This window comes from Kineococcus sp. NBC_00420 (genome assembly GCF_036021035.1).
Lineage (GTDB): Bacteria > Actinomycetota > Actinomycetes > Actinomycetales > Kineococcaceae > Kineococcus.
The window spans coordinates 4935528-4993198 of sequence record NZ_CP107930.1 but is presented as its reverse complement, the minus strand read 5'-3'; the positions used below and the strand labels follow the sequence as shown (position 1 = coordinate 4993198).

General features: G+C 72.1%; 55 protein-coding genes and 1 tRNA gene (2 of these 56 cut by a window edge). 15 read left to right on the top strand and 41 right to left on the bottom strand.

What is annotated here, in order from left to right; translation table 11 throughout:
* The 3 genes in view from OG218_RS24380 to OG218_RS24370 are tightly spaced (at most 50 nt apart) and all read left to right on the top strand, a layout consistent with a single transcriptional unit that may run on beyond the window.
* Nucleotides 1-592, top strand: partial view of a class F sortase gene (locus OG218_RS24380; RefSeq protein ID WP_328295805.1) — the 3' portion only. It extends 95 nt beyond the left edge of the window; 592 of the gene's 687 nt are visible here — the last part of the coding sequence; the start codon falls outside the window, past its left edge; it ends in the stop codon at nucleotides 590-592.
* A gap of 50 nt (nucleotides 593-642) precedes the next feature.
* The gene (locus OG218_RS24375; RefSeq protein WP_328295804.1) at nucleotides 643-1245 is read left to right on the top strand and encodes an RNA polymerase sigma factor; all 603 of its coding nucleotides are present in this window, start codon (nucleotides 643-645) and stop codon (nucleotides 1243-1245) included.
* Entirely contained in the window at nucleotides 1232-2026 is a 795-nt protein-coding gene (locus OG218_RS24370; protein ID WP_328295803.1) for an anti-sigma factor, read from the top strand. Before OG218_RS24375 ends, OG218_RS24370 begins: the two co-directional genes overlap by 14 nt.
* Here the strand turns inward: OG218_RS24370 and OG218_RS24365 are convergent.
* From OG218_RS24365 to OG218_RS24345, 5 genes are read right to left on the bottom strand one after another with little or no spacing between them, the layout of a single operon-like run.
* Nucleotides 2016-2651, bottom strand: coding sequence for a cysteine hydrolase family protein (locus OG218_RS24365; protein WP_328295802.1), 636 nt, complete (start codon nucleotides 2649-2651; stop codon nucleotides 2016-2018). The two genes, OG218_RS24370 and OG218_RS24365, sit on opposite strands and share 11 nt — an antisense overlap.
* Nucleotides 2648-3712: an LLM class flavin-dependent oxidoreductase gene (locus OG218_RS24360; RefSeq protein ID WP_328295801.1), complete on the bottom strand. Its 1065-nt coding sequence runs from the start codon at nucleotides 3710-3712 to the stop codon at nucleotides 2648-2650. The genes OG218_RS24365 and OG218_RS24360 overlap by 4 nt, the downstream gene beginning before the upstream one ends.
* The gene (locus OG218_RS24355) at nucleotides 3709-4806 is read right to left on the bottom strand and encodes an ABC transporter substrate-binding protein (RefSeq protein ID WP_328295800.1); all 1098 of its coding nucleotides are present in this window, start codon (nucleotides 4804-4806) and stop codon (nucleotides 3709-3711) included. Before OG218_RS24355 ends, OG218_RS24360 begins: the two co-directional genes overlap by 4 nt.
* A gap of 20 nt (nucleotides 4807-4826) precedes the next feature.
* A complete protein-coding gene (locus tag OG218_RS24350; RefSeq protein ID WP_328295799.1) occupies nucleotides 4827-5588 on the bottom strand; it encodes an ABC transporter permease in 762 nt (253 codons plus the stop codon).
* Nucleotides 5585-6463 (bottom strand): ABC transporter ATP-binding protein, encoded by an 879-nt coding sequence (locus OG218_RS24345; protein WP_328295798.1) that lies wholly within the window; start codon nucleotides 6461-6463, stop codon nucleotides 5585-5587. The genes OG218_RS24350 and OG218_RS24345 overlap by 4 nt, the downstream gene beginning before the upstream one ends.
* A 127-nt stretch (nucleotides 6464-6590) precedes the next feature.
* Here OG218_RS24345 and OG218_RS24340 point away from each other — a divergent pair, with 127 nt between their 5' ends.
* The 3 genes from OG218_RS24340 to OG218_RS24330 all read left to right on the top strand — a co-directional run bounded on the left by OG218_RS24340 (nucleotide 6591) and on the right by OG218_RS24330 (nucleotide 8778).
* Nucleotides 6591-7742, top strand: coding sequence for a glycerol dehydrogenase (locus OG218_RS24340; protein ID WP_328295797.1), 1152 nt, complete (start codon nucleotides 6591-6593; stop codon nucleotides 7740-7742).
* Between the two features lie 72 nt (nucleotides 7743-7814).
* Nucleotides 7815-8150: a YnfA family protein gene (locus OG218_RS24335; protein WP_328295796.1), complete on the top strand. Its 336-nt coding sequence runs from the start codon at nucleotides 7815-7817 to the stop codon at nucleotides 8148-8150.
* A gap of 52 nt (nucleotides 8151-8202) precedes the next feature.
* Nucleotides 8203-8778: a TetR/AcrR family transcriptional regulator gene (locus OG218_RS24330; protein WP_328295795.1), complete on the top strand. Its 576-nt coding sequence runs from the start codon at nucleotides 8203-8205 to the stop codon at nucleotides 8776-8778.
* Nucleotides 8779-8790: 12 nt separating this feature from the next.
* Here OG218_RS24330 and OG218_RS24325 read toward each other — a convergent pair whose 3' ends face one another.
* Nucleotides 8791-10329, bottom strand: a complete 1539-nt coding sequence (locus OG218_RS24325; RefSeq protein ID WP_328295794.1) for an APC family permease — start codon at nucleotides 10327-10329, stop codon at nucleotides 8791-8793.
* A gap of 342 nt (nucleotides 10330-10671) precedes the next feature.
* On the opposite strand from OG218_RS24325, the gene OG218_RS24320 reads away from it, so the two are divergent.
* Together OG218_RS24320 and OG218_RS24315 are read left to right on the top strand one after the other, a co-directional pair.
* A complete protein-coding gene (locus tag OG218_RS24320; RefSeq protein WP_328295793.1) occupies nucleotides 10672-11709 on the top strand; it encodes a hypothetical protein in 1038 nt (345 codons plus the stop codon).
* A gap of 243 nt (nucleotides 11710-11952) precedes the next feature.
* The gene (locus OG218_RS24315) at nucleotides 11953-13449 is read left to right on the top strand and encodes a HEPN domain-containing protein (protein WP_328295792.1); all 1497 of its coding nucleotides are present in this window, start codon (nucleotides 11953-11955) and stop codon (nucleotides 13447-13449) included.
* A gap of 297 nt (nucleotides 13450-13746) precedes the next feature.
* On the opposite strand, the gene OG218_RS24310 is transcribed toward OG218_RS24315, so the two are convergent.
* Genes OG218_RS24310 through OG218_RS24300 form a run of 3 tightly spaced genes read right to left on the bottom strand, consistent with a single transcriptional unit; the run spans nucleotide 13747 to nucleotide 15191 of the window.
* Nucleotides 13747-14175: an arsenate-mycothiol transferase ArsC gene (locus OG218_RS24310; RefSeq protein WP_328295791.1), complete on the bottom strand. Its 429-nt coding sequence runs from the start codon at nucleotides 14173-14175 to the stop codon at nucleotides 13747-13749.
* Between the two features lie 49 nt (nucleotides 14176-14224).
* Entirely contained in the window at nucleotides 14225-14791 is a 567-nt protein-coding gene (locus OG218_RS24305) for a GNAT family N-acetyltransferase (protein WP_328295790.1), read from the bottom strand.
* A 7-nt stretch (nucleotides 14792-14798) separates the two neighbouring features.
* On the bottom strand, nucleotides 14799-15191 hold the full coding sequence (locus OG218_RS24300; RefSeq protein WP_328295789.1) for an ArsR/SmtB family transcription factor: 393 nt from the start codon (nucleotides 15189-15191) through the stop codon (nucleotides 14799-14801).
* A gap of 104 nt (nucleotides 15192-15295) precedes the next feature.
* On the opposite strand from OG218_RS24300, the gene arsB reads away from it, so the two are divergent.
* Genes arsB through OG218_RS24285 form a run of 3 tightly spaced genes read left to right on the top strand, consistent with a single transcriptional unit; the run spans nucleotide 15296 to nucleotide 19113 of the window.
* Nucleotides 15296-16420, top strand: coding sequence for an ACR3 family arsenite efflux transporter (gene arsB / locus OG218_RS24295; protein ID WP_328295788.1), 1125 nt, complete (start codon nucleotides 15296-15298; stop codon nucleotides 16418-16420).
* Between the two features lie 27 nt (nucleotides 16421-16447).
* Nucleotides 16448-17908: an NAD(P)-binding domain-containing protein gene (locus OG218_RS24290; protein WP_328295787.1), complete on the top strand. Its 1461-nt coding sequence runs from the start codon at nucleotides 16448-16450 to the stop codon at nucleotides 17906-17908.
* Between the two features lie 14 nt (nucleotides 17909-17922).
* Nucleotides 17923-19113 (top strand): MFS transporter, encoded by a 1191-nt coding sequence (locus OG218_RS24285; RefSeq protein WP_328295786.1) that lies wholly within the window; start codon nucleotides 17923-17925, stop codon nucleotides 19111-19113.
* 370 nt (nucleotides 19114-19483) lie between these two features.
* On the opposite strand, the gene OG218_RS24280 is transcribed toward OG218_RS24285, so the two are convergent.
* Nucleotides 19484-21298, bottom strand: a complete 1815-nt coding sequence (locus OG218_RS24280; RefSeq protein WP_328295785.1) for a bifunctional DNA primase/polymerase — start codon at nucleotides 21296-21298, stop codon at nucleotides 19484-19486.
* 186 nt (nucleotides 21299-21484) lie between these two features.
* Nucleotides 21485-21685: a helix-turn-helix domain-containing protein gene (locus OG218_RS24275; protein ID WP_328295784.1), complete on the bottom strand. Its 201-nt coding sequence runs from the start codon at nucleotides 21683-21685 to the stop codon at nucleotides 21485-21487.
* A 204-nt stretch (nucleotides 21686-21889) separates the two neighbouring features.
* On the opposite strand from OG218_RS24275, the gene OG218_RS24270 reads away from it, so the two are divergent.
* Both OG218_RS24270 and OG218_RS24265 read left to right on the top strand, forming a co-directional pair.
* Complete coding sequence (locus OG218_RS24270) at nucleotides 21890-22660, top strand: hypothetical protein (protein ID WP_328295783.1); 771 nt, start codon at nucleotides 21890-21892, stop codon at nucleotides 22658-22660.
* Entirely contained in the window at nucleotides 22657-23790 is a 1134-nt protein-coding gene (locus tag OG218_RS24265) for a tyrosine-type recombinase/integrase (protein WP_328295782.1), read from the top strand. Before OG218_RS24270 ends, OG218_RS24265 begins: the two co-directional genes overlap by 4 nt.
* A 98-nt stretch (nucleotides 23791-23888) precedes the next feature.
* On the opposite strand, the gene OG218_RS24260 is transcribed toward OG218_RS24265, so the two are convergent.
* The 26 genes from OG218_RS24260 to xerD all read right to left on the bottom strand — a co-directional run bounded on the left by OG218_RS24260 (nucleotide 23889) and on the right by xerD (nucleotide 51588).
* Nucleotides 23889-23965 (bottom strand) — tRNA-Pro (locus OG218_RS24260).
* A 58-nt stretch (nucleotides 23966-24023) separates the two neighbouring features.
* Nucleotides 24024-25511 (bottom strand): ribosome biogenesis GTPase Der, encoded by a 1488-nt coding sequence (der, locus tag OG218_RS24255; protein WP_328295781.1) that lies wholly within the window; start codon nucleotides 25509-25511, stop codon nucleotides 24024-24026.
* A complete protein-coding gene (locus OG218_RS24250; RefSeq protein WP_328295780.1) occupies nucleotides 25508-26263 on the bottom strand; it encodes a lysophospholipid acyltransferase family protein in 756 nt (251 codons plus the stop codon). The genes der and OG218_RS24250 overlap by 4 nt, the downstream gene beginning before the upstream one ends.
* Complete coding sequence (gene cmk / locus OG218_RS24245; RefSeq protein WP_328295779.1) at nucleotides 26260-26994, bottom strand: (d)CMP kinase; 735 nt, start codon at nucleotides 26992-26994, stop codon at nucleotides 26260-26262. The genes OG218_RS24250 and cmk overlap by 4 nt, the downstream gene beginning before the upstream one ends.
* Before the next feature lie 136 nt (nucleotides 26995-27130).
* Nucleotides 27131-28243, bottom strand: coding sequence for a prephenate dehydrogenase (locus OG218_RS24240; protein WP_328295778.1), 1113 nt, complete (start codon nucleotides 28241-28243; stop codon nucleotides 27131-27133).
* A 19-nt stretch (nucleotides 28244-28262) separates the two neighbouring features.
* Nucleotides 28263-28625, bottom strand: a complete 363-nt coding sequence (aroH, locus tag OG218_RS24235) for a chorismate mutase (protein ID WP_328295777.1) — start codon at nucleotides 28623-28625, stop codon at nucleotides 28263-28265.
* 35 nt (nucleotides 28626-28660) lie between these two features.
* A complete protein-coding gene (locus OG218_RS24230) occupies nucleotides 28661-29653 on the bottom strand; it encodes a pseudouridine synthase (RefSeq protein ID WP_328295776.1) in 993 nt (330 codons plus the stop codon).
* Nucleotides 29650-30396, bottom strand: coding sequence for an SMC-Scp complex subunit ScpB (scpB, locus tag OG218_RS24225; protein ID WP_328295775.1), 747 nt, complete (start codon nucleotides 30394-30396; stop codon nucleotides 29650-29652). The genes OG218_RS24230 and scpB overlap by 4 nt, the downstream gene beginning before the upstream one ends.
* On the bottom strand, nucleotides 30393-31349 hold the full coding sequence (locus OG218_RS24220) for a segregation and condensation protein A (protein WP_328295774.1): 957 nt from the start codon (nucleotides 31347-31349) through the stop codon (nucleotides 30393-30395). The genes scpB and OG218_RS24220 overlap by 4 nt, the downstream gene beginning before the upstream one ends.
* A 4-nt stretch (nucleotides 31350-31353) precedes the next feature.
* A complete protein-coding gene (locus tag OG218_RS24215; RefSeq protein ID WP_328295773.1) occupies nucleotides 31354-35694 on the bottom strand; it encodes an FtsK/SpoIIIE domain-containing protein in 4341 nt (1446 codons plus the stop codon).
* Between the two features lie 299 nt (nucleotides 35695-35993).
* Nucleotides 35994-36281 carry a WXG100 family type VII secretion target gene (locus OG218_RS24210; protein WP_328295772.1) on the bottom strand — a complete coding sequence of 96 codons (288 nt, stop codon included), beginning with the start codon at nucleotides 36279-36281 and terminating at the stop codon, nucleotides 35994-35996.
* A gap of 123 nt (nucleotides 36282-36404) precedes the next feature.
* Nucleotides 36405-38291 (bottom strand): LysM peptidoglycan-binding domain-containing protein, encoded by a 1887-nt coding sequence (locus OG218_RS24205; RefSeq protein ID WP_328295771.1) that lies wholly within the window; start codon nucleotides 38289-38291, stop codon nucleotides 36405-36407.
* Between the two features lie 51 nt (nucleotides 38292-38342).
* Nucleotides 38343-39479, bottom strand: a complete 1137-nt coding sequence (locus OG218_RS24200; RefSeq protein ID WP_328295770.1) for a hypothetical protein — start codon at nucleotides 39477-39479, stop codon at nucleotides 38343-38345.
* Nucleotides 39479-40087: a hypothetical protein gene (locus OG218_RS24195; protein ID WP_328295769.1), complete on the bottom strand. Its 609-nt coding sequence runs from the start codon at nucleotides 40085-40087 to the stop codon at nucleotides 39479-39481. The genes OG218_RS24200 and OG218_RS24195 overlap by 1 nt, the downstream gene beginning before the upstream one ends.
* Nucleotides 40063-40548 (bottom strand): pilus assembly protein TadG-related protein, encoded by a 486-nt coding sequence (locus tag OG218_RS24190; RefSeq protein ID WP_328295768.1) that lies wholly within the window; start codon nucleotides 40546-40548, stop codon nucleotides 40063-40065. The genes OG218_RS24195 and OG218_RS24190 overlap by 25 nt, the downstream gene beginning before the upstream one ends.
* Complete coding sequence (locus OG218_RS24185; RefSeq protein ID WP_328295767.1) at nucleotides 40545-40955, bottom strand: TadE/TadG family type IV pilus assembly protein; 411 nt, start codon at nucleotides 40953-40955, stop codon at nucleotides 40545-40547. Before OG218_RS24185 ends, OG218_RS24190 begins: the two co-directional genes overlap by 4 nt.
* The gene (locus OG218_RS24180; protein ID WP_328295766.1) at nucleotides 40952-41383 is read right to left on the bottom strand and encodes a TadE family protein; all 432 of its coding nucleotides are present in this window, start codon (nucleotides 41381-41383) and stop codon (nucleotides 40952-40954) included. Before OG218_RS24180 ends, OG218_RS24185 begins: the two co-directional genes overlap by 4 nt.
* Nucleotides 41350-41583 (bottom strand): hypothetical protein, encoded by a 234-nt coding sequence (locus OG218_RS24175; protein ID WP_328295765.1) that lies wholly within the window; start codon nucleotides 41581-41583, stop codon nucleotides 41350-41352. Before OG218_RS24175 ends, OG218_RS24180 begins: the two co-directional genes overlap by 34 nt.
* A 27-nt stretch (nucleotides 41584-41610) precedes the next feature.
* A complete protein-coding gene (locus OG218_RS24170) occupies nucleotides 41611-42573 on the bottom strand; it encodes a type II secretion system protein (RefSeq protein WP_328295764.1) in 963 nt (320 codons plus the stop codon).
* Nucleotides 42573-43436 (bottom strand): type II secretion system F family protein, encoded by an 864-nt coding sequence (locus OG218_RS24165; RefSeq protein ID WP_328295763.1) that lies wholly within the window; start codon nucleotides 43434-43436, stop codon nucleotides 42573-42575. Before OG218_RS24165 ends, OG218_RS24170 begins: the two co-directional genes overlap by 1 nt.
* A gap of 8 nt (nucleotides 43437-43444) precedes the next feature.
* Nucleotides 43445-44740: a CpaF family protein gene (locus tag OG218_RS24160; protein WP_380162113.1), complete on the bottom strand. Its 1296-nt coding sequence runs from the start codon at nucleotides 44738-44740 to the stop codon at nucleotides 43445-43447.
* Between the two features lie 107 nt (nucleotides 44741-44847).
* A complete protein-coding gene (locus OG218_RS24155) occupies nucleotides 44848-45639 on the bottom strand; it encodes a hypothetical protein (RefSeq protein ID WP_328295761.1) in 792 nt (263 codons plus the stop codon).
* 3 nt (nucleotides 45640-45642) lie between these two features.
* Nucleotides 45643-46377, bottom strand: a complete 735-nt coding sequence (locus OG218_RS24150; protein ID WP_328295760.1) for an SAF domain-containing protein — start codon at nucleotides 46375-46377, stop codon at nucleotides 45643-45645.
* Nucleotides 46378-46542: 165 nt separating this feature from the next.
* Nucleotides 46543-49152 (bottom strand): AMP-binding protein, encoded by a 2610-nt coding sequence (locus tag OG218_RS24145; RefSeq protein ID WP_328295759.1) that lies wholly within the window; start codon nucleotides 49150-49152, stop codon nucleotides 46543-46545.
* A 211-nt stretch (nucleotides 49153-49363) separates the two neighbouring features.
* Nucleotides 49364-50179 carry a ParA family protein gene (locus OG218_RS24140; protein ID WP_380162115.1) on the bottom strand — a complete coding sequence of 272 codons (816 nt, stop codon included), beginning with the start codon at nucleotides 50177-50179 and terminating at the stop codon, nucleotides 49364-49366.
* Between the two features lie 377 nt (nucleotides 50180-50556).
* Nucleotides 50557-51588: a site-specific tyrosine recombinase XerD gene (gene xerD, locus OG218_RS24135; protein WP_328295757.1), complete on the bottom strand. Its 1032-nt coding sequence runs from the start codon at nucleotides 51586-51588 to the stop codon at nucleotides 50557-50559.
* Nucleotides 51589-51694: 106 nt separating this feature from the next.
* Here xerD and OG218_RS24130 point away from each other — a divergent pair, with 106 nt between their 5' ends.
* Together OG218_RS24130 and OG218_RS24125 are read left to right on the top strand one after the other, a co-directional pair.
* The gene (locus OG218_RS24130; protein ID WP_442906426.1) at nucleotides 51695-52240 is read left to right on the top strand and encodes a PAS domain-containing protein; all 546 of its coding nucleotides are present in this window, start codon (nucleotides 51695-51697) and stop codon (nucleotides 52238-52240) included.
* The gene (locus tag OG218_RS24125) at nucleotides 52237-53160 is read left to right on the top strand and encodes a methyl-accepting chemotaxis protein (RefSeq protein ID WP_328295755.1); all 924 of its coding nucleotides are present in this window, start codon (nucleotides 52237-52239) and stop codon (nucleotides 53158-53160) included. The genes OG218_RS24130 and OG218_RS24125 overlap by 4 nt, the downstream gene beginning before the upstream one ends.
* Nucleotides 53161-53163: 3 nt before the next feature.
* On the opposite strand, the gene OG218_RS24120 is transcribed toward OG218_RS24125, so the two are convergent.
* The 4 genes in view from OG218_RS24120 to murJ are tightly spaced (at most 50 nt apart) and all read right to left on the bottom strand, a layout consistent with a single transcriptional unit that may run on beyond the window.
* On the bottom strand, nucleotides 53164-53838 hold the full coding sequence (locus OG218_RS24120) for an NUDIX hydrolase (RefSeq protein ID WP_328295754.1): 675 nt from the start codon (nucleotides 53836-53838) through the stop codon (nucleotides 53164-53166).
* The gene (locus OG218_RS24115; RefSeq protein ID WP_328295753.1) at nucleotides 53835-55553 is read right to left on the bottom strand and encodes a CTP synthase; all 1719 of its coding nucleotides are present in this window, start codon (nucleotides 55551-55553) and stop codon (nucleotides 53835-53837) included. Before OG218_RS24115 ends, OG218_RS24120 begins: the two co-directional genes overlap by 4 nt.
* 50 nt (nucleotides 55554-55603) lie before the next feature.
* A complete protein-coding gene (locus OG218_RS24110; protein ID WP_328295752.1) occupies nucleotides 55604-56662 on the bottom strand; it encodes a glycosyltransferase family 4 protein in 1059 nt (352 codons plus the stop codon).
* A 16-nt stretch (nucleotides 56663-56678) separates the two neighbouring features.
* Nucleotides 56679-57671, bottom strand: partial view of a murein biosynthesis integral membrane protein MurJ gene (gene murJ, locus OG218_RS24105; RefSeq protein WP_328295751.1) — the 3' portion only. The gene runs 627 nt beyond the window's last position; 993 of the gene's 1620 nt are visible here — the last part of the coding sequence; the start codon falls outside the window, past its right edge; it ends in the stop codon at nucleotides 56679-56681.

The window sequence follows — 57671 nt, the reverse complement described above, 5'->3', positions numbered from 1 at the left end:
GTGGTCCTCCCGTCCGGCCGCGGGGTTCGGTGCGCCGTTGCCGGCCGTCCCCGCGGCGAGCCCCGTCCCGGTCCCGACGCCGGTCACGAGCCCGGTGCCGACCGGGCCGGCCGCGGTCGGCCGCCGGGACGCCGCCCCCTCGGCTCCGGCCCCGACGCCCGTCCCGGTGCGCCTGGAGATCCCCGACCTCGGGGTGGACGCACCCGTGGTCCCCGTCGGGGTCGACGCCGACGGGGCGCTGGCCGTCCCCGAGGACCCGCAGCAGGTCGGCTGGTACCGCTGGGGATCCGTCCCCGGGGAGGCCGGGGCGACCGTGCTGGCCGGGCACGTCGACACCCACGCGGACGGGCCGGGGGCCCTCATCGACCTGGCGTCGCTGGAGGCCGGGACGACGGTCCGGGTCACCAGCTCCGACGGCGGGGTCGCGGAGTTCCGGGTCGCCTCGCGCCACTCCTACCTCAAGGCCGACCTGCCCGCGGAGGAGGTGTTCGCCCGGACCGGCGACCCCCGCCTGGAGCTGATCACCTGCGGGGGCGACTTCGACCGCTCCACCCGGTCCTACGCCGAGAACGTCGTCGTGACCGCCCTCTGAGCCGGACCGGTGGACTGGCGCAGCCCGTCGGGGCCCCTACGGTGGTGCCCGTGAGCCCCCGGCCGAGCCCGTCGCCGGCGGCGGACTGGACCGACCCTGCGTCGTGGGACGACGCCGCGGTCGGCCGGGCCGTCGCTGCGGGAGACGAACGCGGGCTGCGCGAGGCGTTCGAGCGGTGGGCCCCGCTCGTCAACGGGCTCGCGCGGCGTCGTCTCGACGAGGCCGACGCGCAGGACGTCGTGCAGAACGTGTTCGTGTCGGCGTGGCGGTCGCGGGAACGCTTCGACCCCTCCGCGGCCTCGTTCCCGGCGTGGCTCGTGGGTATCGCCCGGCACCGCATCGCCGACGCGCTGGCGACCCGCTACCGTCCCGAGGTCGTCACCGACCCGGAGCTGCTGCGCGGCGGCGACAGCACCGTCGTGCTGGAGGCCGCACCGCAGGACGTGGCCACCGACCGCCTCGTCCTGCTCGCGGAGGTCGACGGCCTCGGGGAACCGCAGCGCACCGTCGTCCGGCTCGCGTTCTTCGAGGACCTCACCCAGGTCCAGATCGCCGAACGCACGGGCCTGCCGGTGGGTACCGTGAAGAGCCACCTCCGGCGGTCCCTGCGCCGGTTGCGATCGCGCCTGGAGGACGACAGTGCCGATCGATGAGACGCCCCCGACGGCGGCGGAACACCTCACCGAGGACGTCGTCGTGCTGCTCGCCCTGGGGGAGGAGGTCGCACCGGAGGTGCACGCCCACCTCGAGGCCTGCGCCACCTGTCGCACCGAGGTCGCCGAGATCAGCCGCGTGGTCGGCTCGGCCCGGTCGCAGGAGTCGGTGACCCCCGTCCCGGTCCCGGCCGGGACCTGGGAGGACGTCGCCCGCGAGCTCGGCATCGACCCCGCCGGCTCCGGTGCCCCCACGGCGAGCGCACCGGTCGTCGTCCCCCTGCGCCGGGCGGACACCCCGCGTCCGCTCCGCCGGCCGCGGTGGGTGCCGGTGGCCGCGGCCGCCCTCGTCGGCCTGGGCGTCGGTGCGCTGGGGACGAGGGCGCTCTCCGGCCCGGCGGAACCCACGACCGCGGCGCCCGCGCAGGCCGTCGTGTCCACCGCCGCGCTGGAACCGCTGGCCGGGTCCGGCAGCGGCAGCGCCGACGTCACCGAGGCCGGCGGGAGCCGACGTCTGGAACTGCGGATCTCCGGGGTGGCGGCGGTGCCCGACGGTTTCCTCGAGGCGTGGCTGCTCGACGCCGACGGGGGCCTGGTGCCGTTGGGCTTCCTCAGCCCGGACCCGGGCGCCGGGGCGGGCATGGCCATGTCGGTGACGCTGCCCGCCGACCTGGACCTCGGCCGTTTCGACGTCGTCGACGTCTCCCGGGAACCCCTCGACGGGAACCCCGGTCACTCCTCCGACAGCGTCCTGCGGGGGACGTTGACCGTCAGGGCGTGAGCAGCAGGTCCTCGATCTCGGCGAGGTCCACGACCACCGCGCTGTGCTCGGCCAGCACCCGCAGGGCCGCGTCGTGGGTGGCCCGGTCGTGGGAGGCGGTGGCGTCGGCCACCACGAGGGTCCGGAAACCGTGGGTGAAGGCGGACCCGGCCGTCTCCAGGACGCAGCAGTCGCCGGTGAGCCCGGTGACCGCGACCCACCCGGTCCCCCACCCGTGCAACGTCTCCGCCAACCCGGTCCCGGCGAAACCGTCGTAGGTCCGCTTGTCGAGGACGAGTTCTTCGTCGAGGGGTTCCACGGCGTACCACTCGATGCCGGCGGTGCCCTCGACGCAGGGTTCCCACTCGGTCGGCCACGGGTCGTCCGGGGCCCGACCGCGGAACCAGTTCGACGCCGGCCACGGGTTGTCCGGCGGGACCCGCAGCCGCAGCCAGACGACGGCCGTCCCCCCGGCCCGGGCCAGGTCGATCGCGGCCCGGACCCCCAGCACCGCGGCGGCGACGTCGGCGCGGGCGGTCTCGGACAGGTGGGCCAGGACCTCCGGATCGGCGAAGGAGCGCTGTACGTCGACGACCAGCAGCGCCCCTGGGAGGTCGCGCAGGAGTTCCAGCCGCGGGTCGCTCACGCCCCTGCCCGCAACGCGGGCAGCACCTGCTCGCCGAACGCGGCCAGGTCCGGCAGGTAGTCGGGGAAGATGAGCATCATGCCGTCGAGGCCGGTCTCCCCCACCACCTCCTGGATCTGGCGCACGACGGAGTCCGGACCACCCACGACGACGGCGGTCTGGAACGCCTCGTGCGCCTCGTCCCCGGCCGTCATGGACATCGCACGTTCCAGCGGCAGACCCCAGGACAGCTTCATGTTCGTGATGGCCTCGGCGTCGTACCCGCGCCCGTACTCGCGGAACCGCGCCTGCGCGGCCGCGTCGGTCTCGGCCAGCACGACGGTGAGCATGGCGTAGGTCTTGATCGAGCGACCCCGCAGCGCGGCCATCGCCTTGACGTCGCGGCTGGCCGCCCGCAAGCCCGGCAGGTCCTCGGCGGTGAGGAAGGACCCGTCGCAGTGGGCCGCCTGGAACCGCATCCCGGCCGCCGAACGGCCGGCCGCGATGAGCGTCGGCCGCTGGGCGGGGTGGGGGCGGGACTGGCAGTCGTCGAGGGTGAAGAACTCCCCGCGGGCGGTGACGGAGTCCTCCGTCCACAACCGTTCGACGAGGTCGATCCACTCCTCGGTGTAGCGGTAGCGGTCGTCGTGGCTGAAGTCCGCGCGCCACTGCCCCATCTGGGAGAACTCGTGCTCGTAGGCGCCCACGACGACGTTCATGCCGCAGCGCCCGCCGGAGACCTGGTCGAGGGTGGCGAACATCTTCGCCACCAGCGCGGGGTGGAACAGGTTGGTGTGGACGGTCGCCCAGACCTTCACCCGGTGCGTGGCCTCGGCCAGCGCCGACATCATCGTCATCGACTCCAGGGTCTCGCCCCAGTGGTCGGTCCGACCGCCGTAACCTCGCCACTTCGCCATCGACATCACGAAGTCGAGGCCGATGCGTTCCGCCGCCAGCGCGGCCTCGCGGTTGTGCTCGTAGGTCGCCTGCGGGTGCGGCGCCGTGTCGGACATGATCCAGCCCCCGTTGCCGATGGGCAGGAAGATGCCGAACTCCGTCGGCGCCGTCGTGGGGGCGTTCACGGTGCGGGCCAGACGAGCTGACCGTCGGCGTAGAGCGAGGTCACGAGGTCGGGCACGACGAGGGTGCTCAGGTCCGGCACCGCGGGGATCTGACCCATCCGCACGAGGAAGTCCCCCTCGGTCCGGACGGCGGTGTCGTCGATCTGACCAAGCACCTGGCCCTGCGGCAACGAGTCGTCGACGAGCTTGGACTCCGTCTGCCACACCTGGACGTTGTGGTCGGTGTCGTAACCGGCCTGGGAGAGTTCCGCGGCGTCGGCGACGCACTCGCCGGCGTCGTCCTCGCAGTAGGCGTAGGCCTTGAGCTGGGCCCGCAGGAAGTCCTCGACGGCGCTGCGGTGGTCCTTCAGGAACGCCGGGTTGACGATGGTCGTCGCGATGGAGCCGGGAACCCCGTAGTCCTCGGGGTTCCAGAGCTTCACCTTCTCCCCCTTGGCCTGCAGGGTCAGCGGTTCGTTGGACTTGTAACCGGTCAGCGACTGGACCTGTCCGCGGACCAGCACCGTCGGGTCGTAGCCGACCTCGACCTGGGTGATCTTCGAGACGTCGACGCCCGCGGCGCGCAGCATGGCCTCGATGGTGACCGGCAACGCGCCCTTCTGTCCCAGCGTCGTGCCCTCGAGCTGCTTGAGGTCGGTGATGTCGGGTTCGGTCATGAGCGTCGCCACCGGGACGTGGCCGAACATCGCCACGGCCTGCACGTCGACGCCGTTGGCGACGTTCACCAGGACGTCGCCGTTGCCGGCGATGGAGGAGATCTGCGCCGTGCCGGCCGCGACGAGCTGGGCGTTCTGCGCGGTCTCACCGGTGCCCGGCTGGATCTCGACGTCGAGGCAGAGGGCGTCGAAGTAGCCCAGCGCCTTCGCCGCGATGGGATCGAGGATGCCGGCCGAGGCCTGGTACTGGAAACCCGTGATGTAGGTGATCTTCCCCGCGGCCTCGTTCTCCTTGCACCGTTCCGCCGAGACCGCGGAACCCTTGGTCGCCGAGGGGGTGGAGACACCGTCGACGGCGCCGTCGTCGGAACCTCCGCAGCCGGCGAGCAGCAGGGCGGCGATCGCGCCGACGGCGAGCGGGGTGCGGGGACGGCTCACAGGGGGTCTCCTCGGTGTTCTCAGCGGGACTGCGACTCGTGCCAGGCCAGGGCACGACGTTCGACGGTGGTGACGAGCAGCAACAACAGCGAACCCATCGCGGCGAGACAGGCGATGGCGGCGAACACCCGGTCCAGCTGCGAGTTCGAACTCGCGACGCTGATGAGCGTGCCCAACCCGGACTTCGCCCCCGCGGCGGAGAACTCCGCGACGATGGCCCCCACCAGCGAGAGCGGGAACACCACCCGCAGGGCGGAGAACAGGTACGGCAACGCGCTGGGGAAGCGCAACCGGACCAGGACGTCGAGGCGGGACGCGTTCACCGTCCGGAAGACCTGGAGCACGTGCCGGTCGACCGAGCGCAACCCCGTGACGGTGTTCATCAGGACGGGGAAGAACGTGATGAGACCGGTCACGATGTACTTGGGGGTCATGCCGAACCCGAACGCGACGACGAGCGCCGGGGCGATCGCGACGACGGGGGTGACGCTGAGGATCACCGCCAACGGCATCGACGCCCGCCAGAGGATCCGCGACTCGGCCACCAGCACGGCGAGCACGACCGCCCCGACGGTGCCGAACACCAGGCCGACCAGGGCCTCCTGCAACGTCGTTCCCGCGTTGCTCAGGTAGAGGTTCGGGTCCTCGCGGAACTGCTGACCCACGCTCGACAACGTCGGCAGGACGTAGGGGTTGTCCTGCGCGACCCAGCTCCAGAGCAGCGCGACGACGACCAGCGCCAGCACCGTCGGGAGCCAGAACCGGGGGTGCAGGATCCTCACGCGACGTCCTGCGAGGGGTCGAGGGGGTTCCACGCGGTCTCGAGGACCTGGCGGATCCGGTGCTCGTGCTCGTGCATGCCCGCGGAGTCCAGCAACCCGTGGTGGCGGGGCCGGTCCAGCCCGATCTCGACGACGCCCGCGATGCGCCCCGGCCGGGCGGCCATCACGACGACGGTGTCGGAGAGCAGGACGGCTTCGGCGATGGAGTGGGTGACGAAGACGACCGTCGTCCGCAGTTCCTGCCACACGTCGAGCAGTTGCAGCTGGGCGGCCTCGCGGGTGAACTCGTCGAGGGCCGAGAACGGTTCGTCCATGAGCAGGACGTCGGGCTGGAGGGCGAAGGCGCGGGCGATGGCCGTCCGCTGCTGCATGCCCCCCGAGAGCGCGCGGGGTTTGCGGTGCAGGACGTCACCGAGGCCGAGGCGGGTGAGCAGGGCCACCGGGTCGGAGGCCAGTCCGGGCGCACCGGGAGTGCTGGGCGTGCTGCGGCGACGGCGTGCCGTGCCCGCGCGGTTCACCTTGTCCAGGACCTGGACGTTGCCGAGGACGTCGAGCCACGGCAGCAGCGCGGGGACCTGCGGGACGAAACCGATCATCTTGTCCGCCCCCGCCTCGGCGGCGCTGCGCCCGCAGATCCGGACCGACCCGCCGTCGGGCTGCTCGAGGCCGGCGATCATCCGCAGCAGCGTCGACTTCCCGCAGCCGGAGGGGCCGATGACGCTGACGAAGCGTCCCCGCGGCACCTGCAGGGCGACGTGGTCGAGGGCGTGGACGACACCCTCGCGGGTCGGGTACGTCTTGCAGGCGTCCTGGACCTCCACGAAGGGCGGCAGCTCTGCCGTGGCGGAGGCCTCGGACGGCTGCTCGCAGAACATGGGGTGACCCTACTCACGAGCCGGGCCGCGCCCGACGGCGAACCCCCCGGATGGTTGAAGCTTGGAGGAGGTCTAGGCTCCTTCACGAACGAAACATCCACGAAGGACGATCGTCGAAGGAGTCGGCATGCCTGCCGAGACCACCATCCGCACCGTCATGAGCCCCGGTCGCTACGTCCAGGGCCCGGGAGCCCTCACCAAGGTCGGCGAGTACCTCGCCGCCGTCGGCGAGAACCCGGTCCTCGTCGCCGACGACGTCGTCTGGGGCTTCGTCGGACACGACGTCGAGGCGTCGCTGCGCAGCGCCGGGCTGCCCGTGCACCGCGACGTGTTCTCCGGCCTCGCCACGGTCGGGACCATCGACCGCCTCGTCCAGGTCGTGGCGGACACCGGGGCGGACGTCCTCGTCGGCCTCGGCGGCGGTTCCACCATCGACGCCGTGAAGTCCGCCGGCCACCTCGCCGGGATCCGCTGGGCCAGCGTGCCCACCGTCGCCTCGACCGACGCCCCCACCTCGGCGCTGGCCGTCGTCTACACCGACGAGGGCGCCTTCCTGGAGTACCGCTTCTTCCCGCGCAACCCCGACCTCGTCCTCATCGACTCCCAGGTCGTCGCCAACGCCCCCGTGAAGCTGCTCGCCGCCGGCGTGGGCGACGCGCTCGCGACGTGGCTCGAGGCCCGCGCGACCGCGAAGTCCGGGTCGGCGACGATGGCCGGCGGACTGCCCACCCAGGCCGGCACCGCGCTCGCCCGGTTGTCGTGGGACATCCTGTGGGAGAACGCCCTCCCCGCCCTCGACGCCGTGCGCGACCACCTCGTCACCCCGGCCGTGGAGAAGGTCATCGAGGCCAACACGCTGCTCTCGGGCCTCGGCTTCGAGTCCGGCGGTCTCGCCGCGGCGCACGCCATCCACAACGGCCTGACCGCCGCCCCGCAGGCGCACGGCCTCGCGCACGGGCAGAAGGTCAACATCGGGTCGCTGGCCCAGCTCGTCCTCGAGGGTGCGCCCACGTCCGAGATCCGTGACTTCGTCGAGTTCACGACCCGGGTCGGTCTGCCGAACACGCTCACCGAGATCGGGCTCGGCGTCGACGACGTCGACACCCTCACCGCGGTCGCGCAGGCCGCGACGGTCCCGAGCGAGACCATCCACTCGATGCCGTTCGCGGTGCGTCCCGCCGACGTCGTCTCGGCCCTGCGTTCGATCGAGGGTTTCGCGACGCGGGTCCGCGCCGAGGCCGGCCTGCCCGCGCCGGTGAAGTACGTCGCCGGGCACTGAGAATCCCCGGCAGCGCGACGGGACCGCTCACCGGAGCGGTCCCGTCGTGCGTTCGCGGGTAGGTTCCGCCCCGTGGACGCCCTGCGCTCGATCTCCCTGTTCGTGCTCGCCGCCCTGCTGGAGATCGGCGGGGCGTGGCTGGTCTGGCAGGGCGTGCGCGAGCACCGCGGGATCGCCTGGATCGGCGCGGGGGTCATCGCCCTCGGTCTCTACGGGTTCGCCGCGACGTTGCAGCCGAACGCGCAGTTCGGACGCGTCCTCGCCGCCTACGGCGGGGTGTTCGTGGCCGGCTCGCTGCTCTGGGGCGCGCTCGTCGACGGGTACCGCCCGGACCGCTTCGACGTCGCCGGGGCACTGGTCTGCCTCGTCGGCGTGGGCCTGATCGTGTACGCCCCCCGCCCGTCGTAGCGGCGCCCGGACGCCGACACCCGTCGCGCACGTCGAACGGTAGGGTCGGACGGTGGACGCTCGAGCTCGGCGCAGTTTCGAGCGACTCTCGGCCGCGGTGCTCGAACTGGCCGCGGTCAAGAACCCGGAGACCCTGTCCGTCGCGGAGATCGCCCGCGCCGCGGGGGTGCACCGGTCCACGTTCTACGAGCACAGCGACTCCCCTTCCGGCCTGCTCCGCGCGGTGCTGCGCGGGGAGCTGGACGAGGCCCGCGAACGCTTCCTGGGCGGGGCGCACGAGCGCGCGTGGGACGTCGCCGTCCGCGACACCACGCTCGCGGTGCTGCACCACCTCGAGAGCCACCGCGACGTCTACCTGCGCAGCCTCGCGAGCGCCGCGGACGCCTCGTTGCGCTCGCTGTTGAGCGAGCACTTCCGTGCCTCCATCCGTCTCCTCGTCGAGCGCGGGGCGGTCCGCTCCCCCGTCGCCGACCCGGAGCTCGTGGCCCGCTTCGTGGCCGACGGCACGGTCGGTGCGGTCTCGGTGTGGCTCGCGGGCGAGGCCCCCCGCGACCCGGAGGCGTTCCTCGACGACTTCGCCCTGCTCGTGCCGCCGTGGTGGCCGCTGAGCCCCGACCACCCCGACTGAGGCGCCCGGCCCCTAGCGTCGGGACGCTTCCGGTTCCGCAAGGGGCACGGCGAGTTCGTCGCGGGCGCCGCCGACGGCCCGGCCCACGAGCGCCGCGGCGATCACGACGACGAGGGTGCCCACGGTGAACACCTCAAAGCTGCCCCGGCTGACCCCCCACTCGTCGAGGAAGTCGTAGTCGAGCCCCAGCCAGCCCTCCAGGACGCCCGGGACGATCGCCGCGACGGAGCCGAGGAGGACGAAGGCGTACATGATCGTCAGCAGGACGGTGTAGCCCCTGAGGCCGCCGGGGACCTGGTAGGGACGCGGGACGTCGTGCTTGTGCCGCAACCACATCATCGCGGGCAGGATGACGACGTAGCTGATGAGCAGGGTCGAGACCGCCTGGGTGAGGACCACCCCGAACACCGCGGCGGCCGTCCCGTGGACCAGGAGCGTGGCCGCGGCGAGGAAGACCGTCCCGACGCAGCCGGAGAGCAGGTTCATCCGGACCGGGGTGCCGAGGCGTCGGGAGAACTCGCCCAGCCTGGTCGTGAAGAAGGCGCCGTCGCCGGCGGCCACGGCCTGCATCCGGTCGGTGGCGATCATCCAGGCGCTGCCCTGGGTCAGCAGCGCGTAGACGAAGGCCAGCCCCGTGACGGTCAGCAGGACCCCCGAGGCAGGCCCGAAGACCGCGTAGCTCTCCTCTATGGCCTGCATGACCCCGGAGTCGGCCGTGCGATCCGCCGGGGTGACCAGGATGATCGCCAGTACCGGGGCGAGGTAGGCGATGAGCGTGATGCCCGCACCGCGGGCGATGGCGACGGGGGTGTCCTTCTGCGCGTCGTGCATCTCCTCGGAGGCCGCGCTCGGCGCCTCGAAGCCGACGAAGGCGAAGAGGGCGACGGGCACGATGAGGAGGAACCCGGCGGCCGTGGGGCGCGCGCTCGACCAGTCGATCCCGGCCGAACCCACCTGCGCGACGTGGACGAGGGCCGTGACGGTCAGGCTCAGCAGGACGAAGAGCTTCGCGTAGGCGCCGGCGTTGATGAGGAGCTTGCCGCGCTTGAGGCTGACGATGGCCAGCAGGATCGCGACCCAGACGAAGGCGAGCTTCACGACGAAGTCACCGAGGGCCGAGGTCGGGGTGACGTACTCCGCCCACACCGACCCGGCGATGAAGGCCAGCGAACCCCCGAGCCAGATCGGGTTGGTGATCCAGTAGAGCATCACCGCGATCGAGGCCCAGGTCCGGCCGAAGGCCCGGCGCACCCACTGGTACGGGCCGCCCTCCTCGGGATACGTCGAGGAGGTCTCGGCGAAGACGAAGGCCGACGGGACGAGGAAGGCGATGCCGATGAACGCCGACCACACCAGACCCTCGGGTCCGCCGGCGGCCAGGACGGCGATGCTGTCCGCGCTGATGACGGCGGCGACGATGAAGAGGACGATGTCGCCGCGTCGCAACGTCTTCACCAGGCGGCTCTTCTGGACGCCGTGCGCGGAGTCCAGCGGGTCCGGCAGGTCCGGCAGGTCCGGCAGGTCCGGGCCGCCGCGTCGTTCGTGGCTCACTGTGCTCCGATGCTCGAGGGTGGAGCGCAGTGTGGCCCAAGCGTGTTACCGGCAGGTTTCGGATCCACCCGTTCGCCCCCGTGGCCGGCCGCGGCCCGGAGGGAGACCCCGGGAACGACGAAGCGGGTGCCCGCCCGAAGACGAACACCCGCTCTGACCTGCGTTTCCGCTGGTCGGGCTGACAGGATTTGAACCTGCGACCCCTTGACCCCCAGATATGGGCGGGAGGTCCAGGGGTGTCCGGCACCGTCCGAGTTTGCCCAGGTCAGAGCGGGTGACTGTCCGCTAGTGGTCGCAGGAATCCGGCTGTGTCCAGGTCGCGCTGCTGTCATCGTTGCTGTCGTGGAGAGCGATGCGAGCGATGGCCTCCTCCCTGTGGAGGATGACATCGCAACAGATGGGACGACAGACCCCTCGCGGTCCTGGGACGCAGGTGCGGACTTCGTCGGCGACTTACATGAGTGCCTGCTCTCCCTGGTCCCCCATCACCCGTCGGACCGAGATGCAGTCGCCGTCCGGTCCGTTGAAGACCTGCTGTTGGACTACCTCACCTGGTCCGAGCGCAAGATCACTCCGCGGCCCCGGCGGGTGCACCTGTCCGACGCCCTAAGGACTGGGGAGCATCTGCACCGCGGTGAGATCAGCCCCGGACTGCGGCAGGTGCTGTACCTAGCGCGAACGGGCGGTGACCTTTCCCCCTACCTCAGCAAGCAGACCAAGTACGCGTACGCGCGCCGGAAAAGGCCGAACAAGCCGCTGAAGCGGGGCTTGGACCTACTCCTGCACGCTTGGGGGATCCATCACCTGCACCTCTCGATGCAGCACGAGGACGATGGCTTCGCTGTGCGCACCGAGCAGGTCCTGATGGTGATCGTGAGACAGGCCGACTTCTTCGCCATCGACGTGGTCGTCCACGACTCCGGCGACTCGGGAGACCCCCACTGGACCGTCAACGAGGAGTTGCTGCGGACGGTGGCCCGCAGCTGGCCGACGGTAGACCTGCTGAACCGTTCAATGATCGCAACCGGCCTCGCGGGGCCGCCCCACTCCCCGGACGACTTGCTCCAGCTTCGGAAGGCGCACGTGAGCACGTTCCACGCCTTCGACGGGGCGGTCTTCCATCCCAGGCTCCTCAGCATCGCCGGGACGCCCATGGACCTGGGGGAACGTGCGGCGCAGTTGCTCAGTGGAGTGAGGGAACTGCAGGAGCGGCTTTCGCGAGACGGTGGGACCTGGTTCCGACGGCTGATGACCGAGGAAGCGGGCCTTCTCCTGCCCGCGTCGCCTCGGTGGACCTTGGGGATCGATCAGGGAGTGATCGCGCTCACGGAGCACTCGTCCGACCTGTTGGTCCGCTGCCGAGACCTGACTTTGGCGTAGGTACGAGCGCCGGGGTCATCTGCGGGGCCGCTCCTGGCGCAGGTAGATGGCGAGCCATGTCGTATTGCGTACGATGTTGCTGGCGGTCGACACCTGCTCTGCGCCTGTCGTTTGAGTCTTGACGACGACCGTCATCAGTGGGGCTTTGTCAGTAGCGACCGACCGCTACTGACAAAACCCCGTAACTGACCAAAACCTCAGTTTCGCCCCGGCTCCGCCTATGGGCGCCCTAGCATCGCTCTTATGACGGGTGCTGAGCTGGATGGCCTCCTGGAGGATGGCGCCGAGGGTCGATTTTGGAGCGAGGGCGGAAGTCAAGTTCCGGGGAAGCTCACACGAGGATCAGGGGGCGTCCAAGTCGTCACGCAAGGCGCCGCCCGTACGTCGCATGGGCTCCACCGAAAGCAGGGCGATGGTTTCATCGAAATTACTTCGAGCGGTGACCCCAAAGACTTGGTCGCTGACAATGACCCCATACCTCTGCTGGGCGTGCTGGACGACGGTCGAAAAGTTACTATCTCGGATGCACGCCTTGCCTCTGTTCCATGGCCCCCGCCGGGACAAACACTGTATGGCAAGGTTCTGCTTGTTGGCGCCCATGCACCGACGTCCGCGACAACCTTCGTAGGTGCGCGCTTCTCGCTTCCCGAGGCGCGCATCTGGCGTGGCATTTTTCCTGACAGCCCTGAAGTGGATGTAACTCTGACCGAGGGAATTGGTAAGCTTCGGGCTTTCACCGACGGCGCAGACAGCTGGCTCGAACTCACGATGGACGTTGGATTTACCGACTTTGAGTGGCAGCGCCAGTTTGTAGGCCGATGCGTCACGTTGCTGCGCTTGTGGACCAATATCGCTTGGCGTGAGCAGCGCGTACAGCTGCTACCGAGCACAGGAGAACCGTGGGTAGACCGCGTGTTCGTCGGTGAGAGAAAGTCGGAAACTTCCATATCGCAGGATTGCCTACTCGCGCCGGCGCGATTGAAATTGTCAGTAGTTGCTGACGCGCTCGGCCTGTTCCAACGGTTGGCGCCTATACCCGACATGGCGAGCAAACATCTCATGTACGAGGTCACTCTGGAGCTGGCAGTCCTTGCGAACGCAAGTTCGCTCGAAGGTTTGCATCGGCGCTGCCGAGGGGACGTCAAACCTTACGCAACTTTGAACGACAAGAGGACTAGAAAGGTCGCTCTCGCGGCGGCGGAAGCTGCCGCGGACAAGATGGTCGAGTTGGGCGCCATCTCAGCGAACCAACGCAGTCAGTCGCTGAAGCACCTGAAGATGAGCTTCAAGTTTTTCAACTACCCCGACTTCAAGGACCGATTGCGGGACTTCGTTGGGCCCGCAGAAATTGTAGCCCCCGGCCTAATTGGGCAAGATCACGAGTATTGGATCTCTACTGTCGTTTCAGTGAGAAACTTTGAGGCACATCGTTTCGAGAAGGAACCACGAGATTACCAAGAGCAGATCGACGAGTATTACCAGCTGGCTACCTCGACAGAATGGGTTCTGCGACTTGTTCTCTTGCTAGAGCTGGGAGTCCCTCTTGTAGAACTGCGAAGCCGTCTACGCGATCACCAGCGGTTCCAGTATGCGCTGGCCAATATGGACGCTTGCGAGTTCTCCTGGCCAGGATCGCGCCTCGCGGAGTACCGCGCCGGGACCACCCCATCGGTCGGCACGTCTTACTGGATTGCCTCCTCCCCGTTGGCCAGCATGGCTTACGCAGCAGGCGTCCTATGACGAAGCAGGTGACGCCAGCGCAGAGAATTTTGGTCAGTAGCGGCGCGAGCAGCTATCGACGAGGCCTCACTGCGCGCGTTGTTGCATCCGCGACAGCGAAGGTGAGAATTTGATTGCGTTGGCATTGGGTCCGCGAAGGTGGGTACGTCGCTCGACCCGTTTACGAGGTGATCGTGCCTGCGGAGCATGCGCCGAAGTTGGGTCGCTTTCACACGGTGCTCCTGACTGTTCGCCACCGCACCGCACCACCAGCACCGCGGAGGCTGCCGATTCTCCTGTCTGGCCTCGCCGGGGCCGTCAGCCATCAGACCCTGCCGACACTGTCTTCAGGCGCTCCGTGAGCTGCTTGACCCGGCGGGCGATGTCGTCGCGGACGAGCCGCATCCGCTCCATGCCCTCGATCCCGCGCAGGGACGGCTCGTCGGTCTCCCAGACCTCGACGGGGGTGCCGCCGACGGGCTCGACCTTCGCCTCGGCGCCGAGCACGACGACCAGGTCAGCCGAGCGGATCAGGTCGTCGGTCAACTGCTTCGGACGCCCGGCGCTGATGTCCACGCCGGCTTCGGTCAGGCTTTCAACCGACAGGGCGTTGAGCTTGTCGCCGGCCTTGGTGCCAGCGGAGTCGACGGTCACGGCGTCCCCGGCGGCCTGGCGCATGAGGCCGGCGGCCATCTGCGACTTCCCGCCGTTCTTCACGCACACGAAGAGGATGTGGGGCTTGGGCACGACGATCTCCTGGGAAAGTGACGGATTCGGGAGCAAGACGGCGTAGAAGTCAGCGGGCTGACGAGGCTGCGGTACCCGCGACGGGGCTGCGGCGCTCGATGAGGACGGTGTCGCGCCACTGACCGGCGAGCGGGCCGTAGGTCATGAGGGCGATGCGCTCCCGGCGACCGACCTCGCGGAAGCCGGCCGCTCGGTGCAGGGCAACGCTGGCGAGGTTCTCGGGGAACAGGGAGGACTGGATGGTCCAAATGCCGCTGTCCTCGGTGGCGGCGACCAGCTCATCGAGCAGTCGCCGCCCGACGCCACGACCGCGAGCGCCGGGGGCGACGTAGAGGGAGTGCTCGACGACGCCCGCGTAGACCGGGCGGGACGAGACGGGCGAGACCGCGACCCAGCCGAGCAGGGTGCCGCGCTCATCACGGGCGACGAGCCGGTGGTCGGGGTGCCTGCTGGCGTCGAAGGCGGCCCAAGTGGCTGGTGGGTCGGCTTCGAAGGTCGCGTGGCCGGTGGCGATGCCGTCGATGTAGACGGTGCGGACCTCGGGCCAGTCCGGCTCGATGAGCGGGAAGACGACGATGTCGTGCGGGCCGTAGAGCTGCGGCGCGGGAGTGGTCACGGTGCGCTCAGCAGGCGGGGGTGCCGGTGGTATGACCCGACGGTGCAGTCAGGACGGCCGCGATGGCATTCATCGCCTCCGGCACGAGGGTGTAGTACGCCCAGACGCCCCTCTTCTCGCGGGTGAGCAGGCCGGCGTCGACGAGGACCTTCAGGTGGTGGGACACGGTGGGCTGGCTTAGGCCCAGCGGTTCGATGAGGTCGCAGACGCAGGCCTCGCCGCCCTCGTGGGCGGCGACCAGGGAGAGCAGGCGTAGGCGGGCGGGGTCCGCGAGCGCCTTCATGGTGCGCGAGAGGGTGGTGGCGGCCTCGGCGCTGAGCGGCTGCCGAGCCAGGGGCGCGCAGCATGCGACAGCATCGGCGCTTGCTGTTGCGGCGATCGGCAGGGTCGAGGTGGCCATGGACCCAGCATGCCATCAGGCATCCATGGCTGTCGATATTGACAGGCGCCGATGCCTACCGTCAGGGTGGGTCATCGACAGCCATCGATGTAGAGGACTTGCTGATGAGCGACCTGGTCGCTGAGAACCCCCATGGTAGCACCGAGACCCCGGTCCTGGCGCGCCTGTCGGTGCTGGACCGCTTCCTGCCAGTGTGGATCATCGCAGCGATGGCCGTCGGGCTGTTGCTGGGCCGACTCGTCCACGGCCTCGACGACGCCCTCAGCGCGGTGGAGGTGGGCTCGGTGAGCCTGCCCATCGCCATCGGGCTGCTGCTGATGATGTACCCGGTGCTGGCGAAGGTCCGCTACTCCGAGACAGGGCGCATCGCCGCCGACCGCCGGCTCATGGTCAGCTCCCTGGTCCTGAATTGGCTCATCGGCCCCGCCCTGATGTTCGCCCTGGCCTGGCTGCTACTGCCGGACCAGCCGGAGTACCGCACGGGACTGGTCATCGTCGGTCTGGCCCGCTGCATCGCCATGGTGCTGATCTGGAACGACTTGTCCTGCGGGGACCGGGAAGCCGCCGCGGTGCTGGTGGCGATCAACTCCGTGTTCCAGGTCTTCGCCTTCGCCGCACTGGGCTGGTTCTACCTGCAGATCCTGCCGGGCTGGCTGGGTCTGGAGACCACGAGCGTGGAGTTCTCCGTCGGCGCGATCGTCGTCTCGGTGCTGGTGTTCCTCGGCATCCCGCTGGTGGCCGGTTTCCTGACCCGCACGCTGGGGGAACGGACCAGGGGACGCGCCTGGTACGAGGACCGCTTCCTGCCGAAGATCGGCCCGGTCGCTCTCTACGGGTTGCTGTTCACCATCGTGATGCTCTTCGCCCTGCAGGGTGACGCGATCACCTCCCAGCCGGGCGACGTGGCTCGCATCGCGCTGCCGCTGCTGGCCTACTTCGTGATCATGTTCACCGGGTCCTTCGCGCTGGGGAAGGCGATCGGACTGAGCTACGCGAAGACCTCGACGCTGTCTTTCACCGCAACGGGCAACAACTTCGAACTCGCCATCGCGGTGGCCATCGGCACCTTCGGCGTCACCTCCGGTCAGGCCTTGGCCGGGGTCGTCGGGCCGCTGATCGAGGTGCCGGTACTGGTGGCCTTCGTCTACGTCGCCCTATGGGCCGGACGTCGCTTCTTCCCCGGTGATCCCACGGTGCCCGCGAGCGCCGCGGTCTCGTCCCGTCGTTGACCTTCCCCACCTCGAAGGAGAACAGCCATGTCCACTCCTACCGTCACCGTCGACCGCAGTGACCTGCCGGTCATCGTGATCGGTGCCGGGCCGGTCGGCCTGGCCGCTGCGGCGCACCTGCTGGAACGGGGCCTCGACCCGCTGGTGCTGGAAGCCGGTGACGACGTCGGGTCCGCGGTGCGGGCCTGGTCGCACGTCCGGCTCTTCTCCCCATGGCGGTACAACCTCGACGCCGCGGCGGTGCGCCTGCTGGAACCGACCGGTTGGACGAGGCCGAAGCCGACGGGATTGCCGACCGGCGGTGACCTCGTCGTGCAGTATCTCGCCCCCTTGGCGGCCGTCCCCACGCTGGCACCGCGCATCCGGACCGGCGAGCGCGTCATCGCCATCAGCCGTGCCGGGATGGACAAGACGCACAACCACGAGCGCAGCGACCGGCCGTTCCTCGTCCGAACGCAGGCCTCAAACGGCATGGTCGTCGACTACCAGGCGCAGGCGGTCATCGACGCCTCCGGGACGTGGGGACAGTCGAACCCCTTGGGTGCCGCGGGGCTGCCCGCGATCGGGGAAGCGGAGGCCGGTGACCACCTCAGCGGTCCCCTGCCCGATGTCCTCGGCGCGGACCGGGCACGCTTCGCCGGTCGCCGGGTGCTGGTCGTCGGGGCCGGGCACTCCGCGACGAACACGCTGTTGGACCTCGTCGCCCTGGCCGAGCAGGATCCCGGCACCGTCATCACCTGGGCCGTCCGTGGCGCGTCGGTGGCCCGCACGTTCGGTGGCGGGGACCGCGACGGGCTTCCCGCCCGCGGCGCTCTGGGCTCACGGTTGCGGACCGCAGTGGAGGCCGACCGCGTCGAGCTGCTGACCGAGGTGACGATCACCGCCCTGGAGATGTCTGGTGACGCGGTAGCTGTCGCTACTTCGTCACCGACCGGGGATCGTCGGCTGTCCGCGGACGTCGTGGTGGCCGCGACCGGTTTCCGGCCCGACCTGGCGATGCTGCGCGAGCTGCGTCTGGACCTGGACCCCGGCGTCGAAGCCCCCCGCCGCTTGGCCCCGCTCATCGACCCGGAGTTTCACTCCTGCGGGACCGTCCCGGCGCACGGCGCGGACGTGCTGGCCCACCCGGACACGGACTTCTTCATCGTCGGAATGAAGTCCTACGGACGTGCGCCGACCTTCCTGCTGGCCACCGGCTACGAGCAGGTGCGCTCGATCGCCGCTGCCCTGGCTGGGGACGCCGCTGCTGCCGCCGATGTACAGCTCGACCTGCCCGAGACGGGGGTGTGCTCCTCGGCACCGCCGATGATCTCAGCCGACGGCTCCCTGGACATCAACGAGTCCGCGAGCGCCGGGTGCTGTGCCGAACCGGCGGATGCGGAGCCGGTCTCCATCGGGTTCCCCACCGGCTTGGCTCACGGGCGCGCCGGCGAGCGCGAGGCCCGTGTCGGACGATGTCGCGACGTCGCCGGTCATCCCTGCCGATGACACTGACGGCAGACGTGCCGATCGTCGAGGCGCAGGTGCAGCCGCAACTCCGGCTGGCTCTGGCCACGCTGTGCGTGACCGAGGTCGTGTCCTGGGGGGTGACGTACTACGCCTTCCCCGTGCTGTTGTCGGCCATCACCGCGGACACGGGCTGGTCAGCCAGCGGGGCCAGCGCGGCCTTCTCCCTGGGGCTTCTCGTCTCGGCGGTCGCTGGGGTCCCGGTCGGGAGATGGCTCGACCGGTTCGGGCCGCGGAAGGTGATGACGGTCGGATCGGTGTTGGCCGTCATCGCCATGGTCGCCGTGGCCAGCGCGACGTCCCTGCTGACGTTCGCGCTGGCGTGGGCGCTGGTGGGCCTCGCCATGTCCGGCGTCCTGTACCCGCCGGCCTTCGCCGCGGTGACGGGCTGGTTCGGTGCCGAGCGGATGCGGGGCTTGCTGGTGCTGACGCTCGTGGCGGGCTTGTCGTCCACCGTCTTCGCCCCCCTGACTGCGGTGCTGGTCGAGAACTTCTCCTGGCGGACCAGCTACTTGCTGCTGACAGTGCTCCTGGTCGGGACCGTCCTCCTACATGGGTGGGGACTGCGAGCGCCCTGGGATCCAACGGCCCCGTCCCGCCGGTCCAGGGCACAGGTGCGTCACGTCGTGCGCAGTCGAGGTTTCATCGTGCTGGCGGTCGTCTTCACGACCTTGGCCTTAGCCTTCTACATGGCCAGCTTGGGGTTGGTGCCGCTGCTCGTGGAGCGAGGGTTCGACCACCGGCTCGCGGCGATGACCCTGGGGTTGCTGGGCGCCGGGCAGCTCGTCGGACGACTGCTCTACGGCCCGGTGGTCTGGAGCAGGTCCTCGACCACCGGGATCCTCCTCGTGGTCATCATCGCCGGCGGTTCGATCCTGGGTTTGGCGCTTCTCCCGCCGGTGGTCAGTTTGCTCATCACCGGCGCGGTCCTCTTCGGTGCGGCCAGGGGCGCCTTCACCTTGCTGCAGGCGAGCGTGGTCGCGGACCGGTGGGGTCAGCAGCACTACGGCGCGGTGGCGGGGGTGTTCGCAATGCCGATCACGACCGCGACGGCGTTGGCTCCGTGGGCAGCCGCAGCGGTGACCGGCGTCATGGGAAGCAACATCACCATGTACTTAGTGACCGCGGCCGTCTTGGGCCTGGTCGGTGTCCTATACGGGTTCAGCAACCTCGGAGGGCGGCACTAGGACGAGCGTTCAAGTGCCGCTCTTCAGCGGTCTGGCGTCCTTGCGGTGGCGTCACGGGCACGCAACCTTCCTTGGCCGGTGCCGACTCATCGTGAGGGGGAACCTGGCGTTGTTTACGCGATCCTCCGACCACTCGACGGCGAACCCGGGGGGGACCTCGTGACATGTCGAACTAACAGGTGTTACAAGAGCATTTTTTCTGCAGCCCCCCATCGCGAGAGAGAACCAGCCGTGGTGTACCTCCCACACGGGCGTTCCCATCCTGCAAAAAGGGGGGGGGGAGCCGGGGCCTGCCCCCTGGTCCGTCCGTAAGGAACGGACCAGGGGCAGGTCCCGCTTGCGCAGGTGACCCTGCTGACCTTCGTTGACCTCAGGCCGCTGCGCTCGGCCCCTCGCCCGGTCGCGTTTCGCCGTCGCCCCCGGAGATGCGCTTCTTCCGCACCGCGACGGCGCTCGTGATGTCGTCGGTCTTCGCGGAGAAGCCGTCCTCCCGCAGAGCGGTCTGACACTTCGGCCGGCCCGCAGCGTCGGGGATCTGCAGTTCGTCCAGCCGCTGGATGATCTTTTCGATCCGGGAGTCCAGGGCTCCGACGACCGGGACGTGCCGCAGGGGCGCGCTCTCCCGCCTCAACATCATCTCCGCCGCACCGTGGTTGCCGCGACTATGCGTCCGCTGCAGCTTGACGATGTTGTGCCGCAGGACGCTGAGCCTCCAAACCGCGTCGACGTCGTCCGTCTTCGCGCTGCTGCCCCGCTGGCCGCGGGACTCCTCCTTACCGGCGTGGTCGAGTCGGAGGACCGCGATCCCCTGCGCCTTCAACCCGACGATGGTGTGGCGGTAGAAGGCTCGGAAGGTGTCGGCACGGTCTTCCTCCCCGCCGACGACCCGACTGACCGTGTCCAGCACGACGAGGTCGACCTGGTGCCGCTCAACGATGCCCAGGAGGGCAGCGCCTCCGTCGGGGGTGTCGAGCGGCGGCAGGGGCGGGAAGGGCAGGTACTTCAGGTTCTTCAACCCCCCCACGTACCCCAGGTCCCGGAGCCGCTGGTGCAGGTCATCGAGGGTGTTCTCCATGTCCACGTAGAGGACGCGGAGGGCGGGGCGGGCGGGGTTGCCGAGCACCGAGCCTCCGGTCGCGAGCGCCGCCACGATCTCCAGCGTGAGGAGGCTCTTACCCGCCTTCGCGGGGCTGTAGAGGGTGACGACGCGACCGGCCTCGATGAGGGGTTCGCACAGCCAGTCCGCTCCGGCCCTGGTTCCGGCGAAGAGTTCGGCCCAGTCGACCACGGGGTAGCGTTCGTCGATGTCGCGCGCGGAGATGGCCGGTTCGCTGTGGTGGGGGTACCGGTCGTAGACGTCCTTCAGCTTGGACTGCGCTTCCTGCAGCGTGATGGGGGTCTTCGCCTCCGGCGGTTGGGCGCACTGCTTCCATCGCCGCTCCATCAGGATGTCCGCCTCCTCGATGGGCAGCCCGGCGCGCAGGAGGTGACCGGCGTAGGAGACGAGCGCGTTGTGCCGCTCGCCTTCGCGGATCGGGCCGGTGTGCTTCTGGGTGCTGGACGAGGTCGACCTCGACGACGAGGCGGTGATCGGGGAGACGGACGTGACGCGGCTGCGGCGCTGGAGCGCGTCGTGCAGCCAGGTCGGGATCTCAGCGATCGGCGCCTCGTCGTCGAGGGCCTCGTACATCTCTCCGCTCTCGTGTCGGCTGCCCGGAGCCACGACGTACCCGCCGACGCCACGGACGTTGATGCCCTGGCCGGTCAGCAGACCCTCGTGGTTTCCGAGGGTCCCGTCCTGGTGGAAGTAGTAGTGGAACCCCCTACCGGTGCGCACCGTGTAGGTGGGCGGGATGGAGGCGCCCTGAGACGCGGCGAACGCGGCGAAGGCTCCGTCCTGGTCCTCGTCGATCACGAGCAAACCCGCCGGCCCGCACGCGATGCCGATGTTCCGCAGCCCCTGCGCGAAGATGGTCTTCAGCACCTCCTCGTCCGTCGTCGCCGTTTTGCTCCAGCGAGTGGTCGGGTGCTTCCCCCGCTTCCCGTCGCAGGGGGTGGTGGGGCCGTGCAGCCCGATGCACACCGGGAGATCCGGGTGGTCGAGGGGGAAGACGGGGCCGAGGGTTCGCGTGATCTGGACTGCGATGGTCCAGGTGGGCTCGTCCGGGGTGGAGCGGTTGTTCACGATGATCTCCTCCTCGCCCACGTACCTGCTTTACCGAAGCGAGGTCGGGCTGTGCCTCGTCAGGGGTACGTGGGACGATGTCGTTGCTTGTTGGTTCGTCCTCGTGCCGGCTCCCCGCCAGGAGCCGGCACGGTCGTTAGAGCTAGAGGCCGCAATCCAGGTATTGGATCCGACCGGGGTGGGACATCACTCCGGAGCGGCCCCCACCGCCGGGCGGTGCCGCAGCTTTTCGACGAAGGCCTGCAGGCTCTCCATGGGCACGAGGGTCCTCCGGCCCACCTTCACCGTCTCGATGTCGCCCGCGGTGATGAACTCGTACAGCTTCGAGCGGCCCAGGCCCAACTGTCGGTGGGCCTCCTGCACCGACAGCAGCAGCGGTTCCGTCATGCGGATCACTCCTCTGGTTATTGACGTCCGTCGTTGTCCGTGGGACGTTCTGTGTACACAGCGTCCCACGGTGGGTCGCGGGAAGCGAGTGAAAGTGCCCAGCAAGTGACCCCCCAGTTCCGCCCCACGGGTGCACTCCGGGGGGACTTGGTGATCCCCCAGCTGCCGGTTCAGCAGGTACAGCCCCTCGGCGACGGATGGCTCTTGCTGTCCGGTGCACCGGACCTGAAGGAGGTGCCGCCCGACTTCTACCTGCGGGAGATGTCGGCCTTCGCACCCTCGACCGACGACGGCATCGTGGAGTTCGTCCGCACCTGGGGACGTACTGCCGACGTCTTCTGGCGCGACCGGCCTGCAGGCGAGGAGTGGGACAACATCAGCCACCACCGGATGGAGCAGCTCCGCGGCGGCGACGAGCACCTGGGACAACGAGTCCGGCGAGAAGCCGCTGGAGCCCGGTTCGGTGTTGAAGAACGCGACCTCGTCGAGATCCAAGAGGTCCGGGAACGGTTGTCGACCGCCAAGGAGTGGGCGGATCGAATCCGGGCTTGGCAGCGTCCAGACGCCGAGCCCACCAAGACCACGGACAACGACGCGTACATCTTCGCCATGATGCTGACGCCCGCCCTGTCCGCGACGCAGGTCGCCTTGGACAGCGGCGGTGAGGACTACCTCGACTCGGTGATCAGCCGCCCGATGGTGACCGCGTACTCCGTCGCCGCCATGCAGTGCTTCAACGACGTCATGGCTCACACGCCTCTGTTGGTGTGCCACAACGAGACGTGCATCCTCCCGGATCGTCTCTTCGCACGACAGCGAGGCCGTGCCCAGCAGGGGCAGTACCGGACTGCCGGGCTGAAGTACTGCTCCAAGGAGTGCGGCAAGGCCCAGGGCGAACGCGAGCGCCGGAGGCGGGTCAAGGCAATGACCAACAAGGAGAAGGCGATGAAGATGTCGAAGCGGAGCAGCGAGTGAGCAAGCGCGCGAACGGCGAGGGGTCCATCTACAAGCGGAAGGACGGCCGCTGGGCCGCGGCGTTGTCCTACGTGGACGACAACGGGAAGACGGTCCGCAGGACCGTGTACGGCAAGACGCAGGCTGAGGCCCGGGCGAAACTGCGGGAAGCCCGCGACCGCGTCGAGGCTGGCGAGCCCGTCAAGGACAGCGCGATGACCACGGCGGCATGGCTGGCGGAGTGGGCCGCGGGGGCGCTGGCGGCCAGCGACCGCAAGCAGGCCACGAAGGACCTCTACGCGACCATCGCCCGCGTCCACCTGATGCCCACCATCGGGATGCGCAAGCTGTCGGCGCTGCGTCCCTCCGACGTCGAGGCGCTGGTCGTCGAGAGGCGGGCCTCCGGGCTGTCGACCTCCACGGTGCGCCAGATCTACACGGTGCTCCGGTCCGCTCTCGACGTCGCCGTGCGCGACGGGCTGGTCCGACGCAACGTGGCGGCGCTGGTGCCGCGACCGTCCGTGGAGCGGACCGAGGCCAAGTTCCTGACCCGTGAGCAGGCCGGCGCACTGCTGAGCGCCCTGCACGGTGAGCGCATCGAGCCCATCGTCAGGCTCATGCTGGCCACGGGACTCCGCCGAGGTGAGGCTCTGGGCCTGCACTGGCGGGACGTAGACCTCGACGCGGGGTCGCTGCGGGTCCGGTGGACGCTCTCCCGGACCAGCGCTGGACTGCGCCTGGGCGAACCGAAGACCGAGCAGTCACGCCGCACCATCCCGCTGCCGGGTGCCGCGGTCACCGCCCTCCGCGCCCACCGTGCCACCCAGCTGGCGGAACGCCTCGCTGCCGGCCCCAGCTGGACGGACTCCGACCTGGTCTTCGCCACGGAGGTCGGCACGCCGTTGGAGCCGCGCAACGTCCTCCGCCGCTTCACGACCGTCGCCAACACGGCGGGATTGGAGGGCATCGGTCTGCACACGCTGCGGCACTCCGCGGCGAGCTTCCTGCTGGCGATGGGCGCATCGACCAAGGTGGCGCAGGTACACCTCGGTCATGCGAACTACTCGATCACGGCCGATACGTACAGCCACGTCACGCCGGGCTTGGCCCGTGAGGCCGCTGACCTGCTCAACCTCGCCATCGACTGGTGAGGTGGTCTTCCAGCAGCCGTTGCTACATCGGTTGCTGTCACAACGACTGAGCGGGTGCCCGTCCGAAGACGAACACCCGCTCTGACCTGCGTTTCCGCTGGTCGGGCTGACAGGATTTGAACCTGCGACCCCTTGACCCCCAGTCAAGTGCGCTACCAAGCTGCGCCACAGCCCGATCGCTCCGAGGAACGACCACCCGGCCCCGTTCTTTGCGGGCCGGGTAGAACCCTACCTCATCGTTTGCGCTTCTCCCGCACGCGGACGCTGACCTCGATCGGTGTGCCCTCGAAGCCGAACTCCTCGCGCAGACGACGCTCGATGAACCGGCGGTACCCGGCCTCGAGGAAGCCGCTGGCGAAGATGACGAAGCGCGGCGGCTTGGTCGAGGCCTGAGTCCCGAAGAGGATGCGCGGTTGCTTGCCGCCCCGCACCGGGTGCGGGTGGGCGGCGACGATCGAGCCGAGGAACGCGTTGAGGCGCCCGGTGGGGATGCGCATCTCCCACGAGTCCAGCGCGATGTCGATCGCGGGGACGAGACGCTCCATGTGCCGGCCGGTGAAGGCCGACACGTTCACGCGGGGCGCCCACGGGATCTGGACGAGTTCCTTCTCGATCTCGCGCTCGAGGTAGTGCCGGCGCTCCTCGTCGGTCAGGTCCCACTTGTTGTAGGCGACGACGAGGGCCCGCCCGGACTCCACGACGGTGGAGATGACCCGGATGTCCTGCTCGGCCAGCGGCTCGCTGGCGTCGACGAGGACGACGGCGACCTCGGCCTTCTCCAGCGCGGTCTGGGTGCGCAGCGAGGCGTAGAAGTCGGCGCCCTTGGTGAGGTGCACGCGACGACGGATGCCGGCGGTGTCGACGAAGCGCCAGGTGCGTCCACCGAGCTCGATGAGCTCGTCGACGGGGTCGCGGGTGGTGCCGGCCGTGGGGTGCACGACCACCCGGTCGGACCCGGCGAGCTTGTTGAGCATCGAGGACTTGCCGACGTTGGGACGCCCGAGCAGCGCGACGCGCCGCGGGCCGCCCTCCAGCTGGTAGCCGCCACCGACCGCGGAGACCGCAGGCAGCGTCTTCACCGCGGCGTCGAGGGCGTCGCCCGTACCGCGCCCGTGCAGCGCCGAGACGGGGTGCGGCTCACCGAGGCCGAGGCCCCAGAGCTCGGTCGCGTCGGCCTCCTGGCGGGGACCGTCGACCTTGTTGGCGATGAGGGTCACGGGACGACCGGACTTGCGCAGCAGGCGGACGACCTGCTCGTCGCTGGCCGTCGCGCCGACGGTCCCGTCGACGACGAACATCACCGCGTCGGCGAGTTCGATCGCGAGTTCCGCCTGGTCGGCGACGGCGAGGTTGAGGCCCTCGGCCTTGGCCTCCCAGCCGCCGGTGTCGACGAGGGTGAAGTCGCGGCCGGCCCAGTTCGCCGGGTAGGCGACACGGTCACGGGTGACGCCGGGCACGTCCTCGACGACCGCCTCGCGGCGGCCGATGATGCGGTTCACCAGCGTCGACTTCCCGACGTTGGGCCGGCCGACGACGGCCAGCACCGGCAGCGGGCCCGTGGGGGCGTCGTCACCGTCGTCGGAGCCGTCGGACTCCAGCAGGGCGACGTCCTCGGGCGAGAGGTCGTAGTCGTCGAGGCCGACGCGCAGAGCGCGTTCGACGTTCTCGTCGGGAACCTGGGTCTCGTCGGGAGTTTCGGGGTTCTCGGGGGTGGTGCTCACCGGGTGCCTCCTGGCACGTCGTCGGACGCCATCTCGCCGAGCCCCAGCTCGTCGACACCGTCCTGGTCTTCGGGTAGGTGGATGCCGGTGCGCTGCAAGGAGTCCAGCACGTGGCTGGACAGCTTGACCCGGACCTGCTCGACGGCGTCGGCCAGGGCGACACGCCCTGGTACGCCGGGGTCCTTCACCACGGTGAAGGGTTCGCCGAAGCAGAAGCTGAGCTTGCGGCGCAGCGGGGGCACCGAGCGGGGTTTCTCGCCGGCCCGGTGCGCTCCGAGGCAGGCGACGGGCACGACGGGGGCGCCGGACTGCAACGCGATCCACGCAATGCCGCTGCGCACGCTCGCGGCGTCACCGCGACCGCGGGTGCCCTCGGGGAACACCCCGGCCGCGCCGCCCGCGGCGAGGACGGCGAGCACGGACTGCAGCGCGTCGCGGTCGCCGCGGGTCCGGTCGATCGGGATCTGCCCGGCCTGCAGGAGCGACCAGCCGACGAAGCGGTTGAGCGCGGAGCCCTCGAACATCTCCTTCTTCACGAGGAAGTGCGCGGCCCGCGGCGTGACGCCGTACAGCAACGGGCCGTCCATGATCGAGGCGTGGTTGGCGGCGAAGAGCACCGGACCGGTCGTCGGGACGTTCTCCGCACCGATGACCCTGGAGTTCCAGAGGCCCCTAGCGAAGAGCGTGCCGACGGCCCGGGTCCAGGGCCTCGGCGCGTCGGGATGGGAACCGCCCACGGGAGCCTTGTTCACGGCCGCTCCCCGGAGGGCGTGGTGGCCCGCGCGACGACCTCGAGCACGGCGGCGACGGTGCCCTCGAAGTCGAGGTGGGTGGAGTCGAGCGTCACGACCCCGTCGGCGGCGGAGGTGAAGGCCGTCGTGCGGGAGTCCACGCGGTCCCGTTCGACGACGGCGTGGCGGGTCGCCGCGACGGCGGCCTCGTCGGCCGCACCGAGGTCCTGCTGCGCACGGCGGGCCAGGCGCACGCTCTCGTCCGCGGTCAGCAGGATCCGCACGTCCGCGTCGGGGGCGACGACCGTGGTGATGTCGCGGCCCTCGGCCACGACCCCCGCGTTGCGACCGGCGAGCGGTGCGACGCAGGCGGACTCGATGAGCGCGCGCTGACGCAGGACCAGGTCGTGGCGAACGTCGGGTACCGAGGCGACCGCGCTGACGTTGCCGGTGACCTCGGCGGAGCGCACGGCCTCGGTGAGGTCGGTCTCGGCTCCGTCCGCGCCGACGACGGCGACCGTGGGCGCCGCGGGGTCCGTACCCATCGAGAGGGTGACGCTGCGCACGTGCGTGGCGACGGCGACCGCGTCGCCCAGGTCGATCCCGTCCCGCATCGCCGCCCAGGTCACCGCGCGGTACATCGCCCCGGTGTCCAGGAACGCCACGCCGAGCGCACGGGCCGCGGCCCGGCTCACGCTGGACTTGCCGCTGCCGGAGGGGCCGTCGACGGCCACGACGAGGGAACTGCTCACCACGGACACCTCGTCGGGGACGGTTGCGGACGCGACGGGGCCACTGGCAGCGGACGAGGAGGACACCGGTCGAGGTTAGTCGACGCGGGCACCCCGCCGTGAATCGTCACCGGCCGGCCCGGAGCCGTGGCCGGGCTCAGCGGGGAACCGTCCACCCGCGCGCCCGCAGGGCCTCGGTGAGCGGGTCGGCGGACGCGGGGAGGACGTCGATGGAGGCCAGCGCCACGGCCTGCCCCTCGGAGTGCTCCAGCCGCAGGTCCTCGAGGTTCACGCCCGCCTCGCCGACCTCCGTCAGCAACCGTCCCAACGCCCCCGGCCGGTCGGGGACGACCACGACGACGGTGGTGTAGGCCGTCGGCGCACTGCCGTGCTTGCCCGGGATCCGGTCGCGCCCGGACCCCCCGTCGGCGATCACCCGGGCCAGGCGACCGCGGGCGCCGGGAGCCGTCGGGTCGAGGGCGAGCGCCCGCAACGCGCCGACGACGTCGTCGAGGTCGCGGCGCAGGTCCTCGAGCACGTCGGCCACGGGGGCGGCGTTGCCGGCCAGGATCTGCGCCCACAACGTGGGGTCGCTGCCGGCGATCCGGGTGACGTCGCGCAACCCCTGACCGGCGAGCCCGACGGCGGTCTCGGAGGCCTCGCGCAGGCGGGCGGCGACGAGACTCGCGGCGACCTGCGGGGCGTGCGAGACGACGGCCACGGCCGCGTCGTGCTCGGCCGCGGCCATCGTCACGGGCACCCCGCCGCAGTCCATCGCGAGGTCGCGGACGGCTCGCACCGCGACGGGGTCGGTGACCCCGGTCGCGGCGATCACCCAGGGCCGACCGGCGAACAGGTCCGTCCGCGCGGACACCGCACCGGAGCGTTCCCGCCCCGCCATCGGGTGGCTGCCGACGTAGCGACGCAGGTCCGCACCCGCGGCGGTGAGGCTGGCCAGGGGTCCGCCCTTGACGCTGGCGACGTCGGTGACGACGGCTCGCGGGAACGCCGCGAGCTCGGCCGCGACGACCTCCGCGACGACGTCGGGCGGTGCGGCCACGAGCACCAGGGCCGGGTCGTCGCCCGCCGCGGGGAAGCGACCGGCACCCAGGTCACGGGCCAGCGCGACCGCCGTCGGCGAGGGGTCGACGAGGACCACGTCCACCCCGCGCAGGGTCAGCGCGAGGGCGGCCGAGGTGCCCAGCAGGCCGGTGCCGACCACGCGCACCGTCCCCCGGGTGCGGGCCGGTGCGGCCGCGTCGAGCGTCACGTCGGGACCACCGGGCCGGTCACTGCGCGATGTCGCGCCGCAGGGCCTGCGCACCGTTGAGGTAGACGTGCTTCATCTCGCTGCGGGCCCGTGTGGTCTCGACATGGGCCATCAGGCGGATCACCCGGGGCATGGACCCGGCGATCTCGAGCTCGCGCGCGCACATCAGCGGCACGTCACCCATCCCGAGCTCCCGCGCCGCGACGGCGGGGAACTCCGAGACCAGGTCGGCGGTGGAGGTGAAGATCACGCTGATGAAGTCGTCGAGGGTCAGGTCGTTGGCCTGGACGACCTCCTGGACGAGGTCCCTCGTCCGCGACAGCACCTCCCCGCGCTCGTCGACGTCCACCTGCACCGCACCACGAACCGCCCGAACCGACACGCGCGGCAGGGTATCCGTCCCGGACTGCGCAGCGCTCACAGCCCCGCGACCGCCATGAGCTGCTGGACCTCGCCGCGGGTCAGGCGGCGGTTCTTGCCCGGCTTGAGGTCACCCAGGACGATCGGGCCCATCTGCACGCGCACCAGCTTCAGGACGGGGTAGCCCTCGGCCTCCAGCAGACGACGCACGATGTGCTTGCGACCCTCGTGCAGGATCACCTCGACCAGGGCGTAGCCCGGCTTGGAGTCGACCAGCTTGAACGAGTCGACCTGCACCGGGCCGTCGTCGAGCTCGATCCCGGCGCGCAGGTTGCGCCCGAGGTCACGCTTGACGGGACCGCGGACCTCGGCGAGGTAGGTCTTCTGCACCCCGAACGAGGGGTGCTGCAACCGGTGGGTCAGCGCCCCGTCGTTGGTCAGCAGGATCAGGCCCTCGGTCTCGAGGTCGAGGCGGCCGACGTGGAACAGCCGTTCCTCGCGCGGACCGACCATGTCGGCCAGGTTCAGCCGGCCGTCCTCGTCGTACATGGTGGAGACGACGCCCTTGGGCTTGTTCACCATGATGTAGACGAGCTCGTCGTCGATGGAGAAGCGCATGCCGTCCACGTGCACGACCTGGCGCGTCGGGTCGATGCGGACCCCGAGCTCGGTGACGACCTCACCGTCGACGGTGACGCGGCCCGCGGTGATCATCTCCTCGCAGGCGCGACGGGACCCGGCCCCGGCCTGGGCGAGGACCTTCTGCAGACGCACGCCCTCGGGGTCGTGGACGTCCGTGCCGGGGTGGGCCCTGACCGGGCCCGGACCGCGACGCGGCGGCTGCGGCGCCGGCTTGACGTTGTCCGTCATCCGCTTCGCGGAACCGCGGCGGGCGCCGGGTGCGGCCTTCCCGCCGGTCCCCTTCGGCCCGCCCTGCTGGGGCCGGCCGCCGCTCTTGCCGGAGGGACGACCTCCGGTGCTGGGGCGGTCCGACCTCTGGGGGCGGCCCTGCCCTCGGCCACCGCTGCTGCGGGGCGCCTTCGGGCTCATGGTGTGTCCTCCTGCTGCTGGGGTTCGGCCGATTCCGGTTCCGGCCCGGCCGCGGGAGCCTCGGGCTCCGACCCGCCATTGTCGCGCACATCGGGAGTGCTCGGAACCGGCTCGAGGATCGGCTCGGCGATCGACTGCGGGATCGGCTCGGCCAGGAGCTCCCGCGGCTCGAGGTCGTCCATCGACACCTCCTCCGGCAGGAAGGGCGCCAGCGGCGGCAGGTCCTCGAGGCTGTCGAGCCCCATCCGCTGCAGGAACTCCTCCGTCGTGCGGTAGAGCGTCGCCTGCGAGGACACCTCGACCCCCGCCTCGCAGACCAGCCCACGGGTCAGCAACGTCCGCATCACCCCGTCGACGCTCACGCCGCGCACCGCGGAGACCCGCGCGCGGCTGACGGGCTGGCGGTAGGCGACGATCGCCAGCGTCTCCAGCGCCGCCTGGGTCAGCTTCGCGGTCTGCCCGTCCAGCAGGAACGCCTCGACGACGTCGGCGTGCTCGGCCCGGGAGTACATCCGCCACCCACCGCCGACCTCGCGCAGCTCGAACCCACGCCCCTGCTCGGCGTACTCCCCCGCCAGTTCGCGCAGCAGCAGATCGACCTCGTCGGCGTTCTCCCCCGTCGCGCGGGCCAGCGCGCGCGACTGCACCGGTTCGTCGGCCACCATGAGGACGGCCTCGAGCGCACCGCGGATCCGGCGACCCCCGTCGTCCTGCGCCGCCTCGTCGAGCACATCTCCGGTCACGACCCGTTCCCTCCCGGGGCGCCGGGAGCACCCTCGAACTCGTCCAACCCCGCGGGCACCGCGGCCGCCGCCTCACCCTGGTTCGCCTCGGCCTGGGCGTCCCAGCGCACCGTCAGCACACCCAGGGCCTCGGGCTGGTCCAGGCGCACCCGGCGCTCGCGGAACAGTTCCAGGACGGCGAGGAACCGCGCGACGATGACCAGCGTGCCGAGTTCCCCCTCCCCGGCGTCCTCGACGAGTTCCGCGAACGTGACGGTTCCCCTGCGCCGCAAGCGGTCGACCATCAGGGTCGCCTGCTCGCGGACGCTCACGGCGGACTGGTGCAGGTGGTCCAACCCGACCATCGCGATCGGCTTGGGGGTGAGGGCGCGAGCGGCGAGCGCCGCGAACTGCTCCGGGCTGACGGTGAGCACGAGTTCCGGCAGGAGCTTCTCGAAGTGCGGTTCCATCGCGACGGCGCGCGGCACCCGGCGGGAGGCGTCGGCGAAGCGTTCCGCGAGCAGGGCGGCGACCTGCTTGTAGGCGCGGTACTGCAGCAGGCGGGCGAAGAGGAGGTCGCGCGCCTCGAGCAGGGCGAGGTCGTCGGCGTCCTCGACGTCGGCCGCGGGGAGCAGGCGGGCCGCCTTGAGGTCGAGCAGGGTCGCGGCGATGAGCAGGAACTCGCTGGCCTCGTCGAGGTCGAAGCCCTCGTCCTGCTTCGAGGCCTCGCGCAGGTGGGCGATGAAGTCGTCGGTGACGCGGGCGATCGCCACCTCGGTGACGTCGAGCTGGTGCTTGGTGATCAGACCGAGCAGCAGGTCGAAGGGGCCGTCGAAGTTGTCGAGGTGGACGGCGAAGCCCCCCCGGCCGGTCTCGACCGACGGAGCCTGCTCGGTCACGGGGCCGTCGACGACGGGGCCACCGGGGACCTGCTCGGAGGTCCCGGGACTCGTCGGGGAGGGGCTGGCCGGCACGCGGTCAGGCTACCGACTGCGGGACGGCCACGGTGCGCAGCTCGCCGTCGCCCGTGTGCAGCAGAACCCGGCCCGGCTGGGCCGGGGCTCCGAGCGCGCTGCGCGGGACCCGCACCCCCACGACGTCACCGGCCATGATGTCGCTGGGGGCGATGAGAACCCCGCACCGGTTGCGGCGCAACGGGACCTGCCAGTTGGAGAAGCCCGCGCCGACCTCGGCGGTCTCCCCCGCCACGATGACGCCCGTCCCGTCGCGGCCCGCGCGGGCCACCAGGGCGGCGAGCCAGGAGTCGGCGGCGCAGTTCTTCAGCAGCTCGGCGTCGTCGACGAGCAGGACGGCGGGTCCGGCCGCGGGACCGAGGACCGGTTCGAGGTCCTCGACGGTCAGGTCGTCGCCGATGAGCACGGCCCGGACCCCCGGCCGGCCCGCCAGGTCCCGCAACGGGGAGGGCCGGGGCGCGGCGACGACGACCTCCGCGCCCTGGTCCAGCAGCGAGCGCGCCATCGTGAGCAGGACGGTGCTGCGCCCGGACCGGGCGGGGCCGGCCACGATCGCGGTGCCCGCCCCCGCGAGCAGGTCGGGTCCGAGTCCGGCGAGGTCGTCCCCGCCGACGCCGACGAGGGCGACGAGGCGCCCGGGGCCGGTCTCGGTGAGCTCCAGGGCGCGCGGGTAGTCGAGGTGGGCGGGGAGGGTGTCGAGGCGGAACGGTCGCCTCTCCCGCGGGAGGGCACCGTCACGGGCCCGCAGCCGGCCGCCCAGCTCGGACAGCGCGGCGACCTGGCCCGGGCCGGACGGGTCGGCGCCGAGGACGGCGACCTGGGCCTCCTGGCCGGAGGCGGCGCCCGCACCGGCGCGCAGCAGCCGCCCGGGCGCCATGTCCTCGGGGACCTGGCGGGCCGAGAGCCCGGCCATCGTCGCGTCCGCGCGGTCGGTGAGGCGCAGCAGCAGCTTGTCCTCGACGAGGGTCCCGGTGCGCCCGGTCAGCAGCTGCCGGTCGCCCGCGACGACCAGGTGGACCCCGACGCCCGCTCCTTCGCGCAGCAGCATCGTGACGAGCTCGAGCGGCGCCTGGCCGTCGAGTTCGGCGAGCCCGCCGAGGAACCCCTCCCAGCGGTCCAGCAGCAGGACCAGGTGCGGCCAGGGGTCCGGCGAGACGGCCCGTTGTTCGCCGACGTCGGCGACGCCGAGCACCCCGAGCCCCGCCTGGCGACGCAGCACCTCGTTGCGCAACCGGGTCAGCAACCGGACCGCGCGGTCGGTCTCGCTGCGCTGGACGATCGCCCCGGTGTGCGGGAGACCGGCCAGGGCCAGCAGCGCGCCGCCCCCGCAGTCGAGGCCGTACAGGTGCAGGTCCGCGGTGGGCACCTGCTCGGCCAGCCGGGCCGCGAGGGTCCGCAGGACCTGCGAGCGTCCGCTGCGGGGTGCGCCGACCACGTAGAGGTGGCCGTCGGTGGCGAGGTCGAACGCCAACGGATCCCGGCGTTGGCGTTCGGGGACGTCGACCACGCCGAAGCTCGCGGCCAGGGGTCGGTTCGGGGCGGGGAGTTCCCCGGCGGTGAGGAGTTCCGGCAGCGCCGGGAGCCACGGGCTGTGCGGGGTCGGGACCTGCAGTTCGCGCGCCGCGCCGCGGACGGCGTCGACGAGGTGGCGCAGGTCGGTCTCGGCGGCGTCGTCCTTCGCGGCGGGACCCTTCGGCCGGCGCGGGACGGGGCGGCCGAGGTCCTCGAGGCGCAACGGTGCCGACCACGGCGCGGGAACCGCCGTGTCGCGCGAGACCCCCGGCCGCCGTCCGCCGACGCGTCCGGACTGGAACGGGACGAGCGAACCGTGCCCGAGCTTCACGTAGGCCCGGCCCGGTGTTCCCTTGGCGATCCGCGCGGCGTCCGGAGCGTCGAGGACGTCGGAACTCTCCCCCACGTCGGTGACCCGCAGCGCGATGCGCAGGTTGGTGTTGGCGCGGATCTCGGCGCTCACGACACCGGTCGGGCGCTGGGTCGCCAGCAACAGGTGGATCCCCAGCGACCGGCCGCGCTGGGCGATGTTCACCAGGCCGGTGACGAAGTCGGGGAGTTCCCGGGCGAGGGAGGCGAACTCGTCGATGACGATGAGCAGACGCGGGATGCGGGGCAGCTCCCGGTCCGGGTGCGCTTCTCGCAGGTCGTCGTGGTCCTCGAGGTCCTTCGCCCCGACCTCGGCGAGCAGGTGCTCGCGACGGTGGAGTTCCGCCCCCAGCGACGTCAGGGCCCGTCCCACGAGGTGGGTGTCGAGGTCGGTGACCATCCCGACGGTGTGCGGCAGGTCGACGCAGTCCTTGAACGCCGCGCCGCCCTTGTAGTCGACGAGGACGAAGGTCATGGCGTCCGGCCGGTTGGCGACCGCGAGGGAGGCGACGATGGTCTGCAGCAGTTCGGACTTGCCGGAACCCGTGGTGCCGGCGATGAGTCCGTGCGGGCCGTCGGCGCGCAGGTCGATGCCGAACGGCCCGTCGAGGGATTCCCCGACGACGGCCGTGGTGCTCGCCGGTCGCCGGAGCCAGCGTGCCGCGACGCCCTGCGGCGTCGGAGGTTCCAGGTCCAGGACGTCGAGCAACCGGGACCGGTCGGGAAGCCCGGCGCCGGAGTCGTCGTCGCCGGCGTCGCGGACGGGGGCCATCGCCCGGGCGATCCGCCCCGCCCACCCGGGTGCGGGGACGTCGGCGAGGATCCCACCGACCGGGGCGTGACGTTGCCGTTCGACGCGCAGGGTCCCGTCGGCGCGTTCCTCGACGACGGCGGAGCACTCCTCGGGCAGTGACCGGCGGTCGCCCTCGCAGCAGACGACGCGGATCCCCAGCGCAGGCCCCTCGGTGAGCAGGGTGACGACCCCCGGCAACGACCGCAGCCGGCGGGCCCCGTCCAGGACGACGACGAGGTCCGGCGCGTCCAGCCGGGTCCCGGAGGCCAGTCCGGCGAGGGTCCGGCGACGGTCCTCGAGCACCGTCGCCAGTTCCGCGACGCGCCGGGCCCAGGTCTCGGTGCTCGTGCCGACGAAGACCGACGCCGCGCCGCCCGCCTCGGAACGCGCGTGCGGGACCCACCGGAGCCAATCCCACTCGGCGAGGCCCGCGGGGGTCGTCAGGACGTGCAACGACACGTCGCGGGGACTCTGCAGCACGGCCAGCTGCACCAGCCACCGGCTGGCGAGGGCGCGGGCACCCGTTCCGGCGACCCCGGTGACCGGGTTCTCCCGCAACGAGACGGTCACCGGAACCCGGTGCGCGGTGGCGGAGACCTGACGGCGGTGCTCGAGTTCCTCGGGATCCTCGACGACCACGGTGGAGGGCAGGTCGGCGAGGCCCAGCCGGACGTCGAGGTGGTCCGCGTCGCGGCGACGGCGTTCCCACAGCCGGGCCCGCGGGCCGATCGCGGTGAGCAGGAGCTCCGCCGGGTCGGGGGACGTCGCGCGACGGGCGCGTCGTTCGGCCACGAGGGCCTCGGCGGCATCGCGTTCGATCGCCAGCTTCTCCCGGCGGTAGCGGGCGAGCACCTCGCGGTGGGTGGTGCGTCCGGCGCGCCGGTCCACGACCGCGTTCGCCACAACCGCCACCGGGCTCAGGAGACCGATCACGAGGTAGTAGTAGTTGTGGCTCATGGTGACCATGGCCGCGCTCATGAACAACGGCACGAGGGCGGCGACCACCGGGAAGGGACGACGGGTCGGGTCCCCGGGTGGGTTCGGCAACCGGAACCTCGTCGTGAGGTCCGGGGGCAGCAACCGCGGTGGCCGGTTGTAGTCGAGACCCACCACGTCGTCGGCGGAGGTCGCCGTGGGTTCCAGCACGGCGTCCGGGACGGCGGGGACCCCGATCCCGAGCACCGCGCCACCGAGGTCGAGCACGTCGCCGGCGACCCACAACCGCGGGTCGGTGAGTTCCGCGGCCTCCAGCCGGGGGTCGCCCTCGACCGCCGAGACCATGACGGCACCCGTGGGCGCGACCGCGATGCGGACGATCGCCCGACCGGCGACGACGACCGGACCCGTGGGGCCGACGAGGTGTTCCCCCACCCCCAACCGGTGCACCGCCCCCGCCCCCCGGCCTCCGACGACGCGGAGTTCGACGAGCCCGCCGGGTTCCGCCGGGACGCACCCGCCGGCGTCGTGCAGGCTGAGGACGGCGCCCTCACGGACGCCGCTGTCCTCGAGCAGGGTCTCGGGCAGCAGTTCCCGGCCGTCGTGGAAGAGCCGGGCCCCGCGGGTCCCCAGGGCGGAGGTCAGGTCACCCAGCGGCGTGCGTGGATCCGCCTCGACGACGGCGTCACGACGGGTCCCCTCGCGGGGGTCGACGACCGTGACGGCCAGACGCATGGGACTGCTCCTCGAGAACTCGGCGGTCCTCCAGCGTGACCGGGTGCGCCCGGCCGTGCGAGGGCCCTCCCCCGTGCGGCGCAGCGGGTCCGCAGGTCGTCACCCCCCGGCAGCGGGGGGTGCACCCGGGTGGGTGACCTCGTGGTCCGCGGTGTCACACCGTCGAGGCGGTCGGCCCGAGCACCGCGGCCCTCGACGTCGACCCACGGGTCGGGGACGGGAACCCCTCACCGGTTCCGGTCGGCGGTCCCGGTCGCCCGGCCGGGCACCCGCGCGGGGTGCCCGGCGCGCGGGGTGGGTCAGCGGCCGAGGCTGGAGGCCAGCTGGGTGTCGGCGTCGGACAGCGTCTGCGCCGCGCTGTTCAGGTAGGACGACATGCCGGTCAGGCCTTCGAGGACCTGGGTGATGCCGGTGTTGAACTCGTCGTAGGAGTCCTTGAACGCGACCGAGGAGCGGTCGGTGACGTAGCCGCTGGAGACGAGGCCGTCGACCAGCGACTTCAGCCGCATGAGGCGGTCGGCGATCTCCGCCTTGCCGCTCTCGAGGTTGCTCGCCGCGGAACGCATGTCGTCGTAGGTGACGTTCATGTTCGCCATGGTGCTTCCGTCCTTCGGAACTCGGAGAACCTCGACCGGTCGGACGAGGAGTTTCAAGTGGACCACCCCGGCGCGTCGACCGGTCCGGTTTCCACACCCCGTTCGGGGGATCCTTCAGCCCCGCAGAGCAGCCGCCCAGGCGGTGTACTCCGACGGGGGGAGCCTGCGCGCCCGGCCGGCCAGACCCAGGACCCCGAGGTCCAGGGTTCCCTCGGCGGTCACGGCGAAACGCCAGCTCGCGGTGGGGACGTCGCCGACGCACACCACGGCCACCGGGGTCCGACCACCGCCCACCAGAGCCTGCAGCCGGTCCGCCTGGGTCTCCGTCGGCGGCCCGGACAACGCGACGACGCTGGGCCGCGGCCTGTCCCCCACCCGGTCCGACCGCCCCGCCAGGAGGTCCGCACCGGTCTCCCGGAAACCGTGCCGCTCGAGCCGGTCGAGGACCTCGTCCAGCAGCGGGTGCGGGTGGAGGTTCTCCGGCGCCAGGACCGACAGGTCGTCCCCGAAACCCACGAGGTGGACGTCGACCCCGTCCGACCAGGAGTTCACGGCGAGTTCCACGGCCATGGACGCGACGACGTCGCGGGCGGTGTCGTGGTGCCCACCGATCGCCACGATCCCCGGCGCGCTCTCCAGGTCGAGCAGGATCTCGTGCGTCCCCGACACGGCCACGTCGACCAGGGTCGGGAACGGCGCGGGAACGTCCGGAGCCGTGACGCCGAGGGCGGTGGCGCCGGGCAGGTCGGCCAGCAGCACCCGCCAGGCACCGCCCTCGAGGACGGTCCACGGTCGCGGCGGAACCGCTGCCGGACCCTCACCGCGCACCCCGAGGTGCAGCACGAGTTCGTCGGCGGAGAGGTGGGCGGCCACGACGTCGGGCAACGCCAGACCCGCCGCCGCGCGGTCCTGCGCCAGCCGGCGCAGCGCGTGGTCGAGGAACCGGGCCCGACCGGGGTCGGAGGTCGCGGTGAGGGCATCGGCGGCCGTGGCCGCTGCCGGGGTTCCCGGCCGTCGCAACGCGACGACGACGCCCGCGAGCAGCAACCCGCCGGACAGCGCGGCCCGGGAGACCAGGTCGTCCTGGGCGTCCCGGGCGTCCTGGGTCGCGGTCGAGTTCGCGTGCTCGACCGGAGCCCCGACCCCGGCGGCCGGAACCCCGGGTGCGGGTGCGCTCAGCGGAACCGCGGTCGCACCGACCGCGTCGGCCGGCAGCAGCAACGTCCAGCCGGGCCGGATCAGATCCGCGTCGACGAGGCGGGAACCGTCGGCCTGCACCCGTTCCGCGTTGAGGGCGAAGATCTCGTGGTAGCGCATCGGGTCGCCGAGCGTTCGTTCCGCGATGTCCCAGAGGCAGTCGTGGTGACGCCCCTCGGGTGGCTGGACGACGTACAGCACGGGTTCCGCGCGGGAACGGGCGCTCCAGCCGAGGTCGGGGGTAGCGGCAGGCGCGGCCTGCGAGGCCCCGGCCGTCACCACGCTCCGCGCGGCGCCCGTCTCGACACCGACGACCTGGACCGCGGCGGTCGAGCCCACCGGGACGGTCTCGAGGACCGCGACGGTCCCGGGCACCCACACCGCGCCCGAGGCCAACAGGAGGACTGCGGCCACCAGACGGTGCGCGAGCAGCTGGTTGGCCCCGCCCACCGGCACCTTCCCGGAGCGTCCACCCGCGATCCAGGCCCGGGCCTCGGCGAGGACGCAGACGACGAAGTGGACCCAGACCAGCCACAGCACCACGGCCAGGACGTCGAGCACGGCCCCGGCGCTGAGTTCCGCGTCGAGCCACGCGCGGGTCGGTGCGGTCGTGGGCAACGGGTTGCCGACGAGTTCCACCAGGGCGAACGGGACGCCGACCAGGACGGCGAGCAGCACGAGTGCGGCGCCGAGGCCGCGCAGGACCTCGCCGACGCGTGCGGCCCGCGACATCGGCGCACGGGGCAACCGGTGCGGAGCGGGGGTCGGGTTCCGGGCCGTCCGGGTGGGGGTGGCAGTGCTCACGGGTCTCGCCTCGGTTCGGTGGGGCGTTCGGATCGGGTGGTCATGCGGGGGTCACGGCGCGAGCGGGACGACGAGGGTCTGGATCTCGGTGACGCGCAGGTCGAGCTGGAGCGGGATCTGCACGTCCCGTTCGACCGTCCAGCTCAGGCCGTCGTCGTCGCTCACCCAGATCCGCCAGTTCTCGGTGGCGCGGACGTCGAACGTGTCGCCGTCGCCCCGGCCCCCGGAGGTCTGCGAGTAGCTGAACGAGCAGATGCCGGGTCCGGTGCGTTCGGTCGCACCGGGCAGGAGTTCCCGGCCCCCACCGGCGCACTCGACGTCCTTCTGACCCGGTTCACCGGAGGCGACCGTCAGGGAGCGGAACTCGGCCCGCATGCGCAGCAGGCCGTAGTCCAGGGGGACGTCGCGGTCGCCCTCGGCCGAGAACGAGATGGTCTGTCCCAGACGCGGTGTGCGGGAGGGCGAGGTGACGAGCATCCCCGGGTGCAGTCGGCCGGTCCTCTCCTTGGTGATGAGGTACCTGCGCTGTCCCTCCGTCAGTTCCCACCAGAACGGCGGGCGGTCCGGGGAACTGCGCAGGAACGGGAGGACGCCACTGGAGTACCCGACGACCCGTGCGGGCGCGAGCGTCACCGGGTCGACGGGCGTCGTCATGCACACCTTCAGGAAGTCCGCGGGCACCTCCACCGGCGTGGTCTCGGTCACCGTGGGTTCCGGCGGTCCGGTCGTGGTGGGAGGGGTCCCCGGCGTCGGCTCGACGACGGGCGGCGTGACGGGGGCCGTGGTCGGTACCGACGACGGGACGTCGACCGGGGAGGGCGTGTCGGTGGGCCCCGGCGTGAGCACCGGTGTCGCGGTGCTGAGCCCGAACGGTGTGGCCGAGTCCATGGTCGGGCCCGTCTCGTCCGGCGGCAGCAACCAGCAGGTCGGCACCGGGGCACCGCCGAGCAGCGCCCGGTAGTTCCTGGCCGTCCCGCCCGCGGAACAGACGGCGCCGTAGTTGCCGGCCGACGAGGCGTAGGTCCGGCAACTGCCGTGCACGTTGTCGGTGTCGGAGCCGGTGTGGTTGGCCGCCATCGCCCGGGCACCGCCGGCCTCGGCCGCCTGCGCGGGGGTCGCGAGACCGACGACGGCGGTGGCGAGGACGGCAGTGAGAACCGCGGGGAGGACCGCCGCGGTGCGCCGCATCAGAACCGCTCCTCGACGACGTCGCCCGCACCGCAGTCGGCCCCGGTGGTGGCCAGGTCGTCGACCAGCCACGCGTCGCCGACGCGCAGGACGACGGCGTGCGCGCCGCCGTAGTGGGCCGCGTTCACCGGCTCGCCGCTGGTGCGCTCGACCTGCCACCCGCGGTCCTGCAGGCAGAGGTCGAGTTCGACGCGGTCGTCCCCCGCTCGCGTGCTCGCGAGCACGCCGACCGGGTAGGGGCCCGGCATCCGGTCCCCGAGGTTGGCCGCGAGCAACGGCAGCGCCCAGGACCGGCCGTTCGGGGTGAGGGTGGCGGTGAACGCGGGAACGGCTGCCGCGTCGGCGACACCGGCGTTGATCGCGAGGGCCTGTTCGCGCAGGTACCCCCGCAACGCCGTCACCGCGGCATCGCGGTCGAAGCGGCCGTCGAACTCGCCGGCCACCGCGGTCGAGGGGACCGGCGCCGGCGGAGCCGTCGGGGTGGGCGCGGCCGCGTTCGCCGCGACCGCCGCCGCGGGCGGAGTGACGTCGCTCGCTCCGTCCGAGCACGCCGTCAGGCACGAGATCGCGCCCGCGGCGGCGATCAGCAGGATCCGGTTTCCGTGCACGTCACGTCCTCCTCGCTCGTCCCCTCGAAGGGGCGGGCCCGCCCGTCACCGGAGGCCCGAAGTTCCTCGACACCGACGATCCCCAGCAGGGAGGCCGGTTGCACGATCTCGACGTGGGTCCGCACGACGATCCGGCGGTGCAGGGGATCACCGACGTCCGTGGTCCCCCGGAAGCAGTGCCCGGGGTCGACGATCGGCGCCCCCGAGGCGGCGGCCGCCGCGCAGTACGCGTCGACCCGCGCGGCGACCTGGGCCTCGGGGAGGAGTTCCAGGTCCTCCGCGTCCAGGTCGATCGCGGCCGCGCCGGCGCGGGCCGCCTCCTCGGCGTAGGCGACGGCCCGGGCCCGGGCGCTCAGCTGCCGCGACGCGTCGACCACCAGACCGGCCAGCAGCAGCAGGACCAGCGCCAGGACCGGCACCGCCGGGGCGATGGAGCCCTCGTCCCCCCGGAACCGGTTCACGACAGCTCCCGGTTCGGGTCGAGGGGGCTGGCGAAGGAACTCGTGACCGACAACGACCCCGGCAGACCCGGCAGACCGAGGTCGGCCACCGAGTAGCTGCACCGGGCGGTGACGGTCACCGCGCGCCCCGCGGCGAACTCCGGGATGGGCTCCACGACGAGGCTGTCCGCGCAGTTCCCGGGACCCACGGCGTCGTGCAGCACCGCGTAGGCACGGTGTTGCGCCGCACCGGGACTGCGTGCGGTCGTGGCCGCTCGGGCCGCGTCGCGGACCCCGGAGTCCAGCGTGGCCGAGACCTGGGTGACCCGGGCGTAGGCCAGCAGCAGGGCGATGAGCAGGAACAGCGCGGGAGCCACCAGGGTGAACTCCAGCGCGACGCTCCCCTCGTCCCCCGGGGGGCGGTTCACCGGACGTTCCCGAAGCGTTCGACGGTTCCGGAGGCCCGCTGCGTCGTGGTGAGGTCGAGACCGGGGACGAGGCTGATGACGTGGCCGGTGACCACGACGCTCACCTCGCTGCGGTTCGCGTTCCACCGCGTGCTCGCCTGCGGGTCGAGCAGCGACTCCCGACCGATGGTCCCGGCGAACTGCTCGACGTGGGCGCGGACGACCGGGTCGGCCGCGACCGCCTGCTGCTCGTCGGGGACGACGCGCAACTGCGCGACGCCCTCGCGGGCCGAGGCCAGCGCGACCGAACGGCCGTAGGCCCACAACCCCGCCTGGATGCCGAAGAACACCAGCAGCAGGAACACCGGGGCGATGAACGCCATCTCCAGCGCCGCGGAACCCCGGTCGTCGCGAACTAGCAGACGCCGCCGACGGTGGTCTGCGAACACTTCGTCAGTTCCTCGCTCTTGGTCTGCACGATCTTGTACACCGCGCCGCCGATGAGCGTCGCCGCCACGACGACGATCGCCGCGATGACCGCCCACTCCAGCGCGGAGGCTCCCGCGTCGCGCCCCTGGGCCGCGGCCCGACGGGCGCGGGCCGAGAGCACCCGGGCGAGCCGGGACAGCAGGAGGAGGTTGTCGGACATGGTGGTTCCCTTCGACAGGTTTCTCGATCACGACTGGGCCATCAGGTTGTGGACTGCGGGGAAGGCCAGGAACACCATGAACGCGGTGCACAGGACCAGTTGGGCGACGAGCATCGACTGGGACTTCTCCCCCGCCTCGCCCTCGACGTCGGCCATGTCCCGGCGGCGCATCGTGGCCGCACGGGCCGCGAGCGAGGCGCGGATCTTCGCACCGTCGTCGGCCGCCAGCGCCAGGGCACCGGCGAGGTCGGAGAGTTCGGCCACGGCGAGTTCGTCGCCGAGGTCACCGAGGGCCTGCCAGGGCGTGCTGCCCGACAAGCGCGCCCCGGCCAGGGCCTGGCGGATGCGGACGAGGGCCCAGTAGTCGCTGACGGAGGCCGAGCTCAGCAACGCCTCGGGCAGACCCCGACCACCGGCGAGGTTCATCGCGACCAGGTCGGAGAACACCCCGACGACGCGGCGGAAGTCCCGCCGACGGCGCTGGGCGTCGCCCCGCAGGGCGAGGTCGGGCACCACGAAGCCGAGACCACCCATCACCAGCGCGAGCGACAACGGGACGCCTCCGGGGAGCGGGACCCCGAACGCGCGCAACGACAACCAGCAGATCGGGGCGAGGAGCAGCAGCACGAGCCCGGCGACGACCTTGGTGGCGAGGAACTCCCCCGTCCGCCGGCCCAGCACGGCGAGGTCGGCGCGCGTGCGCCGCAGCCGCCAGCCACGTTCGGCCGCGAGCACCTCGAGACGGTCCGCGAGGGTCGCCATCATCCGGCCGAACGCGGCCTGCAGGCCGAACAACCCCCGGTCGGGGGCGACCGAGGCGGCGGCCTCCGCCGCGGACAGGACGGTGCGCCGGGTCGAGCGACGGACCCCGTCGAGGCGGGCGACCTGCACGGACACCGACGGCCGCGCCGGCACCAGGGCGGCGTGCAGGACGACGATGCCCGAGGCCGCCACGGCCCCCGTGAGCAGGGCGAGTTCCAGTCCGTCCATCACGTCGTCCTCCCGGTCTCGGGGTGGGTCAGGAACCGTTCGTGGGACTCGACCTTCGCGAGTCGGCGCAGCCAGGTCAGCCCGGCGAGGAACAGCGCGGCGACGACCATCAGCGCGATCTGCCCGGCGACCGTGGAGTACGGGGCGACGTAGTCGCGGTTGAACACCGCGAGGACCCCCATCACCCCGAGGACGATGAGCAGCACGATCTGGACGCTGCGGCGGATGCTGCGCCGGGAGGCCTCGATGCGGCGACGCACGTCGAGTTCCTCGCGGGTCGAGGTGGCCAGGGCCGTGAGCACGTCACGCAACCCCGGGCCGCGCAACCGCGCGTTGAGCACCAGCGCCGCGACGACGACGTCCGCGCTCGGGTCGTCGACGTCGCCGGCGAAGCGCAGCAGCGCGTCCGGCAGCGGCTCGCGGATGCGCAACCGGTCCACCAGGAGGTTCAACGACGGCCGCAGCACGGGCGCCGAGGTGGCCGTCGTCGCGGGGATCGCCTGCTCCAGACCGATCGCGCCGGCGATGGTGTCGCGCAGCGACTCCGTCCAGTTCGCGAGACCCTCCAGTCGGGCGATGCCGCGGTTCTCCTCGGCGTTGCCGCCGAGCAGCCGCTGCCAGCACGCGACGAGCAGACCGATGCCGATCCCCGCCACGACCCACCGGGTCAGGACGAGGGTCAGGACGCCGGCACCGATCCCGAGCAGCGCCTGCCGGCCCAGTCCCGCGACCGCACCGCGGCGCAGCCCGGGTCGGGAGCTCGGTCCGGGGATCCGACCGTGGACCCCGAGCACGAGGACGAGGATCCCCAGCCCGACGAGCGCCGCGGTGAACGCGACGAGGAACTCCGGTGGCGTCTGCACCGCGCCGTTCACGAACCCCACCGCTCGAGGACGGGGGCGACGTAGCCGGCGGCCTCGAGGTCGTCGGCGCACTGCAACGGCGCGTGCGCGCGGGCGACCCCGTCGCGACCGGCCAGGAACACCTCGGAACTGAGGACGCGGCCGTCGACGCCGGTGACCTCGCGGACGCTGGCGACGGCGCGGCGCAGGCTCCCGCCGGAGTGGTAGGTGTTCTGCTTGTCGAGGAACACCACGAAGTTCACCGCGCCCGCGATGAGCATGTGGCTGGCCTCCACCGGCAGGTGCTCCTCCGCCTGCAGGGCGTAGGTGGAGATGCGGTTGAACACCTCCGCCGAGGAGTTCGCGTGGATGGTGGACAGCGAACCGTCGTTGCCCTGGCTCATGGCGTTGAGCATCGTGACGATCTCGTCGCCGAGGACCTCACCGACGATGACCCGGCTGGGGTTCATGCGCAGCGAACGACGGACGAGTTCGGCCATGGTGACCCCGCCGACCCCTTCGGAGTTCGGCAGCCGTTCCTCGAACGCGACGGCGTTCGGGTGCTCGCGCACCTGCTGGTCCAGACCGAGTTCCAGGGCCCGTTCGACCGTGATGAGCCGCTCGTGCGGCGGGATCTCGGCCGCGAGCGCCCGCAGCAGGGTCGTCTTCCCGGAGTTGGTGGACCCCGCGAGCATGATGTTCTTGCGGGCCCGCACGGCGGCCCGCAGGAACTGCGCGAGGTCCTCGGTCATGGAACCGGACGCGACGAGGTCGGCGAGGGTGGCGCTGGAGAGCCTGGCCCGGCGGATGCTGAGCGCCGGACGCTGGCAGACGCCCATGACCGCCGAGAGCCGCGACCCGTCGGGCAGCCGGAGGTCGAGCTGGGGGTTGGCGGAGTCGAAGGGCCGACTGGTGAGTCCGACGTTGGAGGCGAGCACCTGGACGAGTTCGACGAGGTCCTCGTCGGACTCGGCGACGGCACCGTGGAGTTCCTCCCGGCCGTCCGCGTAGCTGACGAACACCCGGTCGCAGCCGTTGATGTCGATGTTCTCGACGTCGGGGTCCTCGAGCAGCGGCTGGAGTCGTCCGACGCCGAAGAGGGCCGCGCCGATGGCGGAGGCCACGGATTCCTCGCCCTCGGCGGACAACGGCGGCCGGCCGGCCTCCACCTCGGCGCGGGCGTGGTCCTCCAGGACCTGCACGACGAGGGACCGGGCGAACTGCCGTTCGTCGGCAGCCGACATGGGGGTGCGGCCCGCGGTGTCGTCGCGACGTCGCTGGGCGGAGAGGCGGTCGGCGACGACGCCGCGCAGACGCCGGACCAGGTCGTGGTCGACGGCCTCGTGCGATCGGTGCCCGGTCGTGGACCGTCCGGTGGCCCGGCTGGAGCCGCGGTCGGAATCGCGGTCGGAATCGCGGTGGGTGAGGAGGCTCACGCGGCACCTCGCTGGAGTTCGCCGTGGGCGGCGGCGGCCAGGGCGGCCACCACCGGTACCCCCGCCCGCACCAGCGCGGTGCGTTCGGGGCGCGCCGAACGGGCGCCGTCGAAGACGCGGGCTCCGGCGGGATCGAGCGGGAGGCGGCCGAAGTCCTCGACCCAGTCGCCGACGGAGGTCAGGACCGCCGCCGCGTCCGCGGCGTCGCGGCGGTGCGGGTCCCCCACGACGACGACACCGGTCCGCGGGAGCAGACCGTCGGGTCGGCGCAGCGCACCACCGAGGACGCGCAGTCGTTCCCGGCCGTGCAGCACGGCGGCGGTGTCGGCGCGGACGAGGAGGACCACGGTGTCGGCGGCCCGCAGCAGGTCGAGGTGCACGGCGTCGGCGCCGACACGGCCGGCGTCGACGAGCACGTCGGTGGGCACCTCGCCGTCGCGCAGGTCGGCGACGGCGTTCGCGAGCGCCGACCAGCCGCGCCCGGCGGCGAGGGACTGCTCGGGCCCGGTCATCCCGCAGACGACGCGGGTGCCCCCGGCGACGACCTGGGCCTGCTCGAGGACCTGCGCCCCGCTGAGACCTCGGCGGGCACTGGTCAGCAGCGGCAGCAGGCCGCGGTCGGGGTCGAGGACACCGCCGTCGACGGCGGGTACGCGGGCGGCGACGTCACCGCCGGCCGGGTCTGCGTCGAGGAGGACGCAGGGGTGCGGCCAGAGCGCCGCGCTGAGCAGGGCGGTGGTGGTCACCCCGGGAGAGCCCTTGGCGGAGAGGAAGGAGACGAGGGCCACCGGTCACTCCCGCACGAGGTCGACGGGCGGGACGGTGGCGTCGGCGAGGCGCACCAGGGCGACCTGTCCCGCGGCGGCCGCGGCCACGACCTGGGCGGCGTCGGCGGTCGGGACGAGCAGGGACACCGTCCCCGGGTCGCCGGCGACGTCACCGACGCCCGCGGCGGCGGCGGAGCCTCCGGCGACGACCCGGGCCGATGCGAGCAGGACGGTGCCGGCGGGCTGCCCCGTGACGGTGTTGGAGCCGTCGGAGGCCACGAGGAAGGCGCGGACGACGTCGCCGGCGGCGAGCGCGTCGCCGGGACGCTGCTCGGACCCGGGGACGATCCCGACGACCGCCGCGTCGGTGGGGATGGTGTCCCCGGCCAGGAACATCGTCCGGTTCACCAGGGTGTCCGCGGGGATGCGCGAGGTCGCGTGGGTGCCGACGAAGTTCGCCAGGGCGGAAGCGGGGACGACGGCAGCTCCGTCGGCGGCCACCCGGGCGGTACCGAGGTCCTGCGCGGTCACCACCGCGCCGGGAGCGATGTCGTGCCGGGCCACGAGGACGTCGACGCGGTCTCCGCTGCGGTGCACCACGAGGGCGCTGCCGAGCGAGCCGGCGACGACCAGCACGAGACCGGAGGCGATCAGCGCCGGACGGCGTTCCCGGACGGGGCCGGGCAACCGCGCCGCGGAGGTGGCGCTCGGCGCGGGGCGGGCGCTGCGCTGGGTGGGCGGGGCGGCGGTCGAGGGCATGCCCAGAAAGGTGGCACGCGGTCCCGCTGCACCCGTGACGGATCGCGACCGGTTGCGCCGTGTGGGGTTTCAGCGTCACCCGCTCTGCGCAAGCAGTGACGACGCTGTGTGGTCGGATCGGGTGAGTTCGGGGTTCCCGGCCCCGGACCCACCCGATCCGTGGTGTCAGCGGTCGGCGAGTTCCCCGTGGTGCTCCCGCAGGTCGAGGACGGCGGGCGCGTCCGCGGGGCGCAGTTCCGCCGAGACGAGGGCGGCGACCGGAGCCACCCGCGGGTCGCGCAGGATCGACATGTGCTCGCCGGCGACCTCGACGATGCGGGCGTCGCCACTGAGGTGGGGACCCCACTGCCGGCGGGCTGCGGCGTCCACGTCGTCGCCCGCGACGAGGACGAGGGTGCGACCGGGGTAGACCTCGGTGGTGTACCTGCGCTGCAGGAAGTTCCCCTGCCGGAAGAACCGGATGTAGTGCCCGAGGCCGGAGTGCGCCTTGATCCCGGTGAGGGCGAGGGAAACCCCTTCCTTCAGCTTGGCCAGCGTCGAGGGGTGGTGCACGACGGGCATCAGCGCGGGGTCCGGCGGGAAGGAGTCGAGGACGATCAGGGTCTCGACCTCCTGGCCCGCACGGCGCAGCTGGTGCGCCATCTCGAGGGCGATGAGACCGCCGAGGGAGTGCCCCGCGATCCGGTAGGGGCCTTCGGGTTGCTCCCCCCGGACCGTCGCGACGTGGCGGCGGGCGATGCGCCCGACCGACCAGTCGGGCAGGGCCCGGTTCTCCAACCCGTTGGCCTGCAACCCGAGGACGGGGATGCCGGGCACGATCTGGTGGGCCAGGGTCCGCATCGCCAGCGCGGCGCTGCCCGCTCCGGCGACGAGGAACAGCGGTCGTTCCCCGCCCTCGGGACGCAGCGGGACGAGGGTGGGCCGGTCGCTGCGGACCTTCGACCGCGCGGCGGCCGCGAACGACGCGACGGTCGGTGCGGCGGCGAGGGTCGCGGTCCCGATCTGGGCGAGCGACTGGTCCCCCAGTGCTTCGAGGCGACTCACGAGGGCCTCGGCCGCGAGGGAGTCGCCGCCGAGTTCGAAGAAGTCGTCGTGGATGGAGAGGTCCTCCAGTTCCAGGACGGCGCAGAACTGTTCGAAGACGACCTCCTCCCAGCCCGTGCGCGGAACCTCGAAGGGAGCCGAACTCGGTGCGGGGTCCGGGAGTCGGGACCGGTCGAGCTTCCCGCGTTCGGTGCGCGGCAACGCGTCCAGGAACACGACGTGCTCGGGGACCATGTGCGAAGGCAGGTTCTCGCGCACCACGGCCCGGACGGCCGAGGCCTGCGGACGCGGACCCTCGGGGACGACGTAGGCGACCAGGGACATCCGCCCGGTGCGGGCGGAGGGGCGACCGACGACGAGGGCCTCGCGGACGTCGGGCTGGGCGAAGAGCAGGGCGTCGACCTCCCCGGGTTCGACGAGCAGGCCGCGCACCTTCACGCTGTGGTCGCTGCGGCCGAGCAGACGCAGGCAACCGTCGCTGCCGAGGGACCCGACGTCGCTGGTGCGGAACGTGCGGGAGCCGTCCGGGTTGTCCCGGAACACCTCTGCGGTCTTCTCGGGGGCGTTCCAGTAGCGACCACCGAGCCAGCGGCTGGTGAGGACGACGCGCCCGGTGCCCTCGTCGGAGAGGGAGCCGTCCTCGAGTTCCACCTGGAGCCGGGCGCCGGGAACGGCCCAGCCGACGGGCGTCGCACCGTCGGGGGACTCGTCGTCGCCGCTGATGGGGTACTCGGTCATCAGCCACGTCTCGGTCGATCCGTAGCGGTTGCGCACCACGCAGTCCGGGCCGACGGCGCGGCGGATCGCGGCGAGTTCGGCACCGTGGACGGTCTCACCGGCCATCGTCACGCTCTTCAGCCCGGGGAGTCGTCCCCGCGTCCCGAGCGAGGTGATGACCCCCCGCAGGATGGCCGGCGAGGCGAGCAGGACGTCGGCGCCCACGTCGGCGAGGAAACCCGGGAGTTCCGCGATCGAGCGGCGACGCGGGTCGAAGAGTTCCTGGCGGGCGCCGACGAGCAACGCCCCGAGGGTCGGGGTGACCCCGGCGCTGAACGCCATCGGCAGCAGGTGCGCGACGACGCTGCCGGCCGGGTAGGCACCGGTGCCCTCAGAGCTCACCCAGGTGTCGTGCAGGATCGAGCGGTGCTCGCAGGCCACGCCCTTCGGGGCGCCGGTGGAACCGGAGGTGTAGACGATGACCGCGACGTCGTCGGGGTCGGCCGGCGAGCCGAGCAGCGCGGCGGCCGCGTCGACGTGGTCGGGCCAGGCGGACGCGTCGGCCGAGTCCGGGTCGAGGACCCTCGCGGCGACCTCGGCCGCGGTGGCGGTCCGTGCGGTGTCGGAGACGACGAGGCTCGCGCCGGCCGCCTCGACGTAGTGCCGCAACCTCGGTGCCGGGGTCGTCGGGTCGAGCACGACGACGGGGTGACCGGCGGCGATCACCCCGACCATCGCGGCGACGGCGCCGACGTCGTGCCCGCGGAGCACCGCGACCGGGGTGGCCCGGGGGTCGAGACCCGCGTGGTGGGCCAGCACCGCCGAACGCACGAGTGCGGCCCGGCGCAGCAGGTCCGCCCCGGTGAGCCGGTCGACGCCGTCGGCGACCAGGACCTCGTCGGCGCACGCGAGCGCGACGTCGACGATGCGCGGGACCAACTGTCCCTGCGCGTGTTCCTCGGAGAACCTCGTGAACCCTTCGTCCACGGCGTCCGTCCCTGTCGTGACCCCCACGGGTGAGCCCCCTCCCCCGACCGGCCTAGGAAACCGGTCTCGTGTGGCCGAACCCTAGCCCGTCCGGGGTCGCCCCAACGGAGCAGCAGCGTGGTCCCGACCACAAGACCACCGCACGGACGCCGGAGTTCTACGGACGGTCCTCGCCGCTGACCCAGAGCCACCGGAAACCCCGGGATCCCTTACGCCACGGGAGGTTCGGGGCGGTGACTCAGGCCGCGTCACCCCGGGCGACGAGTTCACGGGCCAGCTGGCGGTACGACTCTGCTCCCGGGTGGTTGCTCGCGTAGGACGTGATGGGTTCGGCCGCCACCGTCGCGTCGGGGAACTTCACCGTCCGCCCGATCACGGTGTGGAACACGTCGTCGCCGAAGGCCTCGACGACACGGCTCACGACCTCACGGCTGTGCAGGGTCCGGCCGTCGTACATGGTGGCGAGGATCCCGTCGACCTCCAGGGCCGGGTTCAACCGCTCCTGCACCTTCTCGATCGTCTCGACGAGCAGCGCGACCCCGCGCAGCGCGAAGAACTCGCACTCCAGCGGGATCAGGACCCCGTGGGAGGCGGTCAGCGCGTTGACGGTGAGCAGGCCCAGCGAGGGCTGGCAGTCGATGAGGACGACGTCGTAGTCGTCGAGGGCCGGCCGCAGCGCGCGGGCCAGGACGCTCTCGCGGGCGACCTCCCCGACCAGCTGCACCTCGGCGGCGGAGAGGTCGATGTTCGCGGGCAGCAGGTCGAGACCCTCGACAGCGGTCTCGCGGATGACCTCGCGCACGTCGGTCCCGCGCTCCATGAGGAGCTGGTAGACGGTCTTGTCGAGCTCGTGGGAGTTGATGCCCAGTCCCGCCGACAACGCGCCCTGCGGGTCGAAGTCGACCAGCAGCACGCGGCGGCCGTACTCGGCCAGCGCCGCCCCGAGGTTGATGGTGGTCGTCGTCTTGCCGACCCCACCCTTCTGGTTGCACATCGAGATGACGCGCGCCGGACCGTGCTGCGCCAACGGGGCCGGCACCGGGAAGACCGGCATCGGGCGCCCCGTGGGGCCGTTCTGCGGCCCCAGCTCGATCTCGCCCTGCACCGCGCGGGTCTCCCGGACCTCGCCCGCCGGAACGGGCTGCGGCTCCGTCTCGACGGGCGACTGCGGTTCGGGCCGGGGCTCGGACTGCGCGACCGGCTGCTGGATCGGCTGCGGCAGGGCGGTGGGCCGCTGCGGGAAGGGACGCGGGACCGGCCGCGGGAGGGGCTGCACCACCGGCGGGGCCACCGGCTCCTGCACCGGAGCCGGCACTCGAGCGTCGTCGCTCGTCGGCGTGCCGGTGGCGTGCTGGGGGTACTCGCTGGTCACGGCGGGGCACTTCCTCGGGCAGTCGTGGGCGTGTGACGGGTGTGTCTCTGCGGGTGACCCTAGTCCGCCGGGCGTGGTGGAGCGGTGGACGGGTCGTGAGCACGTGGGTGGCTCTCCGCGTGCACCTCGCGCAACGAATCAGCCGTGACGAGGGTGTAGACCTGCGTCGTCGCCACCGAGGCGTGACCGAGCAGCTCCTGCACCACCCGGACGTCGGCCCCTCCCCGCAGCAGGTGCGTCGCGAAGGAGTGACGCAGCGTGTGCGGCGAGACGGCCCGGGTGATCCCCGCCCGACGCGCCGCCGACTGGAGCACCGCCCACGCACTCTGTCGCGAGAGCCGACCGCCACGGGTGTTGAGGAACAACGCGGGTGTCCCCCGCCCCGCGGCCACCAGCTGCGGACGGGATCGGACGAGGTACTGCTCGAGCGCGGTGCGGGCGTAGGACCCGATGGGGACCACCCGCTCCTTCGACCCCTTGCCGCGCAACCGGACCACGCCCGTCTCACCCAGCACCTCGGGCATCGCGTCGTCGACGTCGAGCCCCACGGCCTCGCTGATGCGCGCCCCGCAGCCGTAGAGGACCTCGAGCAGCGCGGCGTCGCGCAAGGGCACGGCCGACTGCACGCCGTCACCGCCGGACCGCGCGACGTCGAGCAGCCGGGTGACCTCCTCCACCGTCAGCGCCGCGGGGAGGCGACGCGGTGGCGCCGGTGGTCGCACCAGGACCGAGGGGTCGTCGGCGCTGCGGCCCTCGGCGTGCAGGAACCGGTGCCACCCGCGGACGGCGGAGGCCGCCCGGGCGGTGGAACTGGCCGTGAGCACCGCCGCGCCGTCCTCGCCGGTGCGCAGGGTCACGACGAACGCGCTCACGGCCGCCTCGTCGACCTGACGGGGATCGGTGATCCCCCGGCCGGCCAGGAAGCGCACGTAGCGGGCCAGGTCACGGCGGTAGGCCCCCAGCGTGTTGGCGGACAGGCCGCGTTCCACCTGCAGGTGAGCGAGGTAGTCCCGGACCGCCGCCTGCAGAGCGCTCGCCTCGCGGGGTTCCCCGGAGTCACCGGGGGCAGCGGCGAGGACCTGGGCGGACACGCTCCGACCCTACGGGGCGCGCACCGCGCCGTGACCGGGGACACACGCCGGGACCGGACGAAAGGATCCGGTCAAGTCGTTCACCCGTTCGGCCGACCACACCTGCGTGCGAGCATCGAGAACTTCACCCACCGGCGTCGAACGGCGCTTCGGCGACGACGAGCTGATCGTGACGAAGACCGATGCGCGCGGGGTCATCACCTACGCAAACGACGTCTTCCTCCGCGTGTCCGCCCTGACCGAGGGCGAGGTCGTGGGCCAGCCGCACAACATCATCCGGCACCCCGGGATGCCTCGCGGGATCTTCGACCTGCTCTGGGAGACCCTGCGCAGCGGCAGCGAGATCTTCGCCTACGTCGTGAACCTGGCCGCCGACGGTGCGCACTACTGGGTGCTGGCGCACGTGACCCCCAGCGTCGACGCCCACGGGAAGCTGCTCGGCTACCACTCCAACCGCCGGGTCCCGGTCCCCGCGGCCCTCACCGCGGTGCGCCGCCTCTACGACGAACTGCTGGCCGTCGAGGCCCGGTTCAGCCGACCCGCCGAGGCCGTCGCCGCCTCCCGTGCCCTCCTCACCGAACGTCTCGACACCGCGGGGATGACCTACGACGAGTTCGTCTGGTCCCTCAGTCCCGAAGGAGTGGCCGCGTGAACCTGCTGCGACGCAAGCCGTCAGCCACCACCGGCCGCACGCACGACGACGTCCTGCGCACCGTCGCGGCCGTCGCCGGACGGGCCGCCGCGGGCGACCTGGAGGCTCGCGTGCCCTACCTCGGGGACGACGCCGTGCTGGTCGAGCTGCGCACCGCCTTCAACCACCAGCTCGACATGACCGACGCCTTCGTCCGCGACGCGTCCGCGACGCTGACGGCGGCCAGCGAGGGCCGGTTCCACCGCCGCTTCCTCCTCGGCGGCACCCGGGGCGCGTTCCGCAACGGTGCCCAGGTCATCGACGCCGCGCGCCGCGCCAGCGCGACCGCCGGCGCCGAGCTGGACCAGGCGACCGCCAGTCGCCTCGCCCTCGCCGACGAACTGGAGTCCACCGTCCTCGGGGCCTCCGAGCAGGTGAGCGCCGGGGCCACCAGCGCCGGGGCCGGGGCCGCCGAGCTCGCCCGCACGGCCCGCGACGCCGTCGAGCAGGTCCAACGGGCCGTCGCGACGGTCGGATCGCTGCGCGAGGCGTCCTCGCGCATCGAGGAGGCCGTGAAGCTCATCGAGAAGGTCGCCGCGCAGACCCGTCTGCTGTCGCTGAACGCGACCATCGAGGCCGAGCGCGCCGGGCCGGCCGGGGCGGGGTTCGCCGTTGTGGCCGAAGAGGTCAAGCGCCTCGCCGACCAGGCCGCCCAGTCCAACTCGGTCATCGCCGCGCAGGTGGCGGCGAGCCAGCAGGCCACCGAGGAGGCCGTGGCCGTCATCGAGGGTGTCGCCGCCCGGATCGAGAGCATGGACGCCGAGGTCGGCGCCATCACCGACGCCGTCTCCGGTGGGGGCGGAACCACCGGACTGTCGGAGATCGCCGGCCTCCTGCAGCAGCAGGTCGGCGGTTTCGTCGCGACCGTCCGGGGTTCCTGAGGACTACCCCTGCGGTCGCAGCAGCCCGGTCGGCCAGGGAGCGTCGGCCGGGCGCAGCGCGTCCAGGCCGCTCGCCCTGGCCGCCTGCAGGGCGAGCACCCCGATGACGCTGCCCGGGTTCGCGAAACGACCGGAGAGCACCGCGTCCACGGCCTGAGCCAACGGGACGCGGACGGGGACGAGGTCCTTCTCCTCGTCCTCGCGCACGTGCCGGTCCGCCGGCGCCACCGCGGACAACCCGCGGGCGAGGTAGACGCGGTTCGCCTCGCTGGAACCTCCCGGCGAGTTGAACCAGTCCACCAGGACGGCCCAGTCGGAGGCGACGAGGTCGGCCTCCTCGGCGAGTTCGCGCTGCGCCGCCAGCAGGGGCGCCTCGCCGGCGACGTCGAGCAGCCCGGCCGGCAGTTCCCACAACTCCCGGCGGACCGGGTGACGGTACTGCTTGATGAACAGGACGTTCTCGTCGTCGTCGAGAGCCAGGATGGTCACCGCACCCGGGTGGCGCTGGACGTCACGCACGACCGGGGAACCGTCGGTGAGCTCCACCGTCTCGCTCACCACGTCCCAGACGTGCCCGGCGAAGACGACCTCGCTGCCCGCGAGGCGACGCTGCGCCGGTGCGTCCGACAGCTCCGCCCCGTCGACGAGGGGAACCTGCAGTTCCTCCGGGAAGCTCATGCCGTCACGTCCGAGAGCTGCTCGGTCACGGGTTCCGCGGGCTGCGGGTCCACGTCGATGAGCTGCCCCTCGCGCTGACGACGCAGAGCCGCCGCGACGAGACCGGAGAACAGCGGGTGCGCCCGGGTCGGGCGCGACTTGAACTCCGGGTGGGCCTGGGTCCCGACGTAGTACGGGTGGACGTCGGCGGGCAGTTCCACGAACTCGACGAGTTCGCGGTCGGGGGAGGTGCCCGAGAAGACGAGGCCCTTCTTCGACAGCTGGTCGCGGTAGGAGTTGTTCACCTCGTAGCGGTGACGGTGGCGCTCCGAGATCCGCTCGCTGCCGTAGGTGGTCGCCACGACGGAACCCTGCTGGAGGACCGCCTCGTAGGACCCGAGGCGCATGGTGCCGCCCATGTCGCCGTCACCGGAGACGATCTCGCGCTGCTCGGCCATCGTCGCGATGACCGGGTGCTTCGCGTCGGGCTCGAACTCCGTGGAACTCGCGTTCCGCAGGCCGGCGACGTTGCGCGCGTACTCGATCACCATGCACTGCAGACCGAGGCAGAGACCGAGCGTCGGGACACCGTTCTCGCGGGCCCAGCGCAGCGCACCGAGCTTGCCCTCGATGCCGCGCACCCCGAAACCGCCCGGGACGCAGATCGCGTCGACCCCGTGCAGCTGCTTCTGCGCACCCTCCTGGGTGGCGCAGTCGTCGGCCGCCACCCACCGGATGTCGACCTTCGCGTCCTCGGCGAAACCACCGGCGCGCAACGCCTCGGTGACCGAGAGGTAGGCGTCGGGAAGGTCGATGTACTTGCCCACGAGGGCGATCTCGACGTGGCGACGCGGGTTGTGCACGCGACGCAGCAGGTCGTCCCAGGTGGTCCAGTCGACGTCGCGGAAGCTCAGGTTGAGCTTGCGGACGAGGTAGGCGTCGAGACCCTCGCGGTGCAGGACCTTCGGGATGTCGTAGATCGAGGGCGCGTCGATCGCGGCCACCACGGCCTCGTCGTCGACGTCGCACATGGAGGCGATCTTCCGCTTGACGCCTTCGGGGATCTCCCGGTCGGCGCGGCAGACGATGGCGTCGGGCTGGATGCCGATGCTGCGCAGGGCCGCGACGGAGTGCTGGGTGGGTTTCGTCTTGAGCTCTCCGCTGGGACCGATGTAGGGCACCAGGGACACGTGGACGAAGAACACGTTGTCGCGGCCGAGGCGCTGCCGCACCTGGCGGGCGGCCTCGAGGAACGGCAGCGACTCGATGTCGCCGACGGTCCCGCCGACCTCGGTGATGATCACGTCGATGTCGTCGCGGGCCTGGGCCCGCATCCGGTCGACGATCTCGTTGGTGATGTGCGGGATGACCTGGACGGTGTCGCCGAGGTACTCGCCACGACGTTCCTTGGCGATCACCGACGAGTACACCTGGCCGGTGGTCACGTTCGCGGAGGCGTCGAAACGCACGTCGAGGAAGCGTTCGTAGTGGCCGATGTCGAGGTCCGTCTCGGCACCGTCGTCGGTCACGAAGACCTCGCCGTGCTGGAACGGGTTCATCGTGCCGGGGTCGACGTTGAGGTAGGGATCGAGCTTCTGCATCGCCACCCGCAGGCCACGGGCCCGGAGGAGTCGGCCGAGGCTGGAGGCCGTGAGCCCCTTCCCGAGGGAGCTGGCCACACCCCCGGTCACGAAGACGTGCTGGGTGGGGGACTCGGGAGTGCTGCGGTTCGCCACGGAGTTCGAGCGTACCGGACGCACGGCCTCCTCGCCGCCGCGCCGCGCGATCAGGACCGGAGACGGTCGTGGACCCCGCGGACCTGGGCGAGCGCCGCCGCCGCGTCCGGCAGCCGGGCCGCACGGGCCGCGGAGCGGCGTCCACGGTCCTCCCGCGCAGCCGGATCACCCAGCAGGGCGTCCAAGGCGTCCGCGAACGCCCTGGGGTCTCCCACGGGCACCAGGACGGCGGCGTCCCCCGTGACCTCCCGGGTGCCACCGACGTCGGTCGCCACCACCGGCACCCCCGCCCGCAGGGCCTCCTGGACGAAGACCGGCTGGCCCTCCCAGAGGCTCGTGCTCAGGGCGACGTCGGCGGCGGCCAGCAGGTCGGCCACGTCGTCGCGTCGACCGACCAGCGTGACGGGGAGCCGCTCGTCGCGGACCCGGGCCGCGAGCTCGTCGTGCAGCGGCCCGTCCCCCACGACGACGATGCGCCCGAGGGTGAGCCGGGCGGCGACGTCCAGCAGCGTCGGCAGCCCCTTCTGCGGGGCGAGCCTGGCGACCGCCAGGGCGACCGGGCCCTCCCCCAGGACGGCGCGCCCCCGGGTCGCCTCCCCCGCCGGGAGTTCCGGTGCGGGCACGAGGGCGCGTTCGGCGGTCCGCGCCCCCAGCGCCCGGGCGATCTGCACCAGGTCCTCCGAGACCCCGAGGACGACGTCGGCCCGACGGCAGACGACGCGCAGGACGCCCAGGCCGAGCCGTGCGCGCGGCCCCGCACCGAGGACGGCGTTGTGCAGGGTCACCACGAACGGGGTCCGTCGCCCGACCGCGAGCGCCGCGACGAGCCCGGCCCGCACCCCGTGGGCGTGGACCAGCGCCCCGGGAGCCGCGCGCAGCGCCGCACGCAGCGCCGCGACCGCTCGCAGGTCCCGGACCGGGTCGAGGCTCGCGCCGATCTCCACGGCCGTGGTCGCCGCGTCGAAGGCGAAGCGCCGCAACGTCTCCGCGGGCGCCGCGACACGGACGTCGACGCCGTCCGCGCGCAGTCCGGCGCAGAGCTGGACGACGTGGCGGCCGACTCCTCCGGCGCTGCTGGCGAGGACGAACACGACGGGACCGTTCGACACGAGGGTTCTCCTTGGCTCAGCGGCGCACGACGCGCCGCAGGGTGCCCGTGAGCGCACGGACGTCGGTGGGGGCGGTGAACCGGGCCACGAGCGCCCAGACGAGGACGGCGAGCACGCCGACGCCGACGCCGAGGGCGACCTCGCCCGCGATCCCGTGCACGCCGACCCGGGCCCCGACCAGCCCGCCCACGAGCCCGCCCGCGAACGCCGAGAGCAGCGAGGCGACGACGACGCGGACGAGCCCGGTGAGGGATCCGGGTCCGGCTGCGCGGTGGACGGCGCGCAGCAGCAGGACCCCGGCCACGGTGAGCCCGAGGGTGTGCGCGAGGGCGAGCGCGCTCACGACGCGCTCGTCGGGCAGCACCGCCGGCAGGACGACGACGCCGATGAGGACGACGACCCAGCCGGCCACCGTGCCGGTCGCCGCGGAGCGCCCCTCGCCGAGGGCGTAGAGCGCCCGGGTCAGCAGGGCGACGAGTCCGTAGCCCAGCAGTCCCGGCGCGAAGAGGACCAGTGCCGCCGCGAGGTCCCCGGACTGCCCGGACCCGACACGACTCGCGACGAAGACGACGGCGACCGGCGCGGCGACGGCCGCGAGGGCAGCGGCCCCGAGCGAGCTGACCAGCAGGACGACGCGCACCGCGGGCGCGAGGATCGTCGCGAAGTCCTCGCGGGCCCCTTCCGCCGCGCGCGAGAGGCGTGGGAAGACGGCGGTGGCGACGGGAACGGCGAGCACGGCGTAGGGCAGCAGGAACATCGCCCAGGCGTAGCTCCAGCGGTTCACCGCACCGGTCGCGCCGTCGTTCGCGGCCACCGTGATCGCGATGGTCACCACCTGCTGGGCGAGCAGGACGGCGAGTCCGGACAGGGCGAGCGAACGCAACCGGGACCCGTCGCCGGGGGTCGGGCGCAGGGTCGGGCGCCAGCGGACGGCGCTGCGCAGGGCCGGAGCGTGCGCGAGGGCCAGCACGAGGACCCCGAGGGTGGTCCCCCCGGCGAGCACCGCCAC

Bases quoted from the DNA above. Each gene is read 5' to 3' on its own strand.
- OG218_RS24210 (WP_328295772.1), bottom strand. From the start codon at position 36,281: ATGAACGTCACCTACGACGACATGCGTTCCGCGGCGAGCAACCTCGAG.
- OG218_RS24290 (WP_328295787.1), top strand. From the start codon at position 16,448: ATGTCCACTCCTACCGTCACCGTCGACCGCAGTGACCTGCCGGTCATC.
- OG218_RS24345 (WP_328295798.1), bottom strand. From the start codon at position 6,463: ATGTTCTGCGAGCAGCCGTCCGAGGCCTCCGCCACGGCAGAGCTGCCG.
- OG218_RS24275 (WP_328295784.1), bottom strand. From the start codon at position 21,685: ATGACGGAACCGCTGCTGCTGTCGGTGCAGGAGGCCCACCGACAGTTG.
- arsB (WP_328295788.1), top strand. From the start codon at position 15,296: ATGAGCGACCTGGTCGCTGAGAACCCCCATGGTAGCACCGAGACCCCG.
- OG218_RS24140 (WP_380162115.1), bottom strand. From the start codon at position 50,179: ATGCCGGTCTTCCCGGTGCCGGCCCCGTTGGCGCAGCACGGTCCGGCG.
- OG218_RS24230 (WP_328295776.1), bottom strand. From the start codon at position 29,653: ATGAGCCCGAAGGCGCCCCGCAGCAGCGGTGGCCGAGGGCAGGGCCGC.
- OG218_RS24150 (WP_328295760.1), bottom strand. From the start codon at position 46,377: ATGCCCTCGACCGCCGCCCCGCCCACCCAGCGCAGCGCCCGCCCCGCG.
- OG218_RS24120 (WP_328295754.1), bottom strand. From the start codon at position 53,838: ATGAGCTTCCCGGAGGAACTGCAGGTTCCCCTCGTCGACGGGGCGGAG.
- OG218_RS24215 (WP_328295773.1), bottom strand. From the start codon at position 35,694: ATGCGTCTGGCCGTCACGGTCGTCGACCCCCGCGAGGGGACCCGTCGT.
- OG218_RS24300 (WP_328295789.1), bottom strand. From the start codon at position 15,191: ATGGCCACCTCGACCCTGCCGATCGCCGCAACAGCAAGCGCCGATGCT.
- OG218_RS24175 (WP_328295765.1), bottom strand. From the start codon at position 41,583: ATGTCCGACAACCTCCTCCTGCTGTCCCGGCTCGCCCGGGTGCTCTCG.
- OG218_RS24200 (WP_328295770.1), bottom strand. From the start codon at position 39,479: ATGCGGCGCACCGCGGCGGTCCTCCCCGCGGTTCTCACTGCCGTCCTC.
- OG218_RS24315 (WP_328295792.1), top strand. From the start codon at position 11,953: ATGACGGGTGCTGAGCTGGATGGCCTCCTGGAGGATGGCGCCGAGGGT.
- OG218_RS24340 (WP_328295797.1), top strand. From the start codon at position 6,591: ATGCCTGCCGAGACCACCATCCGCACCGTCATGAGCCCCGGTCGCTAC.
- OG218_RS24170 (WP_328295764.1), bottom strand. From the start codon at position 42,573: ATGGACGGACTGGAACTCGCCCTGCTCACGGGGGCCGTGGCGGCCTCG.